A 57671-nucleotide genomic window follows, 5' to 3' on the forward strand; every position below is an offset into this window, starting at 1 on the left:
GCGCCACGCTGTTCGATCCATTCCCGGCGGCAAGCTCGAGGACACGGCCGGTCGGCCCGGCCCCCAGCCCGTGGAGGATCGCGCCGCGCTTGTGCGCTTCGTCGCGGTTGGTGAAGGTGCTCCACGGATCGGCATTCGCGGCAAACTTCTGCTCGAACCCGGCCAGGTCGATCGGTTTCATCGGCTTGCCTCGCGGTAGCGTTCCACGGGGTGAGTGAAAGCGGCGAGTTCGTTCCGCGCAATCGTGAACCCACCCGGATCGTCGGTGATCATCCCGAACTGGCTGCGATACCGCAGGATCGCACCCCGCTTCGCCGCAGCCCCGACGCCGAGCGGGAACGCGTGCGTTGCAGGGCGCGCGCGGGTCTGCCGGTTGGGCCACACCAGATATTCCAGCCGCCGGATCGCGGGGCAGTCGGCGGCGACGGCGGCCACCACGCGGTGATCGGGATGATCGTCGTCGCGCGCGGGCATGACGAGCAGGTCGTGCCCCCGCGTCTGCGCGAGCGCGCGGGCTAAAGCGCGCCGAACCGCACCGCCACCGGCCGTCAGCCCGCCGTCCGGCAGTGCGAGGAAGCGAACGTCGTTCGCTCCGATCCCGATTCCGCGCAGCACCGCGCGCGTCTCGCGACGCCGCGTCGCCACCAGCCGTGTGCGGGGCCATTTCCGGCTGCCCGGATGCGATCCCGCGCCGTCGGTCACGATGATCGCGCGCACCCGTGCTCCACGGCGCTTGAGCAGGCGCATCAGGCCGAAGGCGCCGATCGCCTCGTCGTCCGGATGCGGCGCGACGATCAGCGCGCTGCGGACACCGTGGAGCCGCAGCGCCTTCACAGATCCGGCACCAGCACTGCGGCGACCGCCGCCTGCCCGACCCGCATGCGCTGCGCATCGGGTGCCGGCTGCCGGAGATAGACCATCAGATTGGTCATCGCCGCCGACAGCGGATGCGCGACGAACATTCCCGATACGCCGACCGTCTGCTGCGCAAGCGTGATCGCGCGCTCGGCGGCGGCGGCGACCGCGAGCCGCGCCGCAGCGACGCGTTCGACGAAGCCGGGTTCGGGCCAGGTCGCGGCGACCGCGCGCACCGCATCCGCCGCTGCTTCCGCCGTGCCGTACAGCTCGGCGATCCGTCCGAGCTGGTGCGGGTCGCCGCCGCGCCCCGTGGCCAGGAGGTGGTTGCGGACGTGATCGAATACGCCCGCGACACCACCGGCATGGCACGCGACGAAGCGCAGCGCACCCCCGCTGAAGAAAGGTTCGCGGACGTAATCGCCGGGCGCCCCAATCGTCCGGAAGCTGGCGGGAGCCGCGCCGTTCCAGCGGACGACATGCGTTTGCGAGCGCTCCATGCCCACCACGTTCCACCACGTGCGATCAATCTCGGGCGCGGAGGCGGCGAGATCGACCAAGAGCATCCGATGCCCCTCCGGCGTATCGGCCCCGGCGATCGCATGCGTCAGGATTCCTGCCCCCGAAGCGAAGCTCTTGCCGCCGTACAGACGTCCGTCGGTGACCCGCAGCGGTTCGCCGACCAGCGCCGCGTTCCAGACACCGAACAGCGCACCGCTCGCGGCCGACGCGAGGACACGGTCTGCAGCTGCGGGGTCGTCGTAGCGGTGGATGATCTGCAGCGCGTCGACATGCCCCTCGACCAGGCGCGCAAGCGGCAGGTCGCGGCGTCCGATCCGGTAGAGAAAGCGCAGCAGCGCGAGCATTTCCGCCGGATCCTGCGGGTCACCTTCCACTGGCACCAGGCCATGCAGCGCGCGCAAGGCGCGTCCCATCCCCGGGGTGTCCGTCCCCGTGGTCGGCAAAAGGATATCGAGCGGATCTGGTGTCCCGCTCATGCCACTGCTCCCGCGTGTCGTGCCAGCAACGCGGCCAGCGCGGCTTCCGCGGTGGGAAGATCGACCAGCCGCTCGCCGCCGGGAATGTCGGGCACCACCTGCATCGCAAAGCCCTCGGCATTCGGTGCCACGGATGCCGCGGCGTGCACCTCTTCCTCCGATCGCCCGACTGCTGCTGCCAGCACCGAGGCGGCGGTATCGACGTTCGACCATCCGGCGCGCGCCACGGCGTGACGCGCATAGCGCCACGCAACGTCTTCGGGATGCGCCATCCGCGCCGATGCCCCGCCGGTCCGGTCCATGTCGCGCAGATGATCCGCGAGGCCGCCGCGCGCACGCCCGTCGCGCCGGGCCGACGTCTCCACGCGAACCGCGCCGTCGCGGCGGACGCGCATGCCAAGCCGGTGCGCCGTATCCACCAACCGCGCATCTTCCCCGGCAGGCACGGGCTCGAACCCGCCGAGCGCCAGATAAGTCTCGGCCGAACACGCGAGGCTCGCGGCGCTGGTATAGTGATGCGGCTGCGCGCTTTCCCACGGCAGCGGATCGAGCACCCGCCGCAACCGGGCGAGGCCGTCGTAATAGGCTTCGATCCGGTCCTGCGCCGGACTCGGAATGCCGCCGCTTCGGTCGATCCGGCCGACGACCACGTCCGCCATTTCCAGCGCCGCCAGGTTTGCCGCGACCCAATCCGGGGCTGGCACCGAATCCGCATCGGTGGACAGCAAGATGCCATCCGGCCCGACCGTCTCGATTCCCAAGTCCATCGCAGCGGCGCGCGCTCGTCCTGCATTGGGCGCTGAATCGGCGACGCTTTTCCGCGTCACGATCTCGAAGGGAACGCCGTTGCAATGCGCCGCAACGATCGCCTCGCTGTCATCAGTACAGGTATCGAGCAGCAGGCACAGCACGAACGCATTTGGGTCATCCTGCGCCGTCAGGGCCTTCAAGAACCGCGGAAGAAGGGCCGCTTCATTCCGCGCGGGAACGCAGATGGCCGTGGCGGACGTCTCCCGGTGTCGGCGCTCCTCAGGATTGCCCGACGCCAGTGCACGGCGGGACGTCGCGTTGCGCGCATCGAGCAAAGGTATCGGCAGGTTGGTCTCGCTTTCGGGGTACAAACGCAGTGCACCCCGAAAGGATCACAGCCGCTTGAAAGTTCGATGGGAGGGCCAGGCGGTACTGACGCGTATCGACCGACGCCTGCTGACCCACCCGCACGGACAAGGTCCGGCGGCACCGTACCTTCCGTCAGCCAGAACCGGGATGCTCCGATTCCTGCGCCTCCGCCCCGTCCCGACCGGTCGTCCCCATCGCTTCAGCCGCCGCGATCCCGGACGTATCGACGACCTCGATCGGACGCCCTTCGACAGTCGTGGAACGGGGATATTCCTCGGCGGTGTTGTCTCCATCCCCGACCGGCCCGGGTTTGGGCCCGGCGTCGCCGTCCGCGTGCGGACCATCCCCCTTTGTCGTCGCGTTCTCGGTTTCGGAGCCTTCGCTCCCGAGTTGTCCGCCCCCATGATAGCCGATGTCGGTTTGACCACCGTGCCCGAAGAACCCGCCGAAACCGCCGTCGCCATCCTTGCCGCTATGCGGGTTTTGGTAACTGCCGCCCCCGCTGTCGCCGCCCTCGCCGCGCCCGGGGGAATTCACGCCATCCGGCTTGCCCTTGTCTTCTTCATTCCCGCTCACCGGGGTTGGTACTGTGTCAGGCATAACGGTCTCCTCAGAAGGGTAGAAAGGGCGTCAGGGAACTGGCCCCACGCTTATGGCCGTTCAGCGTGGCTCGACGGTGGCGGACGCCGCTGCGATCGGCGACGCGTCATAATCGTCGAGCAATGCGGCCACGTCGTCGTACAGCTTGATCGCCCCCGCGGCGCGAAGCGCTTGATCGGTGAACTTGCCCGATCGTACCGCGATCGTGGCGATCCCGCTCTTGCGGGCTGCCTCGATGTCGTACGGCGTATCGCCTATGACGAGGACCTCGTCGGCGGACACCCCGTCCAGCTTGCCGAGCGCGACTGCGAAGATATCGGGCGCGGGCTTGGTGTTCTCCACGTCGTCCGCCGTCGTTGTCTTCGAAATCAACACGCGTGCGTCGAGGAGATCGACATAATGATCGCGTTGCTCGGCCGATGCCGACGAAGCCAGCACCACTCGAATACCGTCGTCCCGAACGCGGGCCAGCAAGTCATGCGCCCCGGGGAACGGCTTTACCCGATCGATGAACCGATCCTTGAAAATGGCGCCCTGGGCGCTGCCGAGCTTCTGATGCTCCGCTTCGTCGAGATCCGGAAGCAGCGTCGGGACCAGCATGTCGGCGCCCTTGCCGATCTGATCGTGCACCGTCTGATCGTCGAACGTGGCGCCGATGCCGCGAAACACTTCCTGCCACGCTGCGACGTGGAAATCGTTGCTGTCCACCAATGTCCCGTCGATATCGAACAAGACTGCCTTGACCGCCATTGGATCCCCTTTCCGCCGCCCGCCGGGGGGACATGAAGATCCTTAACGCCCTGATCGAAGAACCGATCCGATCATGAACGGCGCGGTCGGCGTATCAGGCGTGCGGCTCGCTATCGCGATCGGCGAACGGATCGCTGCATGTGGCGCGGCCGGGCACGTCGCTTCGCCCGGCGACACGGCGGCGATAGTCTGGGCTGGCCGCTGACGTGAGCGTGATGTCGTACCAGCCGTAGGTTTCGTGGAGCGGCCACCGATAGCGCGCGCCGGTAAGCCGTCTCGTCCCGGGCGCGGCACCGATCCGCTCGACCTGCGCCACCAGCGACATGCCACGGGCTGCGAAGGGCAAGCGCAGGATCAGATCGTCCCCCGTCACATCCCATGCGAGCGCGGAGAGCGCCGCCGGATCGTCTGCGTGCCCGGCAAAATGCCGGTGGAAGCCGTTCGGGCCGAGAACCCACAGATCGTATCGCCCGGTCCGATCAACCGTCCAGCGGCCCTCCAATGATCGTCCGGGCGCAACGGTGAACCGGCGCGGGGCCTGCGCGAGGTTGGTCCGGTCGTAGACATGAAATACCGCCGCCGCGGTTCCTTCCGCCAGGAAACGAAGCTGGATCGCGCCGTCCGTCCTCTTTTCTTCGACCCGCAGCCTATATGGCAACGGTCGCGACCGGCGGATCCCCGGTTCCTGCCAAGGGGTCGCGTTGGTGACGGGTGCCTGCGGCCGGGGCTGCTTGGGGATCGCCGCGGCGCGCTTGGCGTCGCCATGCGGATCGGGAATGCCCGAAACGGGCACCGCGTCCGCAACGGCGAAATCGAACGCGGAGGTCAGGTCGCCACACACCGCGCGGCGCCACGGCGCGATATTGGGCTCGTGGAACTCGAACCGGCGCTCGAGGAAGCGGATGACCGAGCTATGGTCGAACACCTCGGAATTGACCCAGCCACCGCGGCTCCACGGCGACACGACATACATCGGCACGCGCGGGCCGAGGCCGTAAGGACGCCCCCGATATGCCGGTAGATCGAGCGCCTTGTCCGCGATGCTGTCATGCTCGTGATACGATCCGGCAAGATCGACCGACGATCCGCCGAGCAGCGATCCGTCCGCATCGCGTGATGGCGGCGCGGGCGGCGGGACGTGATCGAAGAAGCCGTCATTCTCGTCGAACATGACGAACAGCGCGGTCCGTGCCCATACGTCCGGATCCGCCGTCAGCGCGTCGAGCACTTCGGCGGTATAGGCGGCGCCCTGCGCCGGGCTGGACGGTCCGGGATGCTCGGACCCGGCGGCAGTCGCGATGATGTACGACACCTGCGGCAACCGGCCGTCGAGCACGTCGGCGCGCAACATGTCCAGTCCGCGGGTCGTCAGCGCCCGGTCGCGCAGATTGGCGGCGTCTCCCGTGCCGCCTTTATGGGCCGCGCGGAACGCCGCGAACCCGACGAGCGGATTGTCCGTGAAATTGTCCGCCATGTCCTGATAGATCCGCCAGTCGACTCCAGCCGCCTGCAACCGTTCGACCACCGTGGTCCAGCGGTACGGATCGGGATAGCCGCCACTCTCCGGCAAACTGTCGTGCGAGTTGCCGATCGCCGGACCGCCGTGCGTCGCGTCCGGATCGTTGGTGCCGCTCCACAGGAAAAGGCGGTTGGTGTTGGTCCCGGTGTGGACCGAGCAATGATAGGCGTCGCACACCGTAAACGCCTCGGCGAGCGCGAACTGGAACGGCAGATCCTCGCGCCGGTAATGCCCCATTGCGCGCTGGCTCTTGGCCTCCGGCCAATGCGCCATGCGCCCCTCGTCCCAACCGCGCTGCGCATCGGGCCAGCTGTGCGGCGTTCCCTCCATCCGCATCAGATCGTAATCAGTCCGGGTCGCGAGGTGGAACGGCCGGACGGTGCGCGCGCCCCCTTCCGCCTCCCGGTCGCGCTGATCCCATACGGTCCCCGGCGCCATCGTGCCCGGAACGGCGGAGACCGGAATCGGGAAGCGGTCGGCGAAGCCACGCACGCCGCGCATCGTCCCGAAATAATGGTCGAACCCGCGGTTTTCCTGCATCAGGATCACGACATGCGCGACGTCCTTGATCGACCCGGTCGAACGCGCGGGCGGGATCGCCGCGGCCCGCGCGATCGCGGCGGGCAAGGTCGCGAGCGTCGCCCCCGACAGACCGGCAGCCAGCAAAGCACGACGCGAAACATGGGTCACTGACACCCTCCAAAGATACGACGCGTGTGAACCGCTCGAACAAGCGGATCGCACTGCAAACGCGTAATCCGCCTTACGCCCGAAACGCGCGGCATTGCATGAAATCGAGCGGCGGCAACGGCTCCATCACTCTGGAGTCCTTGGTCGGGGCCTGTGACACCCCGGTGACAGTCGAAGAATATCGACGAGCAACGATGTCGGCGTGCTCACCAACTGGAGACCGGCCGACGTCCGAACGGGGTTTGGACGGGCGCAGCAGTCCGCGCCGATACGATTGCACGCACTGCACTTGTAAATATCTTTTGCCAATGTATCTGCTCATGCAGCTAATGAGGTAGAAGATAATGGCGGTATTCAATTTGGAGGATTGCTCCGCCAGTCGCGCGCCGGGGCGTCTGCTGCGGCGGCTCGACAAGGTCATGTCCGCCTTCGTCGACTCGCGCATCAACGCCGGCGACCTGTCCTATCAGCAATGGGTCGCGCTCAAGGTGGTGCGCGACGGACTCGCCGATACGGCCGGTGAGCTTGCGCGCGAACTCGGCATCACGACCGGTGCGACGACGCGATTGATCGACGTGCTGGAGACGCGAAAGCTCCTCGCCCGCGATCGCAGCGGCGAGGACCGCCGCGTCGTCCGCCTGATGACGACCGAACTCGGCAGCAAGAGGGTGGAAACGCTCCAGGGTGACGTCGTCGGTGCCTGGAACGAAGTGATCGCGCCCCTGTCGCAGGACGAGGCGAACCAGTTCGTCACCATGCTGGCGCGCATCCTGGTGGAGGCCGAGCGCGTCGCCGGGGTGGCCCCGCTCGTGGAGGACGACCAGTGACGCGCGGCGTCGGGATCGCCGCCCTTGCCGCGGTGCTGCTGTCGTCCTGCGCCGCGGTGCCGCACGATCCCCCGCGTGTCGCGCAGGTCCAGCCGGCAGCGCTTGGGCTCGCCGCCACGTCCGCTCCCATCGCACAGGATTGGTGGACCGCATTCGGCGATCCCCAGCTCGATCGCCTGGTGACGATGGGGCTGGCGGACAATCCCTCGCTGGACCGCGCGCTGGCGCGGGTGCGGATGGCGCAGGGGACGCTCGGCGTTCGCCGCGGCGATCAGTTGCCGCAGGTGACGCTCGACGGCCAGTCGATCTACCAGCGCTTCTCCAATCGCGCGGTCTATCCGCGGCCCTATGCGGGCAACGCCTATCCGCTCTCGACCGTGCAGGCGAACCTGAGCTGGAACCTGGATCTGTTCGGTCGCCAGCGCGCGCTGGTGGCGGGCGCGCGCGCCGACGTTGCGGCGACGGCGCTCGATGCGGCCGCGGCGCGACTGACGGTGTCGACCTCGATCGCGCAGGCCTATGTCGGGCTCGCACGGGCCGATCAGCTCATCCGCGTCGCCGACAACTTCGTTGCGACGCGGCGACAGGCCTTGGGCTTCATCAATTCGCGGATCCGCAACAAGCTCGCCAGCCAGTTCGAACTGCGCCAGGGCGAGACGTTGCTGGCGGAAGCAGACCAGGCGCGCACCCGTGCGCTGGCGCAGCGCGAGCTGCTGGTCCACGCGCTTGCCGCGCTGGTCGGGCGCGGCGCGGACTTCTATCCGCAGATCACCAACCCCAGACTGGCGTTCGACGCGCCGCCGGTAGTGCCGAACCTGTTGCCAGCGGATCTGCTCGGGCGCCGTCCCGACCTGCTTGCCGGACAGGCGCGGATCGATTCGGCGGCAGCCGGACGCCGCGTCGCGCGGGCGGATTTCCTGCCCAACGTCAATATCCAGGCGCTCGCGGGCTTTACCGCCTTGGGGCTCGGAAACTTCTTCGACCTTGGCGCGCGGACGTACGGCGCAGGGCCTGCGATCCACGTGCCGATCTTCGAAGGCGGCAAGCTCAAGGCGCAATATCAAGGCGCGACCGCCGCGCTCGACGAGGCGGTCGCCGCTTATGACGATGCGGTGCTCGGCGCGGTGCGCGATTCGGCGGATGCGCTGACGCAAGTCCGCGCATCCGACCAGGACGCAGCCGCGCAACGTCGCGTCGTCGCCGGGCTGCGTGAGACGGTGCGGCTCGATCAGGTCCGCGTCTCGACCGGCCTCGGCTCGCAGCTCGACAGCATCGACGCGGGCTTCCGCCTGCTCGAGGCCGAGCAAGCGCTGGTCGGGCTCCAGTCCGATGCGCTCACACGTCGTATCCAGCTCATTGCCGCGCTTGGCGGCGGTTTCGATCCTTCCTCGCAGTCCACTGCGGCTGCTCTTGCGGACAAGACGTCATGAACGACCAGACCCCCACCGATTGGAAGCAAGCGGCGGAACGCGCGGAGCGGATCGAGCCGGTCGTCGGCGCCGAACCTGCCGCCGCCGATGCTCCGCCGCCCGAAACCCCGAACGCGGATCGACGCCGCACGCGCATCCGCCGGATCGCGTTCGGCCTGCTCGGGCTGGTCGTCCTGATCGGGCTGGTCCTTTACGGCATCAGCGTCTTTACCGCGCCGCCGACCGAGGAAACCGACGATGCCTATGTCGCCGGGAACGTCATCGCGGTCACCGCGCGCGACGGCGGCACCGTACTCGCGCTCCATGCCGACAACACCCAGTCGGTGAAGCGTGGCCAGCCGCTGATCGATCTCGATCCGGCAACGGTCGGCGTGCAGATGGACGCGGCGCAAGCAGCACTGGGTCGCGCGGTCCGTGCGGTCCGGTCTACCCATGCGCAAGTCGACGAAGCCGGCGCGGAGATCGCGCAGGCGCAAGCCGAACTGTCGCGCGCGCAGAACGATTACAGTCGCCGCCAGGGTGCCGCGCGCGATGGCGCAATATCGGGCGAGGAACTGTCGCACGCCGCCGACGCGGTCACCACCGCCCGCGCTGCGCTGGCGCTGGCGCGCGCCAAGCAAGCCCAGGCCGCAAGCACCGTCGCTGGCACCGACGTCGCCAATAATCCGCAGGTCCTGGCCGCGATCGCCGACGTCCGCCGCGCCGCGATCGACAGCAGCCACATGAAGATCGTCGCCCCGGTCGCCGGGATCGTCGCGCAACGCACCGTCCAGCTCGGCCAGCGTGTCGCAGCGGGCACGCCTTTGATGGCGGTCGTCCCGCTCGACAGCCTGTGGATCGACGCCAACTTCCGCGAGACGCAGCTCCAGCATCTCCGCGTCGGTCAGCCCGTGACGATCACCGCCGACGTGTACGGCAAGGCCGTCACCTTCCACGGCAAGGTGCTCGGGCTCGGCGCGGGCAGCGGCAACGCCTTCTCGCTGCTGCCGCCGCAGAACGCCTCGGGCAACTGGATCAAGATCGTCCAGCGCGTTCCCGTGCGGATCGCGCTCGATCCCGCCGAACTGCGCGCACATCCGCTGCGGATCGGCCTGTCGGTCAACGCGGTGGTCGCAACGAGCAACCTGTCCGGCGCGATGGTCGCGGAGAGCACCGCGCCTGCGGGTGGAACCCAGCAGAGCCTCGACGGCGGCCCCGAAGTCGATACGATGGTTCGCCGCATCATTGCCCAGAATCTTGGGCAGAACCTCGGGCGCGATCGGTGAGCGCACCGGCCGACGCGGGGGCTGCCCCGCTGCGTGGCGCGACGCTGGCGATCACCTCGCTCGCGCTCGCGCTGGGGACCTTCATGCAGGTGCTCGACGGGACGATCGCCAACGTCTCGCTGCCGACGATCGCGGGCAATCTCGGCGTCTCGACCGATAACGGTACATGGGTCATTACGTCGTTCGCGGTGGCGAACGGCGTAACCGTGCCCCTCACCGGCTGGCTGATGCAGCGCTTCGGCGTGGTGAAGACGTTTACCGTATCGGTCATCCTGTTCACGATTGCTTCGCTGCTGTGCGGTCTGGCGTGGGACCTGTCGTCGCTGATCGGCTTCCGCATCCTGCAAGGCGCAGTGTCCGGGCCGATGATCCCGGGCAGCCAAGCGCTGCTCATCTCGATTTTCCCCGCGCACAAACGCGGCACCGCACTGAGCATCTGGTCGATGACGACGCTCACCGCGCCGGTGTTGGGACCGGTCCTCGGCGGCTACATCTCGGACAATTACCATTGGGGCTGGATTTTCCTGATGAACGTCCCTGTCGGCATCGCCTGCGCGTTCGTCTCGTGGCGCTCGCTCGCAAGCCGCGAGACCCCGACCCGCAAACTGCCGATCGATACGGTCGGGCTGATCCTGCTCGCCTTCTGGGTGTTCAGCCTGCAGACGATGCTCGATCTCGGCAAGGACCGCGACTGGTTCAACAACCCGTTGATCGTGATCCTGCTGGTGTGCGCGATCGTCGGGTTCGCCGCGTGGCTGATCTGGGAACTCACCGATGGCAATCCCGCGGTCGACCTCAGCCTGTTTGCGCGCCGCAACTTCGCGTTCGGGACGCTCGCGTTGTGCCTCGGCTATGCATTGTTCTTCGCGAACAACCTGCTGCTGCCGTTGTGGCTGCAGGCGCAGATGGGGTATACCGCAACCTGGGCCGGGTTCGTCGCCGCGCCGAGCGGGATCGTCGCGGTGATCGCAACGCCGTTCATCAGTAAACTCAAGATCGATCCGCGCTGGCTGACGACGACGGCGTTCCTCATCTTCGCCGCCTCCTATTTCATGCGGTCGCAATACACCCCGGATGCGAGCTTCTGGACGCTGATGTTCCCGCTGCTGTTGCAAGGGCTGGCGATGAGCATGTTCTTCGTGCCGCTGGTAACCATCTCGTTCGACGGCATCCCCGGCGATCGTGTTCCCTCGGCAAGCGGCATCTCGAACTTCGCGCGCATTACCGCGGGCAGTTTTGCCGCATCGATCATCACGACGTCCTGGGATCGTCGCGAGGCGCTGCACCAGACTCGGCTGACCGAAGTGGGCACCGCGTATTCGCCGATCTATCGTCAGGCGGTCGAGCAACTCCAGGCGGCGGGCATGACGTCGACACAGGCGGCGGGCTCGATCATGCGGCAGATCGTCACCCAGTCGTATCTGCTGGCGTCGGTCGAGGTGTTCTGGATCTGCGGATGGATGGCGGTGGCGATGGTCGGCGTGATCTGGCTGACGCGACGTCCGGCGCCGAGCGATATCGTGGTGGCGGCGGACTGACCGGCCCCCGTCCGGTTTACGGACGAGGCCGCACCGCATCCCACGACGCATCCGCCAGCGTTTCCTGGAGGAACGCCACCAGCGCGGTGATCGCGGGCGGAGTCGACGGTCCACGCGGATAGACCGCGTGGACCGCGAGATCGTCCGGCCCCTCCCACCCCGGCAGCACGGGCATCAGCGCACCGCTGGCAAGCGCTTGCTCGACGTCCCACAAGGACCGCAGCGCGATCCCGACCCCGATAATCGCGAGTTCGCGGATCACTTCACTCGAGTTGGTCCGTACATGGCTCTCGCCCTCGACGGTGAAGCGCCGCCTTCCCTTGACCAGACGCCATGGCATTTGCCCGGCGGCGGCGAGCAGACGATGCTGCGCGAGCGTCTCGATCGTCGCCGGCGGGCCGTGCCGTTCGAGGTAGCGCGGACTGGCGCACAACAATCGCCGACTGCCGCCGAGCCGATGCGCGACCAGATTGGGCGGGATCGTCGTCGCGATCCGGATCGCGAGATCGTAGCGCCCCCCGTACAGGTCGACCATATCGTCGGACAGGTCCAGCTCGAGCCGGACTCGCGGATAGTGCACCAAAAAGGCGTGTAGCTTGGGCGCCACGTGCAACCGTCCGAACGACGTGGGTGCAGACAGCCGCACCGTCCCCGCAGGTTCCGACCGCGTCCCGATCAGGCGGCTTTCCGCGTCGCGGACGGCCTGCAGGATTGCGGCGACGTCGCCGTGGAAACGCTCGCCGGCGTCAGTCAGCGCGAGCTTGCGGGTCGTGCGATGGAACAACCGCACCCCCAGCCGCTCCTCCAGCCGTGCCAGCCGTTTGGAGACCATCGCGGGCGAAAGATGCATCGCGCGCGCCGCGGCGGACAGGCTGCCGCCCGCGACGATCGCATCGAAGACGTCGTAATCCGGATCCATTCGTTCTTCTCGTGAACAAGTGTTTCGACGTTTGATCGGCTGGCGTCGGAATTGGCAAGCGCCTATTCCTGCACCCACAGTCCCGATCATGTCCGGAGGATCGTCCCGATGACACAGCCAGCAGATCCGTCGCCCGCGCCCAGCCCGCACGGCGTCGACTATCAGCCCCGCGCCGGCTTGCAGGTCGCGGCCCCCCTCGCCGCGTTCCTCGAAACCCGCGCCCTCCCCGGCAGCGGCCTCGCGCCCGACGCTTTCTGGCAAGGGGTTGCCGACATCTTCGCGCGCTTCGCCCCCGAGAATGCGCGGCTGCTAGCGGTACGCGATTCGTTGCAGGCCAAGCTCGACGCATGGCACACAGACCATCAGGGCGCGGCGTTCGACGCGGGTGCGTATCGCACGTTCCTCCACGACATCGACTATCTCGTCAACGCGCCGGAGCCGTTCACGATCGCGCCCGAGAATGTCGACCCCGAGGTTGCGCAGCTTGCCGGCCCGCAGCTGGTCGTGCCAATCCTCAACGCACGGTTCCTGCTCAACGCGGCCAATGCGCGCTGGGGCAGCCTGTACGACGCCCTCTATGGCACCGACGCATTGCCGGGCAGCGCCACCGGCCCCGGCTATGATCCCGTCCGCGGCGCAGCGGTGATCGCCTGGGCGAAGGCCTTCCTCGACCGCGCGGTGCCGCTTGCCGACGGATCGTGGAGCACGTGGACCGGGGACACGCCAGTGCTCGCCAATCCCGACCAGCGCATCGGACAGGCGGGCGACACGATCCTGCTGCGGCATAACGGGCTTCACATCGAACTGGTGATCGACCGCACCCACCCGATCGGTCGCGACGACCCCGCCGGGCTTGCCGACGTGGTGCTCGAATCCGCCCTCACCACGATCGCGGACCTCGAGGATTCGATCGCCGCGGTCGACGCCGAGGACAAGGTCGCGGCCTACGCCAACTGGCTCGACCTGATGCAGGGCACGCTGGAGGCGCGCTTCGACAAGAACGGGCGGACGATGACGCGAACGCTCGCGCCCGATCGCCAGTATGTGCGGACCGACGGGACGCCGCTCGTCCTGCCGGGGCGCAGCCTGATGTTCGTCCGCAATGTCGGACATCTGATGACGACCCCCGCGGTGCTGTTGCAGGATGGCACGCAAGCCCCCGAAGGCATTCTCGATGCGATCGTCACCTCGCTGATCGGGGCGCACGACGTCAACGGCGCGCGGACCAACAGCCGCGCGGGATCGATCTATATCGTGAAGCCCAAGATGCACGGCCCCGAAGAGGCGGCGTTCACCAACCGCCTGTTCGATGCAGTCGAGGATCTGCTCGGCCTGCCGCGGCACACGGTCAAGGTCGGCGTGATGGACGAGGAACGCCGTACCAGCGCCAATCTCGCGGCGTGCATCGCGGCGGTGAAGGACCGCATCGTGTTCATCAACACGGGCTTCCTCGACCGGACCGGCGACGAGATGCACAGCGCGATGCGTGCAGGTCCGATGGTGCGCAAGGGCGAGATGAAGCGCGCCGCGTGGATCCAGGCGTATGAGGATCGCAACGTCCAGATCGGTCTGGCGAGCGGTTTTGCGGGTCGCGCGCAGATCGGCAAGGGGATGTGGGCGGCGCCCGACCGGATGCACGACATGCTGCGCGACAAGATCGCGCATCCCCAAAGCGGCGCGACCACCGCCTGGGTCCCAAGCCCGACCGCGGCGACGCTCCACGCGACGCATTATCACGACGTCGACGTGGCGGCACGCCAGTCGGCGCGGCGCGACGAAGGAATCGCGCCGCTCGAAACGCTATTGTCGCTGCCGCTCGCGACCGGGCACAACTGGCATCCCGACGAGGTCCGCGAGGAGCTGGAGAACAATGCGCAGGGAATCCTCGGCTATGTCGTGCGCTGGGTCGATCAGGGGATCGGCTGTTCCAAGGTGCCCGACATCCACGACGTCGGGCTGATGGAAGACCGCGCGACGCTGCGGATCTCGTCACAGCATATGGCGAACTGGCTGCTCCACGGCGTCGCCACGCAGGAGGACGCCGACGCCGCGCTGCGGCGGATGGCGGCGAAGGTGGATGCGCAGAATGCGGGTGATCCGCTGTATCGCCCGATGGCGGCGGACCCCGACACCAACCTTGCCTTCCGGGCGGCACGGGCGCTGGTGTTCGAAGGGCTGACTCAGCCCAACGGCTATACCGAACCGCTGCTCCACCGCTTCCGTGCGGAGGCCAAGGCCCGGGGCTAGGACACAACGCGCTCCCGATCCGCGCGGCTCAGAACCGCCGCGCGGATCGTCCGGTCAGCGACATCCCCGCCGCGGACAATTGGCTTTGCAACCTTCCGACGGCCTGATCTGATTCGGGCGGCAGGTCGCGCGCGGGCTTGCCCTTGAGCAGCCGACGACGGTCCGCCTCGCTCGGCTCGATCCGCCGTACGCGCACCGCGGCGTGCCCACCCTGCCGGATGCCGAGTTCGTCCGCAGCCCCTTGCGACAGGTCGATGATCCGTGCCCCCGGTACGAACGGCCCGCGATCGTTGATGCGCACCACGATCCTGCGCCCGGTCGCGAGCGCAGTCACTTCGACATAGGTCGGCAACGGCAACGTCTTGTGCGCGGCCGTGATCCACTTCGGCCGGAACCGCTCGCCATTGGCGGTGCGGTTGCCGGACTCGCTCCCGTACCAGCTTGCGTAGCCGAGCATGTCGTAGGTCGGGTCCGCCGCCGGAACCAGCGTTACGCCGCGCACGACATAGGGTTTGCCGATCTTGACCAGCGCGTCGCTCGGCGGTCGGTAATTTCCGCCCGCGCAGGCGGACAGCGCGAGCAGCGTGGCAGCGATTGCGCCGCTCCGCAGGGTCGTACGACTGGACATGGCGGCTTTGTAGGCACGCTTGCCGATCGGCGGAAGGTCTTTCCGAACTCAGTCCGGTCGACCGATCCGATAGGGTCCGGCCCGTGTAGGGAGCGCCTGCCCCTTCCAGCTCAACCGGATCACGCCTTCGTCCACCAGGTGATCGACCGCAGCGTGCACCGTCGGCATTTCGCGCCGCCAGTCGCCGCCCGTTGCCAACGCGCGGGCCACCTCGCTCGGGCAAACTGTCGCTCCCGGAGCCCGCTTGGCCAGAAGCGCCAGTGTGGCGTCGCGTGCGGTCATGGCGGCGATCATCTTCTGTAAAGTGCCCGGACGCACCGCGTCCGGGCAGGTCGGATCAATCCTCGGCGGCTTCGGCATCGGCCTTGGTCTTGTGCGCGACGCCAGGTTCTTCGGCGGGCGGCGAATAGACGGTGAACAGCTTGAGCGGCGCGTCGCCCTTGTTAATGATGTTGTGCAGCGCGCCCTTGGGAATGACGATCAGATGATTGTCGCTGACCTTCTGGCGGCTGCCGTCGACGACCGTCTGCCCCTCGCCCGAGACGAAGAACGTCGTCTGGTCGGCGTCATGCGTTTCCTCGCCGATGTCATCACCGGGTTCGATGTGCATCATCACGACCTGACAATTGTCGTCGATATACACTTCTTTCTGGAAGTATGTGTTCGCCTCGACCAGCTTGATGATGTCCTTGTTGAATACAGCCACGACGTTTCTCCCGAATGAAGATCGCTAAGCGCTGGATCACCACTGCTAGTTCCACCGAAACACGCGATGACTGCGCGACGGCTCTTCTCGCGACCTACGGCGTTGTCCGCCGATGACCGTCAAGATCGACCCGCCCCATCCCGATACGCGCCCCGACCGCGAGCAACTCCACCGCATCGTCGAAGGGCTTAGCGACGGCGTCGTGCTGATCGAGCCCGACGGGGAGATCGTCTGGGCGAACGAAGCCGCGCTCGTCATGCACGGCTGCACCGCGCTGTCCGACTGGGGCGGGACGGTGAAGGGCTATCAGCAGGCGTTCGACCTGCGGCTGCGTGACGGCCAGCCGATGCCCAAGGCGGCCTATCCGATGGCCCGGCTGTGCCGCGGTGAATCGTTCGAGGACGTCGTCGTAGACGTGCGCAAGGCGGGACAGGAGGAACCCGACTGGGTCCACACCGCGCGCGGCTTTGTGCTGGACCGCGACGGCAAGCCCGATTGCCTCGTGCTCATCATCGGTGATGCGACCGAAGCCTATGAGGCGGGTGAACGGTTCGAGAGCATGTTCAACGCCAACCCCGCCCCGGCGTTGATCGTCCGCCTCGCCGACCTGCGCTACGTTCGGGTCAACGAAGGCTTTCTCGACCTGTCGGGATGGGAGCGCGACGCGATTGTCGGGCGGTCGGTGTACGAACTCGACATCCTCGCGCAGGCGGCGGACAGCGACAGCGCCAAGGCCCGGCTAACCGAAGGCCAGATCGTCCCGCAGATGGAGGCCGAACTGCCGCTCCCCAACGGCGACAGCAAGCTCGTCCTGCTCGCGGGGCACCCCGCCGAGATGCCCAACAACGAAGCGTGCATGATCTTCACCTTCGCCGACCTCGAACCCCGTCGCCGCGCCGAAACCGCCTTGCGCCAGAGCGAGGAGCGCTTCGCCACCGCCTTCCGCTTCGCGCCGGTGCCGATGCTGCTCACCAGCCTCGACGGCCACCGCATCCTCAACGTCAACCACGCCTTCCTCGCATTGACCGACTGGGGGCTCGAAAGCGTCGTCGGACGCAAACCTGCGGAAATCGAACTTTTCGAAAGTTCGGCGACCCGTCGCGAGATCGAGAAAAAGGTGTCCGAAAGCGGATCGTTCCGCGGCTATGAATTGCAGATCAAGACACGGACCGGCGCTCTCGTGACGTGCCTCGCCTCGGCCGAGACGGTGACGATCAACGGCCAATATTGCATCCTCGCCGCCTACCAGGACATCAGCGACCGCAAGCGCACCGAACTCGACCTGATCGGCGCGATCGAGGGCGTGATGCAGGACTCGAGCTGGCTCAGCCAGAAGATCATGGACCGCCTCGCCGCCTTGCGCGGCCCCACCCCGCGCCCGGGCACGACGGTCCGCCCGGTCGAATTGACGGCACGCGAACGCGAGGTGCTCGCGCTGATCACGCGCGGCAAGAGCGACGACGCGATCGCCGACGCGCTTTCGCTCAAGCGCAACACGGTGCGCAACCACGTCGCGCGGCTCTACGCCAAGATCGGCGCGCACAGCCGCGCCGAGGCGATCATCTGGGCGCGCGACCGCGGCCATCAGCTGAGCTTCGAACCCGTCGACTGATCGCGCGCAGGCGAAATACCCGGCCAAAACTTTCTGCACCAAGAGGCGCGCGTGCACCCATGCAACGGGTGCCCGCGCATCTGTGGTGCGTTGATCCTTAACCCTATTTTCCAATCATCCGGGCAGTTGCCCGCTATGAGAGGAGAACGTCACATGTCCATTCTTGCATGGATCCTGCTGGGCCTGGTGGCCGGTTTCATCGGCAGCAAGATCGTCAATCGCAGCGGCGAGGGCCTGATCCTCGACATCATTCTGGGCGTCGTCGGCGCGGTCGTCGGTGGATTTCTGTTCAACCAGTTCGGCGCAGCCGGTGTCACCGGCCTCAACCTCTACAGCCTCGTCGTCGCCGTCATCGGCGCGGTCGTCGTGCTGGTGCTCTACCACATGGTGGTCCGCACCACTGTTCGCTGAACCGCCCTACCGCTTTCAAACCTACCGGTTGGGGCTCGGCCGGATACAGGAGCATATCATGACACAGACCGTCACAGGCTTGTTCGAACACTACGACGACGCCCGCCGCGCGGTGCAGGATCTCGAAGCCGCCGGCATCGCCCACCGCGACGTCAGCATCGTCGGCCATGACAAGCACGGTGACTCCCCCCGCACCAGCGAAGCTGGCGAAGCGGCGGCGGAAGATGCCGGGACCGGCGCCGGCCTCGGCGCAGCGGTCGGCGGGGTCGGCGGCTTGCTTGCCGGTCTTGGCCTGCTCGCGATCCCGGGGATCGGCCCGGTCGTGGCGGCAGGCTGGCTGGCGGCGACCGCCGTCGGCGCAGCAGGCGGCGCCGCGATCGGTGCAGCGGCAGGCGGCCTCGTCGGCGCACTGACCCATGCGGGCGTGCCCGAGCAGGACGCGCACGTCTATGCCGAGGGTGTCCGCCGTGGCGGGACGCTCGTCACCGCCAAGGTCGAGGAACCACTGGTACAGATCGCGCGCAACATTCTCGACGACGATCGCTCGGTCGACGTTGCGGACCGTCGCGAGGCCTATCAGGCGCAGGGCTGGAAGACCTTCGACGACACCGCCCCGTCCTATTCCGACGCCGACATGGCCGCCGAACGCGGGCGCTACACCCGCATCTGACACTTTGATTTGAAAGGATGAAGCGCATGCGAATCATACTTCCCCTGCTGCTCGGTGCCGCCGTGCTGGCAAGCCCGGCCATCGCGCAGGACGCCCCCGCCAAGAACAACCGCGTCGTGAAGGACACGCACACCGTCAACGACGGCGGCGCACGGCGCGGGGCGAATTCGTTCACGCAGAACCAGGCGCGCGAACACATCGCCAAGTCCGGCTTTGCCAACGTTTCGGTCTTGGCGAAGGACGCACACGGCGTGTGGCGCGGAAAGGCGACCAAGGACGGCCGTACCGTCGACGTCGCGCTCGACTTCAAGGGTAACGTGACGACGGGCAAATAAGCCTATTGCAACGGCAGCGCGAGGGTTCGCCCACGCGCTGCCGTTGTCTTGTCCCGACCGGCTAGGCGATGGCCGGTCCGAACACCGACCAGCCCGTCCGGGCGACCAGCATCTCCAGCGCGCGGACACCGAGGATCGAGTTGCCGTGCTGGTCCAAATTGGGCGACCATACGGCGATCGCAGCCCGTTCCGGCGCGATCGAGAGAATGCCGCCGCCGACACCGCTCTTGGACGGCAAGCCGACACGAACGGCAAAGTCCCCAGACCCATCATAATGGCCGCAGGTCATCATTAGCGCGAGGACCGTGCGCATCCGGCGGGCCCGCTCCGCCGCCGCATCGTCCCCCAGCGGCAGACGCGTCCGAGTCAGGAACCGTCCCGCCAGCGCCAGTCCGGAACAGTCGACCGAAATCGCACATTGCCGGACATAGCCGTCCATGATCCGATCGAGCGCCCCCACGACATTGCCATGATGCTTCATGAAGCTGAGCATCGCGCGATTGAGGTCTCCGTTCTCGTTGAGCACGGCCTGATCCAGCGGGGCATCCCGACCGTCGAACTGGTCGCGAACGAAGGCCACGACGGCATCTTCTCCGTGCGGCGTCGCGACGAGCATGTCGACGACGACCAGCGCGCCTGCATTGATGAAGGGATTGCGCGGAACGCCGTGCGTGCGTTCGAGGTCGATCATCGAATTGAACGGATCGCCCGAGGGCTCGCGTCCGACGCGGTCGAATACGGCATCCCCGAATTCCCGCAGCGCGAGGTTGAAGGCGAACACCTTGGAGATGCTCTGGATCGGGAAGACGACGTCCGCGGCCCCTGCGGTCAGGACGGTGTCGGCGGTCGCAACGGCGATCCCGAAGCGACCCGGCGGCGCCGCCGGGTCCTTCGCATCGGCGGCAGATTCGATCGCAGCCGCGCTGTAGTCGATTTCGGCGGTGATCTCGTCGGAATGGTTTGCAGGTTCATCCTCGGGGAACGTCTCATCCCCCCTTCAGGTCCGCGGCCGAACCCCCGACCCGTCTACGCGCCCGCGCCGCCGTGCAACCGCAACACCGCATTCTCGTGCTCCAGCAACCAGCGCTTGCGGTCGATCCCGCCACCGAACCCGGTCAGCGCGGCGTTCGCACCGATCACGCGGTGGCACGGAACGACGATCGCAACCGGGTTGAGGCCGTTCGCCGCCCCGACCGCACGCGCTGCCCCGGCGCTAGCCAACTGCTTGGCGAGCGCACCGTAACTCGTCGTCGTGCCTGCGCCGATATGACGGAGCTGCGCCCACACCCGGCGCTGGAACACCGTCCCCCCGGTTGCGACGTCAACCGTATCGAGCGCATCGAACCGGCCCGCGAAATAGGCCTCCAGCGCAGCCCGGAGCGCGGTCGGTGGTGCCGCGTCCTGCAACGGCACGAGGCCATAGTGCCGCTCCAGCAGGCGATGCATCCGCGGCGCATAATCGTGGAAGTCGAGCGCGCGCAAACGCCCTTGTGCGTCCGTGACGAGCAGGATTTCGCCAATCGGGGAGTCGACCCGCGACAGTGACAGCCGGTCGACCCCGGGCACGGTCGCGCCGGTCATGCGTCACGATCCTGAACAGCAGATCCCATCGCCGCACTGTAGCCGAGCCGGCCGGCGGAGCAACCGCCTCCGTCCCAGGGGCTTCGTCCCTAAAGCCTACGTTAAACACCCCATTTGGCCAACCTCTGCCCGACCCCATACCGCATCATCGCTCGATACGAAAAAGCCGAAACCGGCATGTCCTTGGGAGGGGATATCGACGTCCAGCATGCCACCACAGGGGGAACGATGACCGCACGTTCGAAGATCCGGATACTCTTGCTATCGGCCAGCACATTGGGCGGATCGTTCGCGGCCGTTCCCGCCTTTGCCCAATCCACCACCGTCACGCTGGCACCGGATACTGCCGATGCGGGTTCCGCCGACGCTGCCCCTGCCGACATCATCGTAACGGGCACGCGCCGGTCGACCTCGCTTTCCGACGTTCCCATCAACATTACCGCGGTCGGAAACGCCCAGCTCGAGACCCAGCGAATCTACGACATCCGCGGGCTCGCCGACTTCACCCCCGGGGTCACGATCAACCAGACGGGTCCACGCGCAACCGGCACGGTCGTACTGCGCGGCCTGTCCGCCAACGACACGAGCGACTTCGCCAACAATCGCGACAATGCCGTCGCCATCTATCTCGGCGAAGTGCCGCTGTATCAGGATTTCAAGCTGCTCGATCTCGAACGGGTCGAAGTGCTGCTTGGCCCGCAGGGTACGCTGTACGGCGCGGGGACGCTGGCCGGCGCGATCCGCTACATTCCGAAGCGGCCTGACACCAATAACTTCAGCCTCGACGCGCATGTCCGCGGGTCGACCGTCGCGCACGGCAGCCAGTTCGGCTTCCAGGGCGACTTTACCGCCAACATCCCGATCATCCGGGATCATGTCGCGCTGCGCAGCACGGCGGGCTATTACTATGAGCCGGGCTTCATCGATTATCCGTTCGTCCTGCAAAACCCCGGCACGTCCCTGCCGCAACCAAGCGGCGCTTTCGACGAAACGGTGACGCAGCAACAATATCAGGACAATTTCAAGCGCACGAAGGACGTCAATTTCGAACGTACCTGGACGACGCGCAACACGCTGCTGCTCGAGGCGAACGAGAACCTCAAGGGCTATCTGACCTTCGGTTTCCAGCAGACCAAGACCAATGGCCGCCAGTCGAACGGTGCCTTCACGTTCAATACCGGCAAATATGAGGGTCCGTGGCGCTATCTCGAGCCGTCGGATCGCCGGGCGTATCTCTACGCATTCGAACTCCAGGCCAATCTCGGTCATATCGCGCAACTGGTGTCATCGACCGCCTACACGCTGCAGCGGACCAACGGCACGGCGGACAATACCGACCTGCTGCTCGACCTCAATTACAGCTATGAAGCCTTTCCGGCGTTTTCCTCCTACGCCAACAATTCCACGCGCAACGAACAGTTCACGCAGGAACTGCGGCTGGTCTCGACGCACGGCGGGCCGTTCAGCTGGACGCTGGGGGGCTTCTACAACCATTTGAAGAACGCCGGCGATCGCCAGGAATATACGCCCGGCTTCGCAAACTTCATCAACTCGCCACGCGTCGACGATCTCGAATACATCTCGTTCTTTGACAATTCGAACAAGGAGAAGGCGGTCTTCGGCGAAGCGACACTCAAGCTGACTTCGGCATTCCAGGTGACCGGTGGCGTCCGCTACTATAAATACGATGCAACCGCGCGGGGCGGGACCGATTTGCCGCTGTTCGGCGGCGGTTTGACGCGGACGCCCTATCCTTTGATCCAGTTTGCGCCGTCACGAATCGGGACGGGCAAGTCGAATTCGGACGGCGTGGTCTACAAAGCGAACGCGTCGTACAAGTTCCGCCCGGGGCTGATGGTCTACGGAACGTACTCGACCGGCTATCGCATCGGCGGACCGAACACGGTTGCCCCGTGCATCCTGCCGCTCCAACCCGGCCAGAACGTCTGCGCGCTGTCCAACGAGCAATTCTACGGGCCGGACAAGACCTACAACAAGGAAATCGGTGTTCGCGGGACCTTCTTCGACGGGCGGCTGACGGTCAATCTCGACGCCTATCACATCGTCTGGCGCGATCTTCAGGTCGCCAGCCAGACGATCAACGGCGCGGTCGGCATCACCACCAACGCGGGCGCGGCGGTCTCGAAGGGCGTCGAACTGACCGCCACCGCGAGCCTGACCGACCGGCTCAAGCTCAGCGGCAATTATGGTTATACCGATGCGCATCTGACCAAGGACGCGCCCGGGCTGATCGTCGTCAACAACGACACGTTCGATGCGCGGGCCGGGGATCGCTTGCCGGGATCGCAGAAGCATTCGGGCAGTGTGGCGGCGAACTACACGATCCCGCTCGCCAACGATTCGGATATCGCGGTCAACTGGGCGCTGACCTATCACGGCGACGTCTTCACCAAGACCGGCAATCGCGGCTTTGGCGAAGTGATTCCCGACTACGTGCTCAATCGCGCCTCGCTGACGTACCGGACCAAGCGTTACGACTTCAGTCTGTACGCACTCAACATCTTCGACGTGTATGCGGTGAGTTCGGTCGGGAACGATTTCAGCAAGATCGGGGCGCTGAACCAGGATTACGGGGTTTCACGCCGCTTCTACAGCTATTCGGTGGTGACGCCGCGGACGGTCGGGTTCGAGGCCAGACTGCATCTGTGAGGTCCTCGGGACCTTCGTCACCCGCGGACTTGTCCCGGGTGACGAAGGGCACGACCAGTCAACAGCGTTCACAGAGAACGCAGCGGGTGGTGCTTCAGACCGCGATCCCGGCGCTCTCGAAAAAGGCGCGCACCGGCGCGAGCGCGATTTCGTGCGCGCGCCACCGTTCGACCGAATCGCGATACATCGGGCGCCGAACCTGTGCCGCGCTCGGCGTAGCGACCGCGGCCGTATTGGTATGGAAATCGAGCGCCGAGTCCGTCCAGTCGAGGCCACAATGCGCAAACAGCCGCCGGCTCTCGCGTTCCTGCTGCGCGACCAGCGCTTCATAGCCGAGCTGCAGGACACGCCCCGGCAGCAGCCGGTCCCACAGCGCCATCAAGCGATCGAACCGCGCATAATAACGCGCGGTGTCGATCAGGGCGTGGCTATAGGCGTAATAGGCCGAGGTCGTTGCGAACAGGTTCTTGTAGTTGCTCCACACCGTGTCCATCGGGTTGCGGCGGAGACAGACGATGCTGGCGTGCGGCAACGCGCGCGCGATGTAGCCGACGTGCAGGAAGTTCGCCGGCAGCTTGTCGATGAACCGCCCGCCCGCGCGCCGGCGATGTTGCGTCGCGTGCGCCATATAGGCGCGGCCGACCGCATCGGGGGAGAGACCACCCGACGCCCGGATCGTCTCCGGATCGGTGATCAGCCGCGACCGCGTTCCGCTCAACTGCTTGATCGCCAGCGGCATCGCCTGGAGTTCGCCCGCGCTGTGGACATCGGGATGCGACGACAGGATCCGGTCGACCAGCGTCGTCCCGGTCCGCGGCATGCCGATGACGAAGATCGGCGCATCCTCGACCTGGCTCGGCCCGGAAAAGAAGCTCGGGTCGCCGAACGCCGCCTCGATCGCGTCGAAGATCGCGGCGTCGCTCGAAAAGTCATAGGCGATCCGCACCTTGTGCGCGGTATTCGCGGCGGACAAATGGCGGAACGCGCGCTCGGCATCGCCGACGTCGTCATATTCCTTGGCCAGCGCATAGCGGATCCGGAGCGCATCATCGGGCGACGGTTGCTCCGCAAGCACCGCTTCCAGCCGCGCGATATGGTTTGCGGCGGGGGTCGCCTTGGCCAGCCCCGACAGCGCGTAATGCGCGCGCCCATGTCGTGGTGCGCGCGCCAGCAGGATCTCATACTGCGCGGTTGCGTCTGCGGTTCGCCCGACGAACCCGAGCGCAAGCGCCAGATTATAACGATATTCGAGATTTCCCCCGTCCTGCGCGACGGCGGGTTCGAAACAGCGCAGCGCCGCCTGATGATCGCCGAGCCGCGCGTGGATACAGCCGATCGTATCATAGGTCAGCGCATCCTCGGGTCCCGCCGCGACCGCCGCCTCCGCCGCAACCCGCGCCTCCCCGTCGCGGCGCACGAGGATCAGCAACCGCGCGAGTTGCGCGAGATATTCCGCGCGCGATGCCACCGCGATGGCGGCCTCCAGATGCGCGATCCCGGCGCTAACTCGCCCCTGGACCGCATCCGCAAGCCCCAGCACGAAGCGCGCATCGGCGCGGTCCTTGATCCCCGCGGCAAGCTGCCGCGCGCGATCCGCGTCCCCTGCCCCGATAGCGCGGCGTGCCGCTTCGCCGTGCGCGTCGATCATGCCGTTCGCCCCCATCGTGCCACCGCGTTGTGTGTTCGCCTCCTCAACTCGACAGCGTCTTCACCGCCGCCGCCGCGGCGGAAGCGCGATTCTCGATCCCCATCTTCTCGAACACCTGCTCGAGATGCTTGTTGACCGTGCGCGGGCTGATCCCGAGGATTTCGCTGATCTCGCGATTGGCCTTGCCGCGACTGATCCACAGCAGGACTTCGGCCTCGCGGTCGGTCAGGCCGTGCCGCGCGGCGAGCAACCGCTCCTCGGCGCCATCGAGCGCTTCGGAAAGACGGAACAGCCATTCGTCCGGTCCGCTGCGCGTCAGCAGCGTGAACTCCAGCTCACCGCCTTCGATGGCGTGGCGAAAACTGCGCGGATCCTCGCTTTCGATCATCCGCAACAATGCCGATATCACGGGCGGAGGGAGCGGCTCGCCAGCGAAGTGCGCCGCCAGGATCGTGACCGTGCGCGGGGTGGACCAGAGGATCCGCCCCGCCCCGTCGAGCGCGAGCAGCGACCGGCCACTCTGGTCGAGCGCGGCCTGGCTCCGCTGGCTGATCCGCGCATTGCCGAGATGGACGCGGATTCGCGCGAGCAATTCCTCCACCACGACCGGCTTCTGCACGTAATCGACCCCGCCTGCCGCAAGCCCGCGCAGCACGTCCTTGGTTTCGGTAAGACCGGTCATGAAGATCACGGGCACGCCCGCGAGCCGCGGGTCCGCCTTGATCCGCTCGGTCGTCGCGAACCCGTCCATCACCGGCATCATCGCATCCATCAGGATCAGGTCGGGCACGACCAGCGCGAGCGACAGCAGCGCCGCCGCGCCGTCGGTCGCGACCAGCACCGTCATGCCTTCGGCTTCGAGGGTCGCGGTGATGAAGCTCAACGAGTCGAGCGTGTCATCGACGACCAGAATGGTGGCACCGGGCTGGCAAGGCGGGGCGTCAGTCAACGGCGTTCAACAGATCGATATAGGCTTTGAGATCGAACCGGCGAAGGTGATCGCGCAATTGCGCCACCAGCACCGCACTGTCCGGGAAGTCGTTCGTCAGCGCATCCAGCGCACCGTCGATTTCGCGGACATTCCCCACCCGCCCGAGATAGCGCAGCCGGGCAATGCTCGCCGCCGCCCCGGCAAGATCCGGCAGCGGCGTCGCGGGCGCGCCGCCAGCCCCCGGCTCGGCGGAGCACCATACCAGGCCAAGCTGCGCCGCGATTGCATCCAGCAACGCTTCCAGCTGGACGGGTTTTAGGACGAACCCGTTGTGCGCCGCAGCCCCGTCGCCGCCCGCGGCAAATTCGTGCGCGTTGGCGGAGACCAGCAGAATCTTGATGCGGCCACCGCCGTTCGGCGGGACCGCATCGTCGATCGACCGGAGCCGCCGCGCGACATCCCACCCCGTCAGCCCGGGCATCTGGATGTCGAGCAGCACCAGATCGGGCTGGCAGCGCAACGCGAGGTCGATTCCCTCTGCGCCACCCGACGCCGCATAGACGCTGAACCCCAAAGGTCGCAGCAAGCCCTGCAGCACCGCCAGTTGCGCCGGATCGTCATCGATGAGGAGGATCGTGCGGCGTGGCCCGTCATACCCGGTAATCGCGCGCCGCCGCGCCGTCGGTGCCGCCACATCCCGCGCCTCGCTCAGCATCAGCCGTAGCCGGAACACGCTGCCCCCGCCAGGAGCCGGGCTAAGCGCAACGTCGCCCCCCATGAGCTGCGCGAGCACCCGCGTGATCGCGAGGCCCAGACCGGTCCCCGGCTGGTCCTGCGCGATCGCGGAACTGCCGCGATCGAACGGTTCGAAGATGCGCTCCACGTCCTCGGGCGGGATGCCGATGCCCGTATCCGACACCGCGAAGTCCGCGATCAGCCCGCTGTAGCGCACCGTCAGCGCGATGCTCCCGGAGGGGGTGTATTTTACCGCGTTCGACAGCAGGTTGACCAGGATCTGGCGCAACCGCTTCTCATCGGTGCGGACATGCGCGGGCAAGTTGCGCGGCGCTTCATAGATCAGCCGGAGCCCCTTGGCCTCGGCCTGCACGCGGAACATGCTGACGATCGCATCGAGAAACTCGGGCAGCGGGACGATGTCCCGGCTGAGCGTCATCACGCCGCTTTCGATCCGCGAGATATCGAGCAACCCGTCGACGATATTGGTGAGATGCTCGGACGAGCGCCGGATGACGCGCGCGGCCTCGCCGGGTTCGATCGCCCCGGGCCGCTCGAGCAACTGGCCATAGCCGTAGATGGCATTGAGCGGCGCGCGAATCTCGTGGCTGACCCCGACGAGGTAGCGCGTCTTCGCGACATTCGCGGCCTCGGCGACATCGCGGGCCTTTTGCAGCGCGGCCTGACCGTCGCGCAGGGCGGCAAGTTCGCCCGTCAGCGCGCCGATCCGGATCGTGGCCGCGTGTTCCCGGCGCCGCAATCCCACGACGATCCAGACGGCGGCACCCAACACCACGGCGACCGCAAGGGATATCATCCCCAGCGTCGCCGCGCGAAGGATGCCGCCGTCCATCAGCCGCGATTCCCGCAGACCGTGCAACGGTGCCGTAGAGTTGGGGCACCCGTCACGGCAGCGCCTTTGGCGGACGCGGGAAGACGATGAAGTCTCCGGCATTCGCCCGCTTGGGGTTCGCCGCCATGCCGTGCACCGCCGCCTGCAACCGCGCAATCGCGCTCGGCGGCAATTCGAGCGGGTGTTCGGCGGGATGGCTGGCGGCCTCCATCGCATAGTCCTTGCCCGGCACGTTGGTCATTTCGATATGCGCGCCCAGCAGCGCCTTGATCGGATGGGTCTTCGCGAAGCTCGCCAGCCGATCGGCGCTCGCGACAAAACTCGGAAACTGGTCGGTGGGAACATACAGGCGACCGGGATACAGCATGTCGCCCGAGAACAGCAGGCGTGTTCTGGGGTCATACACCATGATGTGCGCCGCTTCATGTCCTGGCGTCGGGATGATCGACAGCGCGCGTCCGCCCAGATCGAAGGTCGCGATATCCTCCGGCCAGTGCGCGACACCAAAGAAGCGCGCGACCTCCGCCGGCTGCAGTCCGACGACCACGGTATCGGGACGGCCGACGAACGCGCCGTCGCCCTGGTGATGATCCCCGTGGCTATGGGAGTGCGCGACGACCAACGGGATCGATCCCCGGCCATGCGCGGCAAGCCATTGTGCGATCACCGCGTCGACCGCGGGACGGATGTCCAGCCCGCCCGCGCCGGTGTCGATCAGCAACGCTCGGTCCCGCCCGAACAGCAGATACAAAAACGGCGCCTCGAAATTGGTCCGGACCGACTGCCGAATCACGAAGGTGTCCGCGTCGTAGCGCTGCACCTGGGTCTGCGGCTCGCGCGCCATGGTCCCGTCGATCCAATGCGCGAAGGGATGCCCCTCGCGCGCCGTTGCCGGACAAATCGCGAGCAACGTCCCCAGCGCGACCGTGAGGCCAATCCCGCGATACCCAGCTGCCATGATCGATCTCCTGTTCGAGCAACGATTCTGCGTACGAAAGGGATGGCGCTTCGTACGAGACGACAGTATGGTTTATTACTGATTGGATCAAACGTAATATTGCAATCATCGTGCTAATGCTGGACTGCGGCGGTAACTCTTTGTGGAGACACGATTTATGATGCACTGGTTCCACAAGGCTTCCACCGCGACTCTGGTCGCCGCTTCGCTCCTGCTGACCGCTTGTGGACAACCGGCCGCCCCGGCCAAGCCGCACACCGAATTCAAGATCGGCTGGTCGATCTATGCCGGATGGATGCCCTGGCCGTACGCACAGCGCGCCGGGATCGTGAAGAAGTGGGCCGACAAATACGGGATCAAGATCGATATCGTGCAGGTCAACGATTACGTCGAATCGGTGAACCAATACACCGCGGGCAAGCTCGACGGCGTGACGGTGACCAACATGGACGCGCTCACCATCCCCGCCGCCGGGGGCAAGGACACCGCCGCGGTGATCGTCGGCGATTATTCGAACGGCAATGACGGCATCGTCCTTAAGAACGCGCCGTCGCTCGCCGCGATCAAGGGCCGCACGGTCAATCTGGTCGAACTGTCGGTGTCGCATTATCTGCTCGCGCGCGCGCTAAGCACGGTCAACCTGGCCCTGACCGATGTGAAGACGGTGAACACCGCGGATGCCGACATCGTCGGCGCGTTCGCGTCGCCCGGCGTCACCGCGGCGGTGGCGTGGAACCCGCAGCTCAACGAGATGAAAAAGGCGCCCGGCGCGACCCTCGCGTTCGATTCGTCGAAGATCCCGGGCGAGATCCTCGACCTGCTCGTGGTCGACAAAGCGACGCTCGCCGCCAACCCCAATCTCGGCAAGGCGCTGGCGGGGATCTGGTACGAGACGATCACGCTGATGCAGCGGCAGGATGCGCAGGGCAAAGCCGCGCGCGCCGCGATGGCGCAGCTGGCCGGATCGACCCCCGCCTCGTTCGACGCACAGCTTTCGACCACGCATCTCTATGCCACCCCGGCGGAGGGCGTGGCAGCAGCGACCGCGCCGGAGCTCGTCACGACGATGACGCGGGTGCGCGATTTTAGCTTCTCGAAGGGGCTGTTCGGTCCGGGCGCGACCTCCCCCGATGCGATCGGGATCGCGTTTCCGGCCGGCAAGACGCTCGGCGACCCGGCGCGCGTGAAGCTCCGCTTCGACCCGACGTTCATGAAGCTCGCCGCCGACGGCAAGCTGTAAGGCGCGCGCGATGGTGCGACTGGTCAACATCCGGCCGACGCGGCGTGTGGCGGCGATGCTCGGTGCGACGCCGCTGCTGCTGCTGGTCCTCGCCTATCTCATCGCCTCGGCCAGTCGCCACGCGCTGAACCCGGCGGACAAGATCCTCCCGACGCCCGAGGCGATGCTGTCCGCGATGCGAATGCTGGTGATGCTGCCCGATGCGATGACCGGGGAACGGCTGTTCTGGTCCGATACCTTTGCGAGCCTCCAGCGGCTCGGCATCGGGCTGGGGATCTCGACGATCTCCGCGCTGTTGGCGGGCCTGGTACTGGGCTTGCTGCCGGCGGTGCGCGCGACGCTGGGACCGCTCGTCACGACGGTCGCGGTCATCCCGCCGGTCGCGCTGTTGCCGATCCTGTTCATCGTGTTCGGCCTGGGGGAATCCGCCAAGGTCGCGCTGATCGTCATCGGCATCCTGCCGCTGATGATCCGCGACATCGCCGCGCATGTCGAAGCGCTGCCGACCGAACAGATGATCAAGGCGCAGACACTCGGCGCCAGCAGCTGGCAACTCGCGCTGCGGGTGGCGTTGCCGCAGGTGATGCCGCGCCTGATCCATGCGGTGCGGCTGTCGCTCGGGCCGGCATGGGTGTTCCTGATCTCGGCGGAGGCGATCGCGTCGGATGTCGGGCTCGGCTACCGGATCTTTCTCGTCCGACGGTATCTGTCGATGGATATCATTCTCCCCTATGTCGCGTGGATCGCGCTGCTCGCGATCGCGATGGACTGGGTGCTGCGGCAGATCAGCCAGCGTGGCTTCGCCTGGGCGCATGGCGCGCGATGAGCATGCTGTCGCTCCGCAACGTCTGGGTGGAATATGGCGAGAAGGTCGTGCTCGAACGCGTCGACCTCGACATCGCCGAACGCTCCTTTGTCTCGATCGTTGGCCCATCGGGCGCGGGCAAGAGCACCCTGCTCCGCCTGCTGCTCGGCCAAGAAGTGCCGACCCGGGGCCGGATCCTGCTCGACGGCGTCCCGCTCAAACCCGAGTGCGGGCCCGATCGCGGCGTGGTGTTCCAACGCTATTCGATCTTCCCGCATCTGGATGCGCGTCACAACGTGCTGTTCGGTCTGGAATGCGCCGCCGCGCCCTTCACCGGGCGGCTGTTCGGGCGGGCACGCCGCATCGCGCTTGACGAAGCCGATGCGATGCTCGCCGCAGTCGGCCTGGGCGATAGCGGTCACGTGTTCCCTGCGCAGATGTCGGGCGGGATGCAGCAACGGCTGTCGATCGCCCAGGCGCTGGTCAAGCGGCCCCGCATCCTGTTGCTCGACGAACCCTTCGGCGCGCTCGACCCCGGGATACGCGCCGACATGCACGTGCTCGTCACGCGCTTGTGGCGCGAACAGGCGCTGACGATCGCGATGGTGACGCACGACATTAGCGAGGCGTTCACGCTCGCGACGCGCGTGTTGACGCTCGACAAGCGGCGGCACGATCCGCACGCGCCGCACCGCTACGGCGCGACCGCGGTCTACGATCTGACGCTCGATCGCCGGGTCGCCGCGGAAAATGCGCATAGCGCCAGTATTACGATTGACGATAATGTTAATAACTGAGACTGATTGCGCATGACAGACGAAGCCCCCGGCACCGGCCTTTCAAGGCTCAGCATGAGCTTGCCGACCGACCTGTACCGTCAGCTCGACGTGATGGTGCAGGAGCGCGGGCTGCCGTCGCGCTCGCAGATGATCGCCGAACTGATCCGCCACGCGCTCGCCGAACATGGCGAGGCGACGCACCCCGATGCGTTGCTCGCTGGCACGATCACGCTGGTCTATCGCTCCAACATGGGCCGGGTGCGCGAACTGCTCGCGCAGACCCAGCATGAATATCTGAAGGAAGTCATTTCCGCGCAGCACGTCTTCCTCGAAGACGACCAGTCGCTCGAGGTGCTGCTGGTGCAGGGACCGGCGGCGCGGCTGCGCGACCTGTGCGATGCGCTGCGCAAGGTGCGCGGCGTCCAGCAGATCAGCTTGTTCACCACCACCGCCTTGTTGCCGCCGCTCCACGAGCAGGTCAGCTTCAAGGGGGCCAAGTCGAGGAAACCCGCCTGATGGCCGCGCTCAACGATCCCCTCGCCGCGCGCGCGCATGCCCGCGCGATGGAAGGCAGCGTCGCGGAAGCGATGCCGATCCTGCCGCCGGTGGCGAACGATCTGCCCGAGGGCGTCTTGGCGGACGATCTGTTGTGGGAAGAACGGATCGCCGCCGGTGGCTATGCCTCACGGCGTCTGCCGCGCGGGTCGATCACACGGCTGATCGATCTCGACGGCGATGCATGCGCGTCGATTCAGGTGTTCAACGCCGAGATGCCGACCGAGCGGCTGAACGTCGCCGATACGGTCAAGATCCAGTGGAATGCGTATCTCGGCGCGGGCAAGCTGTTGCTGTCCGACATGGGCCGCGTGCTGATAAGCATCATGTCCGACGATGCACAGACGCATGACGCCTTCTGCGGGGCCTCCAACGCGGCGTCCAATGCGCGGGCGTACGGCGACGGCAGCAATGCCGGGCCCTTCCCCAATGCGCGCGACCGGCTGCTGCTCGGCGTGGCGAAGCATGGGCTGGGACGGCGCGACGTCCATCCGTGCATCAATCTTTTCAAGGGCGTGACGATCGCCACCGATGGCGCGACCGTCCCTGATCTGGGACCGTTCGCACCGGGCCGCGCGGTGACGCTGCGCGCCGAGATGGACCTGATCCTGGTCATCGCCAATTGCCCGCACGTGCTCGATTCCCGGCCGTGGAGCGTGACCCCGCTCCGCGCGACCGCGTGGCGCGGGGAAATCGCCGGGCCGGACGATACGATCCGCACCGCGACCCCGGAGGGCCGCCGCGCCTTCCTCAACGTCGACGATTATTACCGCCGCTAGGAGGCAGACGATGGCCGATCATATGCTCGCAGGTCTGGACGGCGCGGTGCTGCACGACGAAGTCGTCGCCGCGCGCGCGCCCTGGATGCACCGCGTCGATGCGGGGCAGTCGCTGCGGATCGTCGATCTCGAAGGGAATCAGGCGGTCGACTTCCTGCTCTACGCCGCCGAAGACGATGCCGAACGCTACAGCGCGCAGGATACGATCGCGGCGCAGGCCAATATCTTCCTCCGCACGGGGGCGCGGCTGCTCTCCAACGAAGGCCGCGCGATGATGACGATCACCGCAACCTCGGTCGACTATCACGATACGATCGGCGGCGCCTGTTCGTGCGAGTCCAACACCTTGCGCTACGGCCACCACACCAAGGCGCAGCACGCCTGCGTCGACAATTTCCTCGACGCGAACGTCCGCGCGGGGCGCGGCAAGCGCGACATGGTGTCGAACATCAACTTCTTCATGAACGTGCCGGTCGAGCCCGATGGCGCGCTCGGGATCGTCGACGGCATTTCCGCCCCCGGCCTGACGGTCGATTTGCGTGCGGAAATGGACGTGATCGTCGTCGTGTCGAACTGCCCGCAGATCAACAATCCGTGCAACGGCTTCAACCCCACCCCCGTCCGCATGATCGTGACGGCATGAGCTTCGACACGGTCCTGATCGCCAATCGCGGGGCGATCGCCTGCCGGATCATCCGCACGCTGCGCCAGATGGGGTTGCGCTCGGTCGCGGTCTATTCCGACGCCGATGCGGGGTCGTTGCACGTCGCCGAAGCGGATCTCGCGATCCGGATCGGCGCCGGGCCGCCGGGTGAGAGCTATCTCGATATCGCGGCGATCCTGGCGGCGGCGCGCGAAAGCGGCGCGGGGGCGATTCATCCGGGTTACGGCTTCCTTGCGGAGAACCTGGGTTTTGCCGAGGCATGTGCCGAGGCGGGGATCGTCTTCATCGGGCCGACCCCCGACAATATCCGCGCATTCGGCCTCAAGCACAGCGCGCGGGCGCTCGCGGTCGCGCACGGTGTCCCGTTGGCACCGGGATCCGATCTGCTGATCGACGTCGAGGCGGCGTCGCGCGCGGCGGCGGAGATCGGCTATCCGGTGATGCTCAAGGCGACGGCGGGCGGCGGCGGCATCGGGATGCGGATCTGCCGCGACGACGCCGAGATCCGCGACGGGTTCGCCACCGTCGCGCGCCAGGGCGCCGCCAGTTTCGGCGACGCAGGCGTGTTCCTCGAACGCTACGTCGAACGCGCGCGCCATATCGAGGTACAGATCTTCGGCGATGGCGAAGGCAAGGTCATCGCGCTGGGCGAGCGCGACTGCTCGCTGCAGCGGCGCAACCAGAAGGTCGTCGAGGAAGCCCCTGCCCCCGATCTCGATCCTGCGGTGCGCGCAGGACTGATCGCCGCGGCGGTGCGTCTGGGGGAAGCCGCGCGCTACCGCTCCGCCGGCACGGTCGAGTTCCTGTACGATGCGGTGCGCGGCGATTTCTTCTTCCTCGAGGTCAACACGCGGCTGCAAGTCGAACACGGCGTGACCGAGCAGGTGCTCGGGATCGATCTGGTCGAATGGATGATCCGCGCGGCGGCGGGCGACACCGCGTTCCTCGATGCCCCGCCGTGCGAACCGCACGGCGCGTCGATCCAGGTGCGGCTCTATGCGGAAGATCCGGCGCTCGACTATCGCCCGACCTCGGGCAAGCTGACCGAAGTCGTGTTTCCCGACGTGCGCGTCGAAACCTGGGTCGCGAGCGGAACCGAGGTCAGCAGCTTCTACGACCCGATGCTCGCCAAGCTGATCGTCACTGCGCCCGATCGCGACGCGGCGGTGCTGGCGATGCAGGTCGCGCTCGACCAGACCCGGATCGCCGGGATCGAGACCAACCTGCGCTGGCTGCGCGACGTCGTCCGCACGCCCGCCTTCACGTCGGGCGACGTGTCGACCCGCGCGCTCGACACGGTCGTCTATCATCCGCGCAGCCTGCGCATCCTGTCGGGCGGCACCGCAACCAGCGTGCAGGATTACCCCGGTCGTCAGGGCTATTGGGCGATCGGCGTGCCCCCGTCGGGACCGATGGATGCGCTGTCGTTCCGGCTCGGCAACCGGCTGCTCGGCAATGCCGAGGGGCTTGCGGGGCTGGAGATCACCGCGACCGGACCGACGATCCTGTTCAACACCGCCGCAAGCGTCTGCCTGACCGGCGCGGATTTCGGGGCGACGGTGGATGGCGTCCCGGTCGCACGCAACGCGCCGATCGCGATCGCGGCGGGGCAGACGCTGGCGATGGGCCGCGTCCGCGATGGCGGGGTGCGCGGGTATCTGCTGGTCGGCGGCGGGCTCGACATTCCGGCCTATCTCGGCAGCCGCAGCACCTTCGATCTCGGCGAATTCGGCGGCAATGCCGCGCGCCGCGTGGTGGCGGGCGACACGCTGCATCTGGGTGACGCGCCGACCGACACCGCGCCCACGGTTACGCAGATTCCACCGATCGGGACCGACTGGACGCTGCGCGTGCTCTACGGCCCGCACGGTGCACCCGATTTCTTCACGCCCGACGATATCGCGACCTTCACCGCGTCCCTCTGGAAGGTCCATTACAACTCCAACCGCACCGGCGTCCGCCTGATCGGCCCCAAGCCGCATTGGGCGCGCCAGGATGGCGGCGAGGCCGGGCTCCACCCGTCGAACATCCACGACAACCCCTATGCGATCGGCGCGATCGATTTCACCGGCGACATGCCGATCGTGCTCGGTCCCGATGGCCCTTCGCTCGGCGGGTTCGTCTGTCCGTTCGTGATCATCGCAGCAGACCTGTGGAAGATCGGACAACTCGCCGCCGGCGACAGCGTGCGCTTCGCGGTCGTCACGGCAGAGGCGGCAAGCGACGCTGCCACGATGCAATCGGCATGGCTGGAGGGTGCCGCACCACTGGTCGAAGACGTCCAAGACGGCGCGGCGCAGGAAACCGGCGATCAGTCCCCGATCCTGGCGGATCTTCCCGCCGCGAACGGGCGACCACGCGTGGTCTATCGCCAGCAGGGCGACCGCAACATCCTGGTCGAATATGGCCCGATCGTGCTCGATCTCGAGCTGAGGATCCGAATCCACGCGCTGATGATCGAACTGGAGCGGATCGCGCTGCCCGGTGTGATCGATATCGTCCCCGGCATCCGTTCGCTCCAGCTCCATTTCGACGGGATCGCACTCGATCAGGGTTCGGCACTCGCCGCACTCGTCGCCGCGGAGGAGAGGCTCGGCGGGCTCGACGATTTCACGATTCCGTCGCGGATCATCCATCTTCCGCTCAGCTGGAAGGACCCCGCGATCTACGAGACGATCGCCAAATATCAGGAAGCGGTGCGCGACGATGCGCCGTGGTGCCCCGACAACATCGAGTTCATCCGCCGCATCAACGGGCTCGACGACGTCGACGCGGTCGAGCGGATCGTGTTCGACGCGACCTATCTCGTGATGGGGCTGGGCGACGTCTATCTCGGCGCGCCGGTTGCCACCCCGATCGACCCGCGCCACCGGCTGGTGACGACCAAGTACAATCCGGCGCGCACCTGGACCCCGCCCAACGTCGTCGGGATCGGCGGGGCGTACATGTGCATCTACGGGATGGAGGGACCGGGCGGCTATCAGCTGTTCGGCCGCACGATCCAGGTGTGGAACACGCACCGCCAGACCGACGCCTTCGTCGATGGCAAGCCGTGGCTGCTGCGCTTCTTCGACCAGATCCGCTTCTTCCCGGTCAGCCATGACGATCTGGTCGACTGGCGGCGCGATTTCCCGCTCGGCCGTCGCGCGATCCGGGTTGAGGAAACCGAGTTCCGGCTTGCCGATTATCGCGCATTCCTCGCCGACAATGCCGATGCGATCGACGCGTTCCAGCAGCACCGCCAGGCCGCGTTCGACGAGGAACGCGCCGATTGGGCACGGCGCGGCGAGTTCGACCGGGTCGCCGCGCTGACCGAAGGCGACGCCGATCGCAGCACCGACGCCGCGATCGTGCTGCCCGAAGGCACCGACTGCATCGAGGCACCGTTCGGGGGCGTCGTGTGGAAACTGCTGGTTGCACCGGGCGACGTGGTCGGGCCGGAAACCCAACTCGCGGTGATGGAGGCGATGAAGATGGAATTCCCCGTGGAAGCCCCCGGCGCCGGGACGATCGAGGCGGTCTACGTCACCGAACGCCAGGCGATCCAGCCGGGTGTCCCGATGTTCGCCTTCCGGCCAGCGGCATGAGCGCGTTGACGCGGCTCGACGCGACCGCGATTGCCGCCGATGTCACCAGCGGGCGGCGTTCCGCCGTTACCGTGATTCAGGACGTTCTGGCGCGGATCGCCCTCTATGATGCCGTCCAGCCGCAAGCGTGGATCGCGCGGTTCGATGCGCCGACGCTGCTCGCGACGGCGCACGCGGTCGACGCCCGGATCGCGGCGGGCGAGCATCTCCCGCTCGCGGGCGTGCCCTTCGCGGTGAAGGACAATATCGACGTCGCTGGGATCGATACAACCGCCGGCTGCCCGAGCTTCGCCTATCGCCCCGATGCGCCGGCGACGGTCGTCGCGCGGCTGATTGCGGCGGGGGCGATCTGCATCGGCAAGACCAATCTCGACCAGTTCGCCACCGGCCTCAACGGCACGCGCAGCCCGTATGGCGCCCCCACCAACGTCTATAATCGCGCCTATGTCAGCGGCGGCTCCAGTTCGGGGTCGGCGGTGGTCGTCGCGGCGGGGCTGGTCGCGTTCGCGCTCGGAACCGACACCGCAGGCTCGGGGCGCGTACCCGCGGCGTTCAACCATCTGATCGGGTTCAAGCCCTCGCGCGGGCGCTGGAGTTCGACCGGGCTCGTCCCGGCATGCCGCACGCTTGATTGCATCACGGTGCTCGCCGCGTCGGTGGCGGATGCGCGGATCGTCGACGATGTCGTCGCCGGGTTCGATCCGTCCGATCCGTTCTCCGTCACGCTCCCCGACCGCCCCCGCCCCGCGCAGCGGCTCGGGGTCCCGCTCCCGCATCAACGCCCGTGGTTCGGCGACCTCGAATCCGAACGGCTGTACGATCGCGCGCTCGATCGGCTCGCCCGCGCTGGCGCGGAGATCGTCGCAATCGACATGACCCCGCTCAACGAGACCGCGCAACTGCTCTACGGTGGCCCGTGGGTGGCCGAACGGACCGCCGCGCTCGAAGCGGTGCTGGCGGCGAACCCCGACGATCTCGACCCGGTCGTGCGCGAAGTGGTCGCAGGCGGGCTCGAGCTGCGCGCGGTCGACCTGTTCAACGGCATCTACCGGCTCGCAGAGCTACGTCGCGCCGCCGATGCGCTGTGGGAGACGATCGACCTGATCGTGCTGCCGACGACGGGCACGACCTACCGCGTCGCCGAAATGCGCGCCGCACCGATCGCGCTCAACAGCAACCTCGGCGCCTATACCAATTTCGTGAACCTGCTCGACATGGCGGCGGTCGCGGTTCCCGCGGGCACGCGGCACAATCGCACCGGCTTCGGCATCACGCTGATCGGCCCCGCCGGAACCGACCGTGCGCTGTTAGCGGCGAGCGACGCGTTTCTCGACGGGGCGGATCTCGCCGCGCCACCACCCCTGGACCTGGAGGGCCTTATGCAGACCGTCAAACTCGCCGTCGTCGGCGCGCATCTGAAGGACATGCCGCTGCACTGGCAGCTCACCTCGCGCGAGGCGGTGTTCGTGGAAGCGACCCACACCGCCCCGACCTATCGCCTGTATGCGATGGCGGACAGCGTTCCCCCCAAGCCCGCGCTCGTCCACACCGGCAGCGGCGACGAAAGCGGCGCGGCGATCGCGGTGGAGATCTACGAACTCGACGTGGCCGCGTTCGGCAGCTTCGTCGTGGACGTACCGCCCCCGCTCGCGATCGGGACGGTGACGCTGGCGGACGGCAGTACGGTCAAGGGCTTCGTCGCCGAGGCCCGCGCGACCGCCGGTGCCGAAGACATTACCGGCCTCGGCGGCTGGCGCGCCTATGTCGCGCGGGGTCGCTGAGGGGGCAAAAGCCGCGCGCGCTACGTCATTTGTCCACCTGTCCGCGCGACGCGACCGTTTAAGATAGGCGAGAGCGGGGCGTCGCGTCGATCCTCCCAGGCTGGGCCGCCCCGCTCGTCGGTTCCTCCGCCTTCAGCCGGGCGAGCCACTCCTCGAAAGCAACAGGAACGGGGTTTGCGGTCGATGACGAAGACGGTGTTCAATCTCCTCCCGCCCGCGACGGTTGCGGCGGTCGTCCTGTTCTGGGCGTTCGGTCCGGCGGACTGGATCAACAGCCCGTGGTCGATTCTGGCGGCGACGGCAGTGACCACCGCGTTCGTCCTGGCGCTCGAATGGATCCACGAACGCCACGCTGCCTGGCGCCTCAACCTGCGCGAATTTGGCACCGATCTGTTCTACATGGTCCTCGGCTCGACCGCGATCGCCTGGGCCACCAGCACCTTCGCCGAGGCACCGCTGAAGGCGATCAAGCAGGCGCTCGGCATCCACACCGAATGGGCGATGCACGTGCCGTTCGTGCTGCAGGTCGTGCTGGTCATCCTTGTCGTCGAAGTCGGTCAATATTGGATGCACCGGCTGATGCACAACAATGCGTTCGTGTGGTCGACGCACGCGCCGCATCATCACATCACGCAGCTCAACGCGATGAAGGGCTATGTCGGCAATCCAATCGAGCTGTTCCTGATCAGCCTCAGCCTGGTCGCGCTGTTCGATCTACCGCAGGCGGCGATCTTCTGTGGTTTCAACGTGCTCGGGGTCGTGTCGACGTTTGCCCATGCCAACGTCCGCGCCGATCCGCCGCGCTGGTACGCGCTGTTCTTCACCACCATCCAAAACCACAGCCTGCATCACACCGCGCTCAGCTATGAGGATACGCGCTGCAATTATGCCAATTCGCTGATCCTGCTGGATCGGCTGTTCGGCACGTATCGCGAAGGCGAATCCGCGGTCGTGGGCCAGGATGACCGCAAGCGGCTGACCATCCTCGAACAGATGGTGTTCCCCGCCCGCCCGGTAATCGCGCGGATGGCCGAAAAGCAGCGCAAATCCGCATCGGTTGCAAACTGAACCCGCGCCCCATCGCGGCATCGGCCTGCCGCGCACGCCATTCTCGTTTTCTCTGGAGGTCGATCTGAAAAAACATTGGGCAGTCGCGACAGTCATCGGTGGCTGCATGGCCTTTGCAACGACCGCGGCGGCGGCGCCGCACGAACGGGTCCTCACCGTTCCCGGTTTTGCCGATTTCCTCGCGGTCGACGGCAAGACCGTGTGGGTGACCAATGCCGGACGCGTCGAGCATTGGTCCAAGCGCAAGAAGCTCGCGCAGGTCCCGATGGCGCATCCCTGTGGCGCGATGGCGATTTTCGCGGGCTCGCTATGGGTGGCCGATTGCAAGGACCGCACGCTCAACCGGATCGACCTCAAGACCGCAAAGCTGTCCGTCGCGATCCCGACCGGAATCGGCAACCCCAAGGGCGAGCTGAACGTGGTGGCGGGGGCTGGGTCGATCTGGGTCAGCAGCGCCGCCACGGGGACGATCGCGCGGGTCGACCCCGCGACGAACGCGGTCGTCGCCTCGGTTCGGGTCGATCCCGACAGCGATTATCTATCGTTCGGCTTCGGTGCGCTTTGGGCGGCGAGCGGGACCAGCCAGACGCTGCAAAAGATCGACCCGCACAGCAACAGCGTCGTCGCGAAGACGCCGCTCGGCCGGACGCCGGGGTTCCTCGTCGCGGGTGAAGGCGCGGTCTGGGTGCAGGAACAGGGCGACGGCACGGTCGCGCGCGTCGATCCGGTGAGCGCTGCGGTCACTGGCCGGGTCAAGGTCGATGACACGCTCAAGTACGGCGACATCGACGCGGGCGGCGGAAAGGTGTGGCTGCGCACGACCGCTGGCCAGACGTTCGCCGTCATCGACCCTAAATCGCTCGCGGTGCGCGCGCGGGTCGGCACGGCGTCCGGCAGCGGGGCGCTGCGCTATACGCCGGCGGGGGTGTGGACGACCGCGCATGATCGCCACACGCTGTCCTGGTGGAGAAAGCCTGCCGCGATCGGTCGCTGAAGCGACGGGACTGCGTCGCTAGGCGGCGGACACTCGTTTGCGGAACAGCGCGTTGACCAGCCGGTCTTCGAGAATCCGCCCAACGACGTAGAGCACGGCAAAGATTCCGGCGAAGACATAGGCCGGTGTGGGCGACGGCAGCTTGGCGTCGTCGGCCTTCTTGTCCTTCCCCTTCTTCTTGGGGGGCTCGGGTGCGGGCGCGCCCAGCGCCTGGTCGATCGGGTTGAGCGGAAAGACCTTCTTTTCGGGTTTCTTGGGCGCGGTACCCGCCTTCTCCGCCGCCTCGGCAACCGCCTTCTGGTGGGCGCTGAGCAGGATCGTCAACTGCGCCACCGCGAGGAACAGCAAGGGCGCCAGGAAACAGTAGAGCAGCGCGCGGCTGACCAGATCGTACCGCAGCACGGGGCCGGACGCGCGCTGTTCGAGCGTGAGCACGCCTTCGTCGAAGACGGACATCTTGTCCTGTGCCGCCTGATCCCGTTTCCGGAACACCAGCGTGTCGCCGACGCGGTCGAAACTCGTCCCGGTTTGCCGGAATACGGGATCGAGCTTGTCGAACACCGCGTCCCGCGAGGCATCGGACGCCAGCGCCACGCTGCCCCGCACGTGCCAGATCCATTCGAGGAAGCGCAGGTTCACCGGAAATCCTCGAAGGCGGGGTGGTTCGACCGATGCGAAGGCTCTCGAAGACGCCATCGTTTATTCGGCCGGAACAGCGATCGGCTGCTCCTCCGACGTCCGCCGTCCCATCCTGTGCTTGAGCGACTTGCCGACCTCGGCGAATGGATAGACCATCGTTTCGCGGATCGACATGCGGCGTCCGCCTTCCATCCCGAGCAGCTCCGCCTCGCCATCCACGCACGTTCCGAACAGGCGATCGATGATGATCCAGGTCCCGGAATAATTGCTCCGGCTGGCTTCGAAGTCCTGCGAATGGTGGACGCTGTGATGCTCGGTCGTGTTGAACAGGAAGCGCCACCAGCGCGGCGTGTTGAACCGGACGTTGATGTGCTGATACACGCTAACCGCTAGGCCGAACGTGCCCGCAAGCAGCGCCGCGCGCGGCAGGAAATCGAAGAAACCGCCGATCCCCAGCCCGATCAGGAACAGCTCGACCGGATTGCCGACCGCGCCTTTGTTGATGTTGAGCTGCGTGATGTAATGGTGCGGCGCATGGGTCACCCACAATGGGTACCAATTGTGCATCCCGCGATGCATCCAATATTGCCCGAAATCGAACAGCACCGAGATCAGGATGGCCTGTACGAGCAACGGCAGCGTCATGAACCAGGCGAACTTGTCCCAGTGCAGCGCCTTCTGGACATAGTCGATCATGACGTCGTCGCCGATATACCCGTCCAACAGCCGCAGCATCGTATAGCCGATCGCGACGTAGAACAGGTCGGTCGCCGCCTCTTTCCAGGTCAGGCGCCAGCTGTCGAAGCGCGGATTGACCCATTCGAGCACGAGCAGCAGCGCCTTGAAGCCGATCCCGATCGCGACCGCGGTCGACGCCTTGGCAATCGAATTGGGCGCATAATACCAGAAGGCGATGAGCGCGAAGAGCATGGCCGGCTGGAACCAGGTAAAGACGAACTGCTTTACCGGGCCGCCTTCGACCTTCGGAATATTCTCCCAACCGACCGTGACCGGGGCCTGCGCACCGATCACCCGATTGCCTACGCGCGTTCCCGTCATATGTTTTCCCGTGAATCGAGCAGTGCGGTCACGGTATCGAAGCGGTCGAGTCGGCAGGATACGTCATTGGACGTATCGCACGGCGCGTGGACCGACGGTCAGCCGCCGCGCACGGCGATGCAGGTCCGATCATCGTCGAGCTGCAGCACCAGATCGGCATAATCGGGCATCGTTTCGAGGATATGCCGCGTCAATCGCTCGTAATGACGGACGAACGCCCGAACCTCGTCGTCGGACATCACCCCCGCGCCGTGCGCACCGGAGCGGCGCAGCGCCTTCTCCTGCTCTAGCCGCCACGCCAGCACCTGTGTCCAGCGCGGCGCCCGCAGCAGCGCGAGCAAATCGATCCGCGCGAACAGCCGCTGATACGCGCCGGCGAGCGCGGCATTGGCGTAGCGCCGCCAGACGCCGGACGGATCCCGCTCGCGCTCCAGCGCATTGACGGGTTCGGCCAGCGCAGCCGCATCCTGGGGCCGCGCACCGACACACCAGCCCTCGAAGATCACCAGTCGCGTGGGTACGGGCGCCGCGACCCACCGCGCGGGATCGACGCGGTCGTCGGTCGCCTTGTCGAACCGGGGCAAGGGCGGCGCTTCCCCGGCGTCGAGCCGCGCGAAGGTCGCCAGCCCGAGCGCAACGTCGTGCGTCCCCGGAACCCCGCGCGTGGCGAACAGCGGGTGGACATCCCGCGCAAGCTGCGCCCGTTCCCGTCGCGTGCGATACAGATCGTCGAGCGACAGCACGACCGTATGCGGGAACCGCGCGGCGAGCGCCGCCGCGACGGTCGATTTGCCGCTCCCCTGCGCCCCGCACAGGCCGAGCACCAGCGGCATCCGGCGGGGCTGCTCCAGCGCGCGCTCGATCGCGGTCGCGAGAATGTCCTCAGGCGACACGATCAGGCAATGCGCGACCCGCGAAGAACGCGTCGAGATTGTCGACCGCCTGCATCCCCATCGCTTCGCGCGCGCCGCGCGTCGCGCTGCCGAGATGCGGCAGGAGAACCGTCCGCGGGCTCGCCAGAAGCGCAGGACTCACCGCCGGCTCATTCTCATACACGTCGAGACCCGCCGCCGCGATCCGCCCCTCCGCCAGCGCCGCCACCAGCGCCGCCTCGTCGATCACCGATCCGCGCGCGGTGTTGATGATGATCGCGGTCGGCTTCGCCTTGGCCAGCAGGGCGGCATCGAGGAAATAATGCGTCGCCGCACCACCGGGGATGTGCAGCGACACGACATCCGCCTCCGCCACCAGTGCTTCGGCGGATGCGGCGCGGGTCGCGCCCAGCATCGCCTCGACGTCGGGCGCGACCGGGCTACGCGAGAAATAGCGAATGTGCATTCCCAGACCCCGCGCGCGCGCCGCAGTACGCCGGGCGATTCGACCAAAGCCGATCAGCCCGAGCGTACTTCCCTCGAGCGACTCGCCCACCAGATGAGTCGGACGCCAGCCGGTCCATTCCCCCGCACGCAATTCGCGCTCACCCTCGCCCGCGCGACGGGCGGCCATCAACATCAGCAGGATCGCGAGTTCCGCGGTCGCTTCGGTCAGCGCCCCGGGGGTGTTGCTGACCGCGATCCCGGCCGCCGCGGCCGCGGCGACGTCGATATGCTCCACGCCAGCGCCGTAATTGGCGATCACCCGGACGCGCCGCTCCGGGGTCGCCAGCAGATCGGCATCGATCCGGTCGGTGATCGTCGGCACGATCGCATCGAACGAGCGCATCGCATCGCGCAAGTCTGCGCTGGTCAGCGCGACGTCCCCGGGATTGAAGACCGCGTCATAGGTCTCGGCAAGGCGCTGTTCGACGACTTGCGGCAAGCGCCGGGTCACGCGGATGCGGGGGCGATCGGTCACCTCAGATCAGCGTCGTCAGCAGGTAGAAGAGCGCGCCGACCGCCGCCGACGCCGGGATGGTGATGATCCACGCGACCAGCACGTTCTGCGCGACGCCCCAGCGCACCGCCGACGCACGGCGGGCGACGCCCGCGCCGATGATGCAGCCGGTGATCGTGTGCGTCGTCGACACCGGAATCCCGAGCAGCGACGCGGCAAACACCATTACCGATCCACCGAGCGACGCGCTGAACCCTTGGTGCTGCGACAGCTTGGTGATCCGCGATCCCATCGTCTCGATGATCTTCCACCCGCCCGTCAGCGTGCCGAGCCCCATCGCGACGTAACAGCTGATCGCGACCCAATGCGGCACTTCGAAATCGCCGTGGAGATAGCCGGTCGAGAACAGCAAGACGGTGATGATTCCCATCGTCTTCTGCGCATCGTTGAGGCCGTGGCTAAGCGAATAGGCGCCCGACGAAATCAGATGCAGCGCGCGGAACGAACGTTCCGCGACGCGGTTGCTCGCGCGCCGGAACAGCCAGCTCGAGATCAGCATGATCAGCATCGACAGGATCATGCCGAGCACCGGCGACAGCACGATCGCGATCAGCGTCTTGTTCAATCCGCTCCACTGCACCCCGGTGATGCCGGCATGCGCGACTCCCGATCCGATCATCCCGCCGACCAGCGCGTGGCTCGACGAGGAGGGAATACCCTTCAACCACGTCACGACGTTCCAGAACATCGCGCCGACCAGCGCGCCGAACACCACCGCCGGGGTCACCAGTTCCTGGGCAATCAGCCCCTTTCCGATCGTCGAGGCGACCGCGTGCAGGCTGGGGAAGGTGATCGTCAGGAAATAGGCGGCGAAATTGAAGAATCCGGCGAACAGCACGGCGTGGACCGGCTTGAGCAGCCGGGTCGAAACGACCGTGGCGATCGAATTGGCCGCGTCATGCAATCCATTGAGGAAATCGAACGCAAGCGCGACCGCGATGAGGCCGACGAGCAGCGGAAAGGCGAGACTGTACATCTGTCGGTCGTTCAGGCGTGATCGATGACGATGCCATCGATTTCGTTGGCAACGTCCTCGAACGCGTCGACGATGCGTTCGAGATGCTTGTACACCTCCCGCGAAACGATGAACCCGCGCGTATCGGTCGCGCCCATTTCCTTGAACGCCCGCTTGACGCCGTTGGTGTGGATCTCGTCGGCGTGGCTCTCCATGCGCACCATGCGTTCGGTCAGCTCGTGCAACCGCGCGCCATTGCGCCCGACGTCGCGCAGCAACGGCATCGCCTCCGCGGTCAACCGCGCGGCATCGACGATGATCGCCGCCATGTCCTTCATTTCCTGGGTGAAGCTGGTCACCTCGTACAGATCGATCGCCTGCACCGCGGCCTGCATCTCATCGATCGAATCGTCCATCGCGCCGATCAGGCTGGTGATCGCGCCGCGATCGAAGGGCGTGAGGAAGGTGCGGCGCACCGTCAGCAGCATCTCGCGATTGATATTGTCGGCATCCTGCTCGCGTTCGATCACCTCGCGGATATGGTCCGCGGCGGCGCCGGATTCGCCCTGCAGCAAGCGAGACACCGCATCGGCCCCCGCTCCGATCGCGACGGCATGGGCCTCGAACAGCTCGAAGAAATTGCCCGTACGGGGAAGCAGACGCTGGAACCAGGCGAACATCGGACTGACTTTCGATTTCTGGGCTACGGTTGCCAGCACACCATTGCGTTGCGCGGCGGTTTTGAATTCGGACGGACCGAAGGAACGGATGAGGTCGCTCAGGTCGCTTTCGTCGACGGCATTGGCGGCATCGGGCAGCGAAAACCAGCGCCGTTCGCGCTGCGACTGCTCCTTCCACGAATCGAGCTCGCGCGTGACGGCCAGCGGGAAGACGTCCACGTCGAGCATCAGCGACGCGCCGTTCCCCTTCCGCTTGCGATAGCGATACGACCCCAGCGGAGTCGGGCAGACGAGACCGCTGACGCCCGCCTCTTCGTGGGCCTCCACCGCGGCCGCCGCATGCGCCAGCATCCCGGTCATCGGATTGCCCTTGGGGATCACCCAGCGCTTGGTTTCCCGCGACGTGACGAGCAGTACGCGCACCGGCGAATCGATCTTCGTCCCGTCGGTGCGATACGGCAGAGCAGCAATTTGACGAATAACAAGGCTCCCTTTGCGCAGGGACCGTATCGAAGCGCGCCCGCGCAGCCAATGCTTTTGCACAAATCGCGCGGCCATCCGCCGCCACACACAGGCCTGCGAGGGTCATGCCCGTTCGGGCGCAGCCTTACGCGACCACGGCGGGCGGGGCGTCCTTGTCGGGGTCGCGGCCATGCCGCCGGTCGAGCAGCCGCATGATCGGCGTCACCGTCAGCCCATGCAGCACGATCGAGAACAGCACGACCAACCCCATCAGCCCCCACAGGCGCTCAGCCTGCGCGACCTCGATATGGTTGAGCCCATACGCCAGATAATAGATCGATCCGACCCCGCGGATCCCGAAGAACGCGAGCGTCAGCTTTTCCGAGCGATCCGCCTGGTGCCCCGTCAAGCCGATCAACCCGGTGATCGGGCGGATGACCAGCAGGATCACCAGCGCGATCAGCACGTCCACCAGCGACACCGACGCCAGCAGCCCACTCACCAGCGCGCCGCCGAACAGCAGCAGCAACACCATCATCGCCAGCCGTTCGATCTGTTCGGTCACGTCGTGCATGTCGTGGTGGAAGTCGTGCGTCCGGTGCGTGCCGCGGAACGTCAACGCGGTGACGAACACCGCGAGAAAACCGTAGCAGTGGAGGAGCTCGGTAAAACCATAAGAGATGCAGGTCGCCGCCAGCGCGATCAGCCCGTCGCCGGTCTGGGCAAGCTTGGTCTGCGCCGGGACATGGAACGTCAGCCACCCGAAGGCACGGCCGATCGCCCACCCCACGCCGATCCCCGCGCCGATCTCCCACACCACCCGGTACGTCAGCCACTCCCCCACCCACGGCCGGCTCGCCCCGGCCGCGGCGAGCATGATCGCGAGATGGACGAACGGAAACGCGAAACCATCGTTGAGGCCAGCCTCGGACGTGAGCCCGAACCGCACCTCGTCCTCATCCTCGCTCTTGGGCGGCCCGACTTGAATATCGGATGCCAGGACGGGATCGGTCGGCGCAAGGCTGGCCGCGAGCAGCAGCGCGATCGCCCAGGGCAGTCCCATTCCCCACGCCGTCACCACCGCAATCGCCAGGATGCCGAGCGGCATCGTGATCGCCAGCAGGCGCCAGGTGACGGTCCAGTCCTTCCAGCGGAACACCCGGTCGATCTTCAACCCCGCCCCCATCAGCGCGATGATGACGACGAATTCGGTAAAGCGCTCAGTCACCTCCGGGTAAAGCAGCGGCAGCGGCTTGAGCGTCACTTCCGGCAACGAGAACAGCGCCGCCCCCAGCGCGATGCACACGATCGGCAGCGACAGCGGCAGTTTGCGCAGCGCCAGCGGCAACCACACGACGAGCGCGGTCAGCAAGCCGAAGCCGGTGAGCATGAGAATGTACGGATCGGGTGACCCGAGAGCGGCAATCATGACGGGTCTTTCCGTTGCAAACACGCCGTCGCGGCAGCACGGTGCATGCCAGGACAGTGGGGCGATATCGGGACGACACGCGACGGGACCAAGCATCCCGCGCCGCATATGCAAGAGGGAAACGCCCCAGAAGCGATTTGGACCCTTCGGGATCTCCGGCCATGCTCGCCCCGGATCGCATGGCGTGAAGGGATCGATCCGCTTCGCCCGCCGAAACCGTCATGGCGGATCGTCCCGGTCGGGACCTTTCTGGCGAGGCAGGCGTATCGCTTGTTCGTCAGGATGGCACAGAAAGAGACCAGCGGATGATTGCAGCGGACGTGTTCACCACCCTCGACATCGAACTCAAACCGGATCCTTCCCGTACCGTCATCCGTCCGTTCAGCTTCGAATATCCCTCCGCGTTCAACCAGACGCCGACGCGCCTCCAAGAAGTCGCGGCGCGGGTCATGGCGTTGGAGCCAGAAGCGCGCGACCGCATGTTGCGACTGCTCAACGATGCGATGGCAACGCGGCACCGTAACGTCGAAAACGTCTTCCTGCGGCGGTTTGAAGAGGTCAAAGGCGACCTCGGCGACCTGGACGTTCCGGAAAAGCGCGATCAACTGCTGTTGGGTGCCTATTTCAGCCAGGAGTATGCGTTCGAATCCGCAGCGTTGTTCAACCCGAGCATCGTCACCCTGCCCGACCAGGATCCGAACGACGACAGCATCCGCTTCATCATTTCGCTGCGCGGCGTGGGCGAGGGCCATATTTCTTCCGTCACGTTCCGGACCGGGACGTGGGACGGCGGCACCGATCTCGTCGTCGATCCCCCGAGCGAGCAAGGCGTTCCGCCGCGGATCGACAGCGACAACGACGGCTGGGTGCGGATGCGCGCGGAGGACAGCGAGGACATTTCCGAAACCGTGATCTTCCCGATTCTGCCGAGCCAGCGGAAAGGCGTCGAGGATCTGCGCCTCGTACGGTTTACCGATCACGACGGCGTGGAAAGCGTGATCGGGACGTACACCGCGTTCGACGGCAACACCGCGCGCGCCGAGCTGCTGCGCGGCATCGATCAGCGGACGTTCGAAATGCGGGCGCTGACCGGCGAAATGGCCGGATACAAGGGCATGGCGCTGTTTCCGCGACGGGTCGATGGACGCTTCGCGATGATCGGGCGACAGGACAACGTCAATCTGTGGCTGCTCTATTCCGATGATCTCCTGAACTGGGATGAAGGCAGCCCGATCATGGGTCCCAAATACCCGTGGGAGTTCGTCCAGATCGGCAATTGCGGCTCGCCGATCGAAATCGATGAAGGCTGGCTGCTGTTCACGCATGGCGTGGGCATGGTGCGCGGCTATTGTGTTGGCGCGTGCCTGCTGGACAAGGACGACCCGTCGAAAGTCCTTGCCCGCACCCCGTCCCCGCTCCTGTTCCCCTCCGGCGAGCAACGCGGCGGCTATGTACCGAACGTGACGTACAGTTGCGGCGCACTGCTGCATCGACGGCGGATCCTGTTGCCCTATGCAATCGGCGATGAATATAGCGCCTTCGCCACCGGCAGTGTCGACGACCTGCTCGGCGTGATGGTGTAGACCGTCACTGACCAATAAGGCCGTCTGACGCGCACCTTGCGAACGGCGGGTAGTGTCGCCCTCCTCGCCAACGCGCCGCCCCGCGCGTTGGCGAGGATTCGCTTTGATAGTGCGACGTCGCACCCGTCGGACTGGCTACGCTCTCTACGGCGTCCGGCGTCGCTCCTCGCACGCTGACCCGACTTCAAGCCGCTGATCCTCGATCGACCTGTCGAGAGCATCGCGATTCGCGCGTCATAGACCCCATACGGTCATGCGCTGCCGCCGGCAATAACCGGATACTCCACCCGCTGATCTTCGTAATAATCTTATTACGACGTTTAGTTTATCACGCGTCGAACATTAGAGTTTTCGAGCAAAATAGTACGAGCCTAATGCAACTAGGCTTTGATATTATAATACTTTTTCCCATAAAAATACGACCTTCTGTGCTCTCCTTAGTTCTCTTAATGCCGTTCAAGTCATTTGGTTGTTCTTCGACTCATTAACTGTGTTCCAAAATGGAATGTTATCGACTATAGACTCGCCTTTAGATCGAGTCCGGAAGCGTGTTGAGCTCCTTATACCGATCTTCTGTACCCTATTATTGCGTGCGATTTGGATGGAACAGCATTTTCCTGTCTAGGGCCGATGCTTGGTCGGGGGAAGCATGCGCGTCACGGGCTATCTACTTCAGTCGTTGTTTTTCGTGGCGACGACTCCGCTCTGTGCGATGAGTGCGGATGCTTCAGCGAGATCGAGCGAGCGCTATGAATTCCGCAGCGAAGATCTCGAAACGACTCTTCACATAGGCAATCCAACGCCATCGTGGAAAACGACGGCGAATACCAGTGCTCGACTGACGATCAATACGCCGCCCCGTGGCGGTCTACTATCGTCTGATGGTTGCGATGCACAGGAATACTCTTCCAATGCTTCGATCGCTCGAGATTTGGTTTGCACTACGGAAAGCGGCCTGCCCCACCTTGCCGAACCGTCCCGGCGGATGGCCGGAATCCGGCCCGTTTCGGCGTTCATCGACATGGGCGACAGCATGAGCAACCGCATCATGTACAAATATCACAAAAGCCAGGTCCACGAATTCGAGATCTTGAGCTTGCTCAAACTGTATCCCGGTATCCTCGAAGCGCTGCGGGTAAAATTCGGGAACCCTGCCGGAGACCGGAACACCAGCATCATGAACATCTACCGGCCGGACTAAGCTGTTCTTGTAGTGCAGGCACCGACGCCGTGTTCATGCGTCGGAATCCGCCGTGCGCCCGCCCTGCCCCCTCGGCACAACGCCAAAACGCCTGCGCGAACGGTCCGAAGTTCCCGACAGATGACGGAATCGTCCACGTGCCTTTTGAAGACCGGCACGACCAGCCGGCTCGCCCTCCCGACAGGAAGGCAGAGGGCGTCCGGGATGCAGACCGATGTTGGGCAGTAATCGCGCAGCACGGATACGGCGCGCCTCACGCGCTGGGTTTCGCGTAGCGCTTCCAAGGGAGGATCGCGAGCGATCCGCCGGGCACGCGCCGCTGCCGCTGCCGTGCGCAACCCGCGACAAAAAAACGGGCGGCTGAGGAGCAGCCGCCCGCGCGCGCAGAGAAAAGGGCGCTGCCCCCGCCCGTTCGTCAGGCTGGGGCAGCAGAACTATTATTTGGCGTAGACCTTGCGCGCGAATGCGGCGATCGCGTCGGCCATTGCCTTGGGCTGTTCGGGCGCCATCGCATGGCCGGCGTTGGGAATGACCTGCACCGTCACCCGGTCGCCGAGCATGCTCTTCAACACGCCCGAGAACCGCCGTGGGGCGACCGTGTCCTTTTCCGCCTGCAGGTCGAGGATCGGCGCGGTGCCGGCGGCGAAATAGTCGTCCACCGGCGTGTTGTTGCGCGCATACCCCTGCGCGTCGTGGGTTTCCTTATGCCAGCCGCCCAACCAGACGCGGGGATCGTTGCCGGGCGCGAAGAACGCCTTGCGGAGATACTCGAGCCGCTTGGCCTCGGGGAGCTCGGTATGGCTCGGGCCGTCGATCGCCTCGCGCATTTCGGCGTTGATCGGCTTCTCGCCCGACCCTGGCGGCACCTTCCCGGCGGAGGCCGCGACGAGCACGACGCCCCGCACCAGATCGGGGCGATCGGTCGCGAGCTGACGCGCGGGGAAATTGCCCCAGGCGTGGCCGACCACCACGACCGGCCCGGCCTTCTCATGCTCGACCACCGCCGCGACGTCCTTGGCGAAATCGTGGACGGTCAGCTTCTCCATCGGCCCCCTGCTGCGCGCGATCCCGCGCGGCTCCGGGCGAAGGACGCGGAAGCCCGATTGCTGGAGCCGCGCCGCAACCTTGTCATAGTCACGACCGGACCGACCGAGCGACGGCAGCATGACGATGACCGGTCCCTTGCCCTGCGTGGTGACGTCGATCTGGACGTTGTCGTGCCGGACGAGTTCGTGACCGAGACGCTGCGCGACCGCCGGCTGCGCGGCGACCATCGCCACCACGGCGATCGGTGCGAAATGACGGGTGAAGCTCTTCATGATCGTTCTCCTGGGATTCATGGGAATTGCGGCGAGACTGGAGGCGTTCGGGCCGGCGCTTCGTCAGCAGCGGCCTGGAGGCGGCGCGCGTGCGGATGGTGCGAAACGGTCGCGCTGCGGCCAACGGCAACGCAGCCGGCAACAGCCCTCTGCGAAGGAAGCGGAAAACCGACCGACATCAGGCGTACAACCGCGTCGGATTGTCGACCAACACTGCCTGTGCCCGCGCATCCGTCGCGCAGACGTCAAGAATGAATGCGAGAAGCGCCGCGTCGTCGGGCACCGGTCCCTTGATGTTCGGGTGCGGCCAGTCGGTTCCCCAGATCGCGCGATCCGGCGCCGCCTCCAGCAGCATCCGGGTATAGGCGGTCGCGTGCGGCGATGGCTCGGCAGCGCCCTGCATCGCACGATCCACGCCGGAAAGCTTGATCCACCGACTGGGGTGCTGGAGGTGTGCAACCAGGACGGCAAGCTGGGTCGGGTCCACCGGCGCGGTCAGATCGGGCCGGGCCATGTGATCGATCACCAGCGGCGTCGCCAGCGTGGTCCATTGCTCGAGCACGGGGATCAGCACCGGCAGTTCGCCATGCACGAGCACGTGCCACCCGAGCGCGTGCACACGCTCCGCCGTCCGACGCAGCGCCGCGGGATCGCGACTGCCGGGCAAATGGCCCATCAGGTTGAAGCGGATGCCCCGGATGCCACCATCGTGCAGATGCTGGAGCTGCGCGTCGGTCGTTGCCGCATCGATCACGCCGATCCCGCGATACCGGCCACCGCTCGCGGCGATCGCCTCGAGGATCGCCGCATGATCCGTGCCATAAGGCGCCGCCTGGACGAGCACGCCCTGCGCGATGCCAAGACGCTCATGCAGCGCCTGCAACGCGGTGAAAGGCGCCGCGTCCGGCGTGTACGCCGCCGTGGCGGGCAGCGGGAACCGGTCGAACGGACCATAGATGTGGGTGTGACAATCCCACGCTCCGTGCGGCATCTTGGTCGAAGTCATCGATAGTCCTTGTTCGGTCGTCGCATCGACACAGCCAGCCAGAAGCCCCCCCGCCAGACCGACGGCGGCACCACCCAGAAGGTCGCGGCGGCTCGGGTGGTCCGACGTCATCGGGCGTGACGCCCGGTTCCGCGCGGTGCGGTCCCCGGCTTCGCGCTTGCCACTGCGGGAATGGCGTGCGGGCTCATGCCGTCACCGTCGCTTCGGGATGGGCGGCGGCGGGCGTCTCGATCGGCTTTGCGGGGCCGCGCAGGAGACTCCGCCCTGGTGCGTGGCCGGTTTCCGCTTCGAACGCTGCCGGGTTGAAACCGCCCTCCCACCGCGCGATCACGAACACCGCGAGCGTGTTGCCGACGATGTTGGTCAGCGCGGTCGCGGTCGCCATGATCCGGTCGATCCCGAACAACAGTCCCAGACCGCCGAGCGGCAGCGTGCGCACCGATTGCAGCGTCGCGGCAAGCTTGATGAACGCGCCCCCCGCCACCGTCGTGCCGCCCTTGGAGGTCAGCGCCAGGATCGCGAGCAACCCGATCTGCTGCCACAGGCTGAACGGGGTGTCGGTCGCCTGCGCGATGAAGCCGATCGCGACCGCCATGTAGATCGACGTGCCGTCGAGATTGAAACTATACCCCGCCGGCAGGACGAACCCGACCACGACATCGTCGCACCCGCTCTTCTTGAGCTTCTCCAGCAATCGCGGGAAGGCGACTTCCCCCGATGCGGTGCCGAAGACGAGCAGGATCTCGTCGCGGATCAGGCTGAGCATCGGGAGGAACGGCAGGCCGATCACCCAGGCGATCGCCCAAAGGAAGATGAACACGAACAGCGCGGAGGCGAGATAATAGACGCCGATCAGCTTCAGCAGGTACAGCAGCGTCTCGCCGCCATTGCTGCCGACCGCCGCCGCCATCGCGCCGAACGCGCCGAGCGGGGCGAGCTTCATCAGGAAGCTCAGCATCTTGAACAGGATGGTCTGCGCTTCCTCGATCCCGCGCACCGTCAGCGAATCGGGGCCGCACACGCGGTTGATCGCGATGCCGGCCAGCAGCGAGATGAGCAGCACCTGCAGGATATCGCCGGTCGCAAACGCGCCGACGAGCGTATTGGGAATGATGTGGAGGAAGAAATCGACGGGCGCGATCTTGCCCGCGTTGACGGCGGCGGCGGGCTCGACCAGGTCGGTCGCGTGCAAGCCGACGCCGGGCTGGAGCAGATTGACCGCGACCAGACCGAACACCATCGCGACGGTGCTGACGACCTCGAAATAGACCAGCGACTTGATCCCCATCCGCCCCAGCGCGCGCATGTCGGAGACGTGGGTCAGACCGTGGACGAGCGTCAGGAAGATGATCGGCGCGAGCATCATCTTGAGCAGCGCGATGAACGCTTGTCCGATCGGCTTCATGGCGGTGCCCCAGGCTGGCGCGACCAGACCGAGGATCACGGCCAGGACGAGTGCGATCAGCACCTGGACGTGGAGTTTCTTCAGATGCTTCAAGACGCGCCTCTCCAGGGTTCCGGGCTGTATGCCCGCCGATTGCCCATTGTCCGACACCGCTGACGATGTTGATGCAATGCTATGCGGTCTGTTGCCGCTTCTTGCCGGAACCCTTGGTACGGCGAAGTTCGAGCTAGAGCTAAAACCGATTTTATATGGCAGCTTATGCCGTTCCGGCATATTGAGGCGAGCCGACCTGTTCAGACGGTCGTGGACCCCCTGGCCTTGGCACGCGGTTCGGTCGCCCCGTCATGGCCTGTTCACCTCGATGCCGCGATGGTGATCCTTCACCGGAGACCATCATGCCGATCCTCGCCCTGCTCCTGCTCCTGCTCGCGGCGCCAGCGCTGTCGCTCCCGCCGTGTCGTACGGGTCAGCTGCGCCTGACGCTCGACGGCCACGATGGCGACTTCAACGGCATGTCGCACGCGGGAACCGAACTTTCGATCCGCAACACCGGTCCGGCGTGCGCGCTGGACGCCTTGCCCGCGGTGCGGTTCCGCGACGCGCGGAATCGCGCCCTCTCCGCCGCGCGCACGGCACCCCGCGGGATGCACCCCGGTCCGGTGCTGGTGCCGGTCCGCCTCGCCACGGGGCATCGCGCGACATCGCAGATCCGCTGGATTTCGGGCCCGGTCTTCCCGCGCAACCGAACCCTGCGCGCGCGCAAGATCACGGTCGGCATCGGCACGGCGACTCTGCCGACACCGCTCCGCGCATCGCTGTACGGCCCCGCCGGGCAACCCGCCCCGTTCGAGCAAACCCCTTTCCACGCGATCGAAAGCGGGTCCGAACGGTGACCGCCATCCCCAACACCCTCGAACTCGCCGGACGGGCGATCGTCGACATTCCAAGCTTCTATGCCGAGATCAATCGCGTCTTTATGGCGGACGAAACCTGGGCGCTGGCGGAGAGTCTCGATGCGTTGAACGACCTGCTGTACGGCGGCTATGGCGCGATCGACGGGCGCGCGCCTGTCGAACTCGTCTGGCGGGAGATGGAGGCGAGCCGAGCCGCCCTCGGCATCGAGACGACGCGGGCTTGGTTACTGGAGAAGCTGCAAAGCCCCACCACGTTTAATACCGATGTCATCCGCAAACAGCTGGACGCGCTCGAACGCGGCGACGGACAGACCTATTTCGACATCATTCTCGAGATCATCGGGGATCATCGCAACATCATGCTCGTACCCGCGTGACGCACAGCGCGTCACGGGGCATGCGCTCACACTTCGAAAAGGGACGACGAATGCGATTGCTGACAATGATGACGGGCGCAACGCTGGCCTTGGCCGGGTGCGCCGCGCCCCAGCGCGAAGCCGCGCCGCACCCCATCGGATTGTCTCCCGCGCAGATCCGCAGCGTCACCTATGCCACGACGCCATGCCACGGATTCTGCCCGGTCTATAGCGTCACGATCGGCGCCGATGGCGCGGGCGTGTTCACCGGCACGCGCAACACCGCGGTGACCGGCGAACGCCGCTTCACCGCGACCGCCCGGCAGGTCACCGACTTCTTCGCACGGTTGCACCCCTATCTGCCCGTCGGCGAACGCCTGCTGACCGGACCGGAAACCTGCAAGACCTATGCGTCCGATCTGCCCTCGGCCGATGTCACCTGGACCGGCGCGGGCGGCAGCGGTCACCTGGTCTACGATTACGGCTGCGATCGCGGCGGGAACCAGGCGCTGGCCGAAGCCTTGCGCGGCGCACCCCAGGCGCTCCCGATCGCCGACCTGATCGGCAAGCGCTGAGCGTCCCGCCCCGCAAAGGCCGGGGAACGTCGCTGATCCGTCACGCCGCGTCGCGGGATTGCTCGGACAGGCGTTCCAGCAACCGGTCGAGCGGCAGCGGGCGACTGATAAAATATCCCTGGATCAGGTCGCATCCACAGCGTTCGAGGAAGTCGAGGCAGGCCTGGTCCTCGACGCCCTCCGCGACGACCTTGAGGCCGAGATCGTGCGCCAAGGCGATCGTGGACCGCACCAGCACCCCGTCCGCATGGTTGCTATGGGCGTGCTGGACGAAGCTCCGGTCGATCTTCAGTTCGGTAAGCGGGAGCTGCCGCAGATAGGTCAGCGTCGATTGGCCGGTGCCATAATCGTCCATCGACAAGGCCACGCCAAGATCGCGATAGCGTTCGAGCGCCGCGATCGCGCTGGTCGGATCGGACATGGCGGCGGATTCGGTGACTTCGAAGACCAGCGCGGTCGCCGGGACATCCGTCTCGTGCAGGATCCGCTCGACCGCCGCGTTGAATGCCGCATCCGACAGCAGGTTTGCGGAGATGTTGACGGCGGCCGTGATGGGACCATGCTGCCGGCGCCAGGCGGAGACATCGCGTAACACCGTTCGCAGCACGTGCAGCGTGAGCGGTGCGATGCGGTTGGTCTTTTCGGCCAGCGGAATGAACAGGTCGGGTCCGATGAACCCGCGCTGCGGATGCCGCCAGCGGACCAGCGCCTCGGTACTGGTGATCCGCCCCGCCCGCACATCGTATTTCGGCTGGTAGAACACCTCGATCCCGCCGTCCGCGAGTCCGACGTCCAGCTCGCCCATCAGCGAGATCGTGCGCTCGAGATCGCCATCGTCGGCCAGGCTGCGCCGCCAGAAACGCCCGCCCTGCAGCGCGTCCTCCGCGGCCAGCGCCGCGTCGGCCAGCAAGCGTTCGATCGTGGCCGCGGCCCCCACCGCCACGCCCAGCACGGCCGCGACATCGACCTTGCGGCCGACCACTTCGACCGCTTGCAACACCACGGCGCGCAGCCCGTCGAGCGTGTCCTCGACGGGCTCGTCCTGCGGCAACAGGAACGCAAGCTGCCGGTCCGCCGAACGGTAAACGCGGTGGCCCGATGCAACGAGCGCGAGGCGATCGGCGACTCGCACCACGACATCGGCCGATGCCCGCGAACCGAGGATTGCGACGAGACTGTCGTAATTGACCAGCTGTAGGACCACGAGCGTGCACATCGCGTCGCCGCGATGCTCCGCAACCAGCGACAGGCCGTTGGGCAGGCCCGTCGTTTCGTCGATCATCCGCTGGGCGCGGAACCGCCCGGCCACGTCGCGGCCAGCGCAGGCCAGGCCCGCAACCGCGATCATGCTCAGCGCGGCGGCCAGCGGATAGGTAACGAGCACAACGTGCTGCGCGAACAGCACGACCCCCGTAACGACGATCCCTGCCCCCAGAACCGCGACCAAC

The 57671-nt window shown here is 66.4% G+C and carries 53 protein-coding genes (2 of these 53 running past the window's edge); 25 read left to right on the top strand and 28 right to left on the bottom strand.

Features of this window, described 5'->3' with window-relative positions:
- The 7 genes from QBJ92_RS01440 to QBJ92_RS01470 form a co-directional block, all read right to left on the bottom strand.
- Window positions 1–181, bottom strand: the beginning of a protein-coding gene (locus QBJ92_RS01440) for a class I SAM-dependent methyltransferase (RefSeq protein WP_277967882.1). The gene continues 395 nt to the left of window position 1, outside the view; the window shows 181 of its 576 coding nt (coding positions 1–181); its start codon is at window positions 179–181; the stop codon falls past the left edge of the window.
- Complete coding sequence (locus QBJ92_RS01445; RefSeq protein WP_277967883.1) at window positions 178–834, bottom strand: PIG-L deacetylase family protein; 657 nt, start codon at window positions 832–834, stop codon at window positions 178–180. The genes QBJ92_RS01440 and QBJ92_RS01445 overlap by 4 nt, the downstream gene beginning before the upstream one ends.
- A complete protein-coding gene (locus QBJ92_RS01450) occupies window positions 831–1853 on the bottom strand; it encodes an acyl-CoA dehydrogenase (RefSeq protein ID WP_277967884.1) in 1023 nt (340 codons plus the stop codon). Before QBJ92_RS01450 ends, QBJ92_RS01445 begins: the two co-directional genes overlap by 4 nt.
- The gene (locus QBJ92_RS01455) at window positions 1850–2902 is read right to left on the bottom strand and encodes a glycosyltransferase (protein WP_277967968.1); all 1053 of its coding nucleotides are present in this window, start codon (window positions 2900–2902) and stop codon (window positions 1850–1852) included. Before QBJ92_RS01455 ends, QBJ92_RS01450 begins: the two co-directional genes overlap by 4 nt.
- A gap of 202 nt (window positions 2903–3104) precedes the next feature.
- Window positions 3105–3572 carry a hypothetical protein gene (locus QBJ92_RS01460; protein WP_277967885.1) on the bottom strand — a complete coding sequence of 156 codons (468 nt, stop codon included), beginning with the start codon at window positions 3570–3572 and terminating at the stop codon, window positions 3105–3107.
- Between the two features lie 60 nt (window positions 3573–3632).
- Window positions 3633–4322, bottom strand: a complete 690-nt coding sequence (locus tag QBJ92_RS01465; RefSeq protein ID WP_277967886.1) for an HAD family hydrolase — start codon at window positions 4320–4322, stop codon at window positions 3633–3635.
- A gap of 94 nt (window positions 4323–4416) precedes the next feature.
- Window positions 4417–6531 carry a phosphocholine-specific phospholipase C gene (locus QBJ92_RS01470; protein WP_277967887.1) on the bottom strand — a complete coding sequence of 705 codons (2115 nt, stop codon included), beginning with the start codon at window positions 6529–6531 and terminating at the stop codon, window positions 4417–4419.
- A gap of 344 nt (window positions 6532–6875) precedes the next feature.
- On the opposite strand from QBJ92_RS01470, the gene QBJ92_RS01475 reads away from it, so the two are divergent.
- Genes QBJ92_RS01475 through QBJ92_RS01490 form a run of 4 tightly spaced genes read left to right on the top strand, consistent with a single transcriptional unit; the run spans window position 6876 to window position 11591 of the window.
- Window positions 6876–7358, top strand: coding sequence for a MarR family winged helix-turn-helix transcriptional regulator (locus QBJ92_RS01475; protein WP_277967888.1), 483 nt, complete (start codon window positions 6876–6878; stop codon window positions 7356–7358).
- Window positions 7355–8788, top strand: a complete 1434-nt coding sequence (locus QBJ92_RS01480) for an efflux transporter outer membrane subunit (RefSeq protein ID WP_277967889.1) — start codon at window positions 7355–7357, stop codon at window positions 8786–8788. Before QBJ92_RS01475 ends, QBJ92_RS01480 begins: the two co-directional genes overlap by 4 nt.
- Window positions 8785–10053: an HlyD family efflux transporter periplasmic adaptor subunit gene (locus QBJ92_RS01485; RefSeq protein WP_277967890.1), complete on the top strand. Its 1269-nt coding sequence runs from the start codon at window positions 8785–8787 to the stop codon at window positions 10051–10053. The genes QBJ92_RS01480 and QBJ92_RS01485 overlap by 4 nt, the downstream gene beginning before the upstream one ends.
- Complete coding sequence (locus QBJ92_RS01490) at window positions 10050–11591, top strand: DHA2 family efflux MFS transporter permease subunit (protein WP_277967891.1); 1542 nt, start codon at window positions 10050–10052, stop codon at window positions 11589–11591. Before QBJ92_RS01485 ends, QBJ92_RS01490 begins: the two co-directional genes overlap by 4 nt.
- A 16-nt stretch (window positions 11592–11607) precedes the next feature.
- Here the strand turns inward: QBJ92_RS01490 and QBJ92_RS01495 are convergent, their stop codons facing one another.
- Window positions 11608–12510 (bottom strand): LysR family transcriptional regulator, encoded by a 903-nt coding sequence (locus QBJ92_RS01495; protein ID WP_277967892.1) that lies wholly within the window; start codon window positions 12508–12510, stop codon window positions 11608–11610.
- Window positions 12511–12618: 108 nt separating this feature from the next.
- Here QBJ92_RS01495 and QBJ92_RS01500 point away from each other — a divergent pair, with 108 nt between their 5' ends.
- On the top strand, window positions 12619–14757 hold the full coding sequence (locus QBJ92_RS01500) for a malate synthase G (protein WP_277967893.1): 2139 nt from the start codon (window positions 12619–12621) through the stop codon (window positions 14755–14757).
- A 28-nt stretch (window positions 14758–14785) separates the two neighbouring features.
- Here the strand turns inward: QBJ92_RS01500 and QBJ92_RS01505 are convergent, their stop codons facing one another.
- The 3 genes from QBJ92_RS01505 to QBJ92_RS01515 are packed head-to-tail and all read right to left on the bottom strand — an operon-like array spanning window position 14786 to window position 16091.
- Complete coding sequence (locus tag QBJ92_RS01505; protein WP_277967894.1) at window positions 14786–15385, bottom strand: septal ring lytic transglycosylase RlpA family protein; 600 nt, start codon at window positions 15383–15385, stop codon at window positions 14786–14788.
- Window positions 15386–15433: 48 nt separating this feature from the next.
- The gene (locus tag QBJ92_RS01510) at window positions 15434–15745 is read right to left on the bottom strand and encodes a DUF3253 domain-containing protein (RefSeq protein WP_347342774.1); all 312 of its coding nucleotides are present in this window, start codon (window positions 15743–15745) and stop codon (window positions 15434–15436) included.
- Window positions 15723–16091, bottom strand: a complete 369-nt coding sequence (locus tag QBJ92_RS01515; RefSeq protein WP_277967895.1) for a cupin domain-containing protein — start codon at window positions 16089–16091, stop codon at window positions 15723–15725. The genes QBJ92_RS01510 and QBJ92_RS01515 overlap by 23 nt, the downstream gene beginning before the upstream one ends.
- Before the next feature lie 112 nt (window positions 16092–16203).
- On the opposite strand from QBJ92_RS01515, the gene QBJ92_RS01520 reads away from it, so the two are divergent.
- The 4 genes from QBJ92_RS01520 (at window position 16204) to QBJ92_RS01535 (ending at window position 19119) form a co-directional block, all read left to right on the top strand.
- Complete coding sequence (locus QBJ92_RS01520; RefSeq protein WP_277967896.1) at window positions 16204–17703, top strand: helix-turn-helix transcriptional regulator; 1500 nt, start codon at window positions 16204–16206, stop codon at window positions 17701–17703.
- 153 nt (window positions 17704–17856) lie between these two features.
- Window positions 17857–18114, top strand: a complete 258-nt coding sequence (locus QBJ92_RS01525) for a GlsB/YeaQ/YmgE family stress response membrane protein (protein WP_277967897.1) — start codon at window positions 17857–17859, stop codon at window positions 18112–18114.
- Between the two features lie 58 nt (window positions 18115–18172).
- Entirely contained in the window at window positions 18173–18784 is a 612-nt protein-coding gene (locus QBJ92_RS01530; RefSeq protein ID WP_277967898.1) for a general stress protein, read from the top strand.
- 26 nt (window positions 18785–18810) lie between these two features.
- On the top strand, window positions 18811–19119 hold the full coding sequence (locus QBJ92_RS01535) for a hypothetical protein (RefSeq protein WP_277967899.1): 309 nt from the start codon (window positions 18811–18813) through the stop codon (window positions 19117–19119).
- 61 nt (window positions 19120–19180) lie between these two features.
- Here the strand turns inward: QBJ92_RS01535 and glsA are convergent, their stop codons facing one another.
- Window positions 19181–20065, bottom strand: a complete 885-nt coding sequence (gene glsA, locus QBJ92_RS01540; RefSeq protein ID WP_347342776.1) for a glutaminase A — start codon at window positions 20063–20065, stop codon at window positions 19181–19183.
- An 80-nt stretch (window positions 20066–20145) separates the two neighbouring features.
- Complete coding sequence (locus tag QBJ92_RS01545; protein WP_277967900.1) at window positions 20146–20700, bottom strand: methylated-DNA--[protein]-cysteine S-methyltransferase; 555 nt, start codon at window positions 20698–20700, stop codon at window positions 20146–20148.
- Between the two features lie 228 nt (window positions 20701–20928).
- Between QBJ92_RS01545 and QBJ92_RS01550 the strand changes: the two genes are divergently transcribed.
- Window positions 20929–23370, top strand: coding sequence for a TonB-dependent receptor (locus tag QBJ92_RS01550; RefSeq protein WP_277967901.1), 2442 nt, complete (start codon window positions 20929–20931; stop codon window positions 23368–23370).
- Window positions 23371–23464: 94 nt separating this feature from the next.
- Here the strand turns inward: QBJ92_RS01550 and QBJ92_RS01555 are convergent, their stop codons facing one another.
- From QBJ92_RS01555 to QBJ92_RS01570, 4 genes are read right to left on the bottom strand one after another with little or no spacing between them, the layout of a single operon-like run.
- Window positions 23465–25018 carry a tetratricopeptide repeat-containing sulfotransferase family protein gene (locus QBJ92_RS01555; RefSeq protein ID WP_277967902.1) on the bottom strand — a complete coding sequence of 518 codons (1554 nt, stop codon included), beginning with the start codon at window positions 25016–25018 and terminating at the stop codon, window positions 23465–23467.
- 43 nt (window positions 25019–25061) lie between these two features.
- A complete protein-coding gene (locus QBJ92_RS01560; protein ID WP_277967903.1) occupies window positions 25062–25967 on the bottom strand; it encodes a response regulator transcription factor in 906 nt (301 codons plus the stop codon).
- Complete coding sequence (locus tag QBJ92_RS01565; protein WP_277967904.1) at window positions 25960–27537, bottom strand: ATP-binding response regulator; 1578 nt, start codon at window positions 27535–27537, stop codon at window positions 25960–25962. The genes QBJ92_RS01560 and QBJ92_RS01565 overlap by 8 nt, the downstream gene beginning before the upstream one ends.
- 52 nt (window positions 27538–27589) lie before the next feature.
- Window positions 27590–28495 carry an MBL fold metallo-hydrolase gene (locus QBJ92_RS01570; RefSeq protein ID WP_277967905.1) on the bottom strand — a complete coding sequence of 302 codons (906 nt, stop codon included), beginning with the start codon at window positions 28493–28495 and terminating at the stop codon, window positions 27590–27592.
- Window positions 28496–28652: 157 nt separating this feature from the next.
- Here QBJ92_RS01570 and QBJ92_RS01575 point away from each other — a divergent pair, with 157 nt between their 5' ends.
- The 10 genes from QBJ92_RS01575 to QBJ92_RS01620 all read left to right on the top strand — a co-directional run bounded on the left by QBJ92_RS01575 (window position 28653) and on the right by QBJ92_RS01620 (window position 40747).
- Window positions 28653–29735, top strand: coding sequence for a putative urea ABC transporter substrate-binding protein (locus QBJ92_RS01575; RefSeq protein WP_277967906.1), 1083 nt, complete (start codon window positions 28653–28655; stop codon window positions 29733–29735).
- Window positions 29736–29748: 13 nt separating this feature from the next.
- Entirely contained in the window at window positions 29749–30561 is an 813-nt protein-coding gene (locus tag QBJ92_RS01580; protein WP_431358352.1) for an ABC transporter permease, read from the top strand.
- Entirely contained in the window at window positions 30558–31337 is a 780-nt protein-coding gene (locus tag QBJ92_RS01585) for an ATP-binding cassette domain-containing protein (protein ID WP_277967908.1), read from the top strand. Before QBJ92_RS01580 ends, QBJ92_RS01585 begins: the two co-directional genes overlap by 4 nt.
- A gap of 12 nt (window positions 31338–31349) precedes the next feature.
- Entirely contained in the window at window positions 31350–31835 is a 486-nt protein-coding gene (locus QBJ92_RS01590; RefSeq protein WP_277967909.1) for a CopG family ribbon-helix-helix protein, read from the top strand.
- A complete protein-coding gene (locus QBJ92_RS01595; RefSeq protein ID WP_277967910.1) occupies window positions 31835–32653 on the top strand; it encodes an urea amidolyase associated protein UAAP1 in 819 nt (272 codons plus the stop codon). The genes QBJ92_RS01590 and QBJ92_RS01595 overlap by 1 nt, the downstream gene beginning before the upstream one ends.
- Window positions 32654–32663: 10 nt before the next feature.
- A complete protein-coding gene (locus QBJ92_RS01600; RefSeq protein WP_277967911.1) occupies window positions 32664–33296 on the top strand; it encodes an urea amidolyase associated protein UAAP2 in 633 nt (210 codons plus the stop codon).
- A complete protein-coding gene (uca, locus tag QBJ92_RS01605) occupies window positions 33293–36904 on the top strand; it encodes an urea carboxylase (protein WP_277967912.1) in 3612 nt (1203 codons plus the stop codon). The genes QBJ92_RS01600 and uca overlap by 4 nt, the downstream gene beginning before the upstream one ends.
- Window positions 36901–38685 carry an allophanate hydrolase gene (atzF, locus tag QBJ92_RS01610; protein WP_277967913.1) on the top strand — a complete coding sequence of 595 codons (1785 nt, stop codon included), beginning with the start codon at window positions 36901–36903 and terminating at the stop codon, window positions 38683–38685. The genes uca and atzF overlap by 4 nt, the downstream gene beginning before the upstream one ends.
- A 183-nt stretch (window positions 38686–38868) precedes the next feature.
- The gene (locus tag QBJ92_RS01615) at window positions 38869–39753 is read left to right on the top strand and encodes a sterol desaturase family protein (protein WP_277967914.1); all 885 of its coding nucleotides are present in this window, start codon (window positions 38869–38871) and stop codon (window positions 39751–39753) included.
- Between the two features lie 106 nt (window positions 39754–39859).
- Entirely contained in the window at window positions 39860–40747 is an 888-nt protein-coding gene (locus QBJ92_RS01620; RefSeq protein WP_277967915.1) for a Vgb family protein, read from the top strand.
- An 18-nt stretch (window positions 40748–40765) separates the two neighbouring features.
- On the opposite strand, the gene QBJ92_RS01625 is transcribed toward QBJ92_RS01620, so the two are convergent.
- From QBJ92_RS01625 to QBJ92_RS01655, 7 genes are all read right to left on the bottom strand, one after another.
- Window positions 40766–41386: a hypothetical protein gene (locus QBJ92_RS01625; RefSeq protein WP_277967916.1), complete on the bottom strand. Its 621-nt coding sequence runs from the start codon at window positions 41384–41386 to the stop codon at window positions 40766–40768.
- A 60-nt stretch (window positions 41387–41446) separates the two neighbouring features.
- Window positions 41447–42445: a sterol desaturase family protein gene (locus tag QBJ92_RS01630; RefSeq protein WP_277967917.1), complete on the bottom strand. Its 999-nt coding sequence runs from the start codon at window positions 42443–42445 to the stop codon at window positions 41447–41449.
- A gap of 98 nt (window positions 42446–42543) precedes the next feature.
- The gene (locus QBJ92_RS01635) at window positions 42544–43338 is read right to left on the bottom strand and encodes an AAA family ATPase (RefSeq protein ID WP_277967918.1); all 795 of its coding nucleotides are present in this window, start codon (window positions 43336–43338) and stop codon (window positions 42544–42546) included.
- Window positions 43328–44299, bottom strand: coding sequence for a 2-hydroxyacid dehydrogenase (locus QBJ92_RS01640; RefSeq protein ID WP_277967919.1), 972 nt, complete (start codon window positions 44297–44299; stop codon window positions 43328–43330). The genes QBJ92_RS01635 and QBJ92_RS01640 overlap by 11 nt, the downstream gene beginning before the upstream one ends.
- A 1-nt stretch (window position 44300) precedes the next feature.
- Window positions 44301–45314: an inorganic phosphate transporter gene (locus QBJ92_RS01645; RefSeq protein ID WP_277967920.1), complete on the bottom strand. Its 1014-nt coding sequence runs from the start codon at window positions 45312–45314 to the stop codon at window positions 44301–44303.
- A gap of 11 nt (window positions 45315–45325) precedes the next feature.
- Window positions 45326–46453 (bottom strand): DUF47 family protein, encoded by a 1128-nt coding sequence (locus QBJ92_RS01650; protein ID WP_431358353.1) that lies wholly within the window; start codon window positions 46451–46453, stop codon window positions 45326–45328.
- A 127-nt stretch (window positions 46454–46580) separates the two neighbouring features.
- Window positions 46581–47864, bottom strand: coding sequence for a cation:proton antiporter (locus QBJ92_RS01655; RefSeq protein ID WP_277967922.1), 1284 nt, complete (start codon window positions 47862–47864; stop codon window positions 46581–46583).
- A 305-nt stretch (window positions 47865–48169) separates the two neighbouring features.
- On the opposite strand from QBJ92_RS01655, the gene QBJ92_RS01660 reads away from it, so the two are divergent.
- Both QBJ92_RS01660 and QBJ92_RS01665 read left to right on the top strand, forming a co-directional pair.
- Window positions 48170–49447: a glycoside hydrolase family 130 protein gene (locus tag QBJ92_RS01660; protein WP_277967923.1), complete on the top strand. Its 1278-nt coding sequence runs from the start codon at window positions 48170–48172 to the stop codon at window positions 49445–49447.
- Between the two features lie 649 nt (window positions 49448–50096).
- Entirely contained in the window at window positions 50097–50648 is a 552-nt protein-coding gene (locus tag QBJ92_RS01665; protein ID WP_277967924.1) for a hypothetical protein, read from the top strand.
- Between the two features lie 437 nt (window positions 50649–51085).
- On the opposite strand, the gene QBJ92_RS01670 is transcribed toward QBJ92_RS01665, so the two are convergent.
- The 3 genes from QBJ92_RS01670 to QBJ92_RS01680 form a co-directional block, all read right to left on the bottom strand.
- Complete coding sequence (locus QBJ92_RS01670) at window positions 51086–51967, bottom strand: alpha/beta fold hydrolase (RefSeq protein ID WP_277967925.1); 882 nt, start codon at window positions 51965–51967, stop codon at window positions 51086–51088.
- 178 nt (window positions 51968–52145) lie between these two features.
- Complete coding sequence (locus QBJ92_RS01675) at window positions 52146–53084, bottom strand: amidohydrolase family protein (protein ID WP_277967926.1); 939 nt, start codon at window positions 53082–53084, stop codon at window positions 52146–52148.
- Window positions 53085–53157: 73 nt separating this feature from the next.
- Entirely contained in the window at window positions 53158–54471 is a 1314-nt protein-coding gene (locus QBJ92_RS01680; protein ID WP_277967927.1) for a cation:dicarboxylate symporter family transporter, read from the bottom strand.
- Between the two features lie 302 nt (window positions 54472–54773).
- On the opposite strand from QBJ92_RS01680, the gene QBJ92_RS01685 reads away from it, so the two are divergent.
- Genes QBJ92_RS01685 through QBJ92_RS01695 form a run of 3 tightly spaced genes read left to right on the top strand, consistent with a single transcriptional unit; the run spans window position 54774 to window position 56223 of the window.
- Entirely contained in the window at window positions 54774–55271 is a 498-nt protein-coding gene (locus QBJ92_RS01685) for a DUF4232 domain-containing protein (protein ID WP_277967928.1), read from the top strand.
- Complete coding sequence (locus QBJ92_RS01690) at window positions 55268–55669, top strand: ribonuclease inhibitor (protein WP_277967929.1); 402 nt, start codon at window positions 55268–55270, stop codon at window positions 55667–55669. The genes QBJ92_RS01685 and QBJ92_RS01690 overlap by 4 nt, the downstream gene beginning before the upstream one ends.
- Before the next feature lie 50 nt (window positions 55670–55719).
- The gene (locus tag QBJ92_RS01695) at window positions 55720–56223 is read left to right on the top strand and encodes a DUF6438 domain-containing protein (protein WP_277967930.1); all 504 of its coding nucleotides are present in this window, start codon (window positions 55720–55722) and stop codon (window positions 56221–56223) included.
- A gap of 40 nt (window positions 56224–56263) precedes the next feature.
- On the opposite strand, the gene QBJ92_RS01700 is transcribed toward QBJ92_RS01695, so the two are convergent.
- On the bottom strand, window positions 56264–57671 hold the 3' portion of the coding sequence (locus QBJ92_RS01700; protein ID WP_277967931.1) for an EAL domain-containing protein. 893 nt of this gene lie beyond the right edge of the window; the window shows 1408 of its 2301 coding nt (coding positions 894–2301); its start codon lies beyond the right edge, outside the window; its stop codon occupies window positions 56264–56266.

The organism is Sphingomonas echinoides (assembly GCF_029623395.1).
Lineage (GTDB): Bacteria > Pseudomonadota > Alphaproteobacteria > Sphingomonadales > Sphingomonadaceae > Sphingomonas > Sphingomonas echinoides_A.

Coding starts and splice junctions, on each gene's coding strand:
- QBJ92_RS01450 (WP_277967884.1), bottom strand. CDS start 1,853: ATGAGCGGGACACCAGATCCGCTCGATATCCTTTTGCCGACCACGGGG.
- QBJ92_RS01460 (WP_277967885.1), bottom strand. CDS start 3,572: ATGCCTGACACAGTACCAACCCCGGTGAGCGGGAATGAAGAAGACAAG.
- QBJ92_RS01465 (WP_277967886.1), bottom strand. CDS start 4,322: ATGGCGGTCAAGGCAGTCTTGTTCGATATCGACGGGACATTGGTGGAC.
- QBJ92_RS01475 (WP_277967888.1), top strand. CDS start 6,876: ATGGCGGTATTCAATTTGGAGGATTGCTCCGCCAGTCGCGCGCCGGGG.
- QBJ92_RS01485 (WP_277967890.1), top strand. CDS start 8,785: ATGAACGACCAGACCCCCACCGATTGGAAGCAAGCGGCGGAACGCGCG.
- QBJ92_RS01495 (WP_277967892.1), bottom strand. CDS start 12,510: ATGGATCCGGATTACGACGTCTTCGATGCGATCGTCGCGGGCGGCAGC.
- QBJ92_RS01500 (WP_277967893.1), top strand. CDS start 12,619: ATGACACAGCCAGCAGATCCGTCGCCCGCGCCCAGCCCGCACGGCGTC.
- QBJ92_RS01505 (WP_277967894.1), bottom strand. CDS start 15,385: ATGTCCAGTCGTACGACCCTGCGGAGCGGCGCAATCGCTGCCACGCTG.
- QBJ92_RS01510 (WP_347342774.1), bottom strand. CDS start 15,745: ATGCCGAAGCCGCCGAGGATTGATCCGACCTGCCCGGACGCGGTGCGT.
- QBJ92_RS01520 (WP_277967896.1), top strand. CDS start 16,204: ATGACCGTCAAGATCGACCCGCCCCATCCCGATACGCGCCCCGACCGC.
- QBJ92_RS01525 (WP_277967897.1), top strand. CDS start 17,857: ATGTCCATTCTTGCATGGATCCTGCTGGGCCTGGTGGCCGGTTTCATC.
- QBJ92_RS01530 (WP_277967898.1), top strand. CDS start 18,173: ATGACACAGACCGTCACAGGCTTGTTCGAACACTACGACGACGCCCGC.
- QBJ92_RS01535 (WP_277967899.1), top strand. CDS start 18,811: ATGCGAATCATACTTCCCCTGCTGCTCGGTGCCGCCGTGCTGGCAAGC.
- QBJ92_RS01545 (WP_277967900.1), bottom strand. CDS start 20,700: ATGACCGGCGCGACCGTGCCCGGGGTCGACCGGCTGTCACTGTCGCGG.
- QBJ92_RS01550 (WP_277967901.1), top strand. CDS start 20,929: ATGACCGCACGTTCGAAGATCCGGATACTCTTGCTATCGGCCAGCACA.
- QBJ92_RS01555 (WP_277967902.1), bottom strand. CDS start 25,018: ATGATCGACGCGCACGGCGAAGCGGCACGCCGCGCTATCGGGGCAGGG.
- QBJ92_RS01565 (WP_277967904.1), bottom strand. CDS start 27,537: ATGGACGGCGGCATCCTTCGCGCGGCGACGCTGGGGATGATATCCCTT.
- QBJ92_RS01570 (WP_277967905.1), bottom strand. CDS start 28,495: ATGGCAGCTGGGTATCGCGGGATTGGCCTCACGGTCGCGCTGGGGACG.
- QBJ92_RS01575 (WP_277967906.1), top strand. CDS start 28,653: ATGATGCACTGGTTCCACAAGGCTTCCACCGCGACTCTGGTCGCCGCT.
- QBJ92_RS01585 (WP_277967908.1), top strand. CDS start 30,558: ATGAGCATGCTGTCGCTCCGCAACGTCTGGGTGGAATATGGCGAGAAG.
- QBJ92_RS01590 (WP_277967909.1), top strand. CDS start 31,350: ATGACAGACGAAGCCCCCGGCACCGGCCTTTCAAGGCTCAGCATGAGC.
- QBJ92_RS01595 (WP_277967910.1), top strand. CDS start 31,835: ATGGCCGCGCTCAACGATCCCCTCGCCGCGCGCGCGCATGCCCGCGCG.
- QBJ92_RS01600 (WP_277967911.1), top strand. CDS start 32,664: ATGGCCGATCATATGCTCGCAGGTCTGGACGGCGCGGTGCTGCACGAC.
- uca (WP_277967912.1), top strand. CDS start 33,293: ATGAGCTTCGACACGGTCCTGATCGCCAATCGCGGGGCGATCGCCTGC.
- atzF (WP_277967913.1), top strand. CDS start 36,901: ATGAGCGCGTTGACGCGGCTCGACGCGACCGCGATTGCCGCCGATGTC.
- QBJ92_RS01615 (WP_277967914.1), top strand. CDS start 38,869: ATGACGAAGACGGTGTTCAATCTCCTCCCGCCCGCGACGGTTGCGGCG.
- QBJ92_RS01620 (WP_277967915.1), top strand. CDS start 39,860: ATGGCCTTTGCAACGACCGCGGCGGCGGCGCCGCACGAACGGGTCCTC.
- QBJ92_RS01630 (WP_277967917.1), bottom strand. CDS start 42,445: ATGACGGGAACGCGCGTAGGCAATCGGGTGATCGGTGCGCAGGCCCCG.
- QBJ92_RS01645 (WP_277967920.1), bottom strand. CDS start 45,314: ATGTACAGTCTCGCCTTTCCGCTGCTCGTCGGCCTCATCGCGGTCGCG.
- QBJ92_RS01655 (WP_277967922.1), bottom strand. CDS start 47,864: ATGATTGCCGCTCTCGGGTCACCCGATCCGTACATTCTCATGCTCACC.
- QBJ92_RS01660 (WP_277967923.1), top strand. CDS start 48,170: ATGATTGCAGCGGACGTGTTCACCACCCTCGACATCGAACTCAAACCG.
- QBJ92_RS01665 (WP_277967924.1), top strand. CDS start 50,097: ATGCGCGTCACGGGCTATCTACTTCAGTCGTTGTTTTTCGTGGCGACG.
- QBJ92_RS01670 (WP_277967925.1), bottom strand. CDS start 51,967: ATGAAGAGCTTCACCCGTCATTTCGCACCGATCGCCGTGGTGGCGATG.
- QBJ92_RS01675 (WP_277967926.1), bottom strand. CDS start 53,084: ATGACGTCGGACCACCCGAGCCGCCGCGACCTTCTGGGTGGTGCCGCC.
- QBJ92_RS01685 (WP_277967928.1), top strand. CDS start 54,774: ATGCCGATCCTCGCCCTGCTCCTGCTCCTGCTCGCGGCGCCAGCGCTG.
- QBJ92_RS01695 (WP_277967930.1), top strand. CDS start 55,720: ATGCGATTGCTGACAATGATGACGGGCGCAACGCTGGCCTTGGCCGGG.